The organism is Nonomuraea fastidiosa (assembly GCF_042751225.1).
Taxonomy (GTDB): Bacteria; Actinomycetota; Actinomycetes; order Streptosporangiales; family Streptosporangiaceae; genus Nonomuraea; species Nonomuraea fastidiosa.
This window is the reverse complement of record NZ_CP170570.1, coordinates 3,810,675-3,864,538: the sequence shown is the minus strand read 5'-3', so window position 1 is coordinate 3,864,538 and position 53,864 is coordinate 3,810,675. Positions and strand designations below refer to the sequence as shown.

The following is a 53,864-nucleotide window of genomic DNA, read 5'->3' as shown; positions in this document are numbered from 1 at the left end:
GGCGATGTCGCCGGAGTACTGCAGGCCGCCGTCACCGATGACCGGCACCCCGGCGGGCGCGCACGCCTTGGACGCTTCGTAGATGGCCGTGATCTGCGGCGCGCCGACTCCGGCGACGACGCGGGTGGTGCAGATGGAGCCGGGGCCCACGCCGACCTTGACGGCGTCGGCGCCCGCGTCGACCAGCATCTGCGCGCCGGCCCTGGTGGCGACGTTTCCGCCGATGACGTCGACGCTGCTGTTGGCCTTGATCTTGGCGATCATGTCGGCCAGGCCCTTGGAGTGGCCGTGCGCCACGTCGACGACGATCACGTCGACGCCGGCCTCGATCAGCGCCTTGGCCCGCACCTCGGCGTCACCGCCGACGCCCACCGCGGCGCCGACCAGCAGCCGGCCGTCGGCGTCTTTGGTGGACAGCGGGTACTGCTCGCTCTTGGTGAAGTCTTTGACCGTGATCAGGCCGCGCAGCCGGCCGTCGGGATCGACCAGCGGCAGCTTCTCGACCTTGTTGCGTCGCAGCAGCGCGAACGCCTCGTCGCGCGAGACCCCGACCGGCGCGGTGACCAGCGGCATCTTCGTCATGACCTCGCGGACGGGCCGCGTCTGGTCGGTCTCGAAGCGCATGTCGCGGTTGGTCACGATGCCGACGAGCGTGCCCGACTCGTCGGTGACGGGCACGCCGGAGATCCGGTACGTCGCGCACAGCCGCTCGACGTCGGCGAGCGTGTCGTCGGGGCTGCACGTCACCGGGTTGGTGACCATGCCGGCCTCTGACCGCTTCACCAGGTCGACCTGCTGGGCCTGCTCGTCGACCGACAGGTTGCGGTGCAGGATGCCGATGCCGCCCTGCCGGGCCATCGCGACCGCCATGCGGGCCTCGGTCACGGTGTCCATGGCCGCCGAGATCAGCGGGATCCGCAGCGTGATGTTGCGCGACAGGCGGGCCGTGGTGTCGGCCTCGCCCGGCTGGAGATCTGAATATGCGGGCACCAACAGCACGTCATCGAAGGTCAGACCCATCTCGGTGAACTTGGACATGCCGCGGCCCCTCCCTGCCTCGCACGCGTGATTGAGCTAAGTCTAGGGCCTGCCTCCAAACGCATTGATGCAGGGAGGCGGCCTGCCCGCTTCGTACGAGGACGCCCCGGCACAGGAGGGACGGGGCAGGAGGACGTGGAGCGCGCACGGACAGGTGCCGAGGCTTCCGGGGACCTGGTACTGGGGCTTGCGGGACCTGAACGCACGGATGCCGGGAGGACGAAAGCCCCCACGGCCTTCGTACTCCCGGCATCGGAAAGCGCCCGGGGACGGGACGGTCGGTGATCCGTCCCGCCTCCGGGCCATCGGCATCCGGGCAGGCGGCGCTCCGCACCACCGAACCCCCCTCCGCGTCCTGATGGCCGGCGCCGCCGCGCCCATCGCTGAATGCCGACGCTAGGTAAAGCGTGCGTTACAGAGCGGCGTTTAGCAATGTGCAAACGTGCAACTGCACGAAGCTGCAACTCCGCCGCATCGAGCCGGATCGAGTACGCGAAACGGCGGGACAGGCGTGGATGGCGGAGTTATCCTCGCGGCACGCCCGTGTCCCCCCTACGGAGCCGCCCATAATGCCCGACGAGTCTCCCACTGTGTCCGATCCCTTCGAGACGCTGGGTCTCGACTCGGCCCAGACCGCCCTTTACACCGCGGTGCTGCGCCTGCACAGGGCGACCCGATCGGACCTCGCCCAGGCGATGGACGGCCCGATCGAGAAGGTCGGCCGCCAGCTTGACGACCTGGTGAAGATGGGCGTCATCGACGAGCGTTCCGGCCAGTACCTGGCCAGACATCCCGCGGCCGCGCTCGGCAGGGTCATCGCCGAGCGCCTCGACCGGCTCGCCGAGGAGAGCCGCAGGATCGACTCCGCGCTCGGCTCGATCCGCAGCCTGATCCGGGATTACGACGCCGGGCGCGACCTGCGCAACGGCCCTTTCACGGTCGAGATGGCGAGCGGTTCGGACATCCTGTACGAAAGCGTCAGCGGCATCGCGGTGCAGTCACCCGCCCCGCCGATGCCATTACTGACCGCGATTCCCGACGAGCGCACCATGACCGATTTTGCGCGTAAATTCGCGGATCCTTGGATTGACGCGCAGAAACGAAACCTTCTTACCGTACGTGCCATCATTCCGGTGTCCACGCTCGCCATCCCCGAGGTGCGCGACCAGATCTCCAACGTCATCGAGGCGGGCGGCCAGGCGCGCACGCTCGACCGGGTGCCGAGCTGGTTCATGACCGTGGGCTCCGAGATGGCCGGGCTGCCCGCGTACTGGGGTGGCAACCTCCCCGACCACGCCTACACCTTCTATCTCGTACGTACCTCCGTCGTCGTGGGCGTGCTGAGCACGCTGTTCGAGGAGCTGTGGGCCCGCGCTCAGCCGCTGCCGTGGGCACCCAGGACCGACGGCGTCATGCAGGTCCTGCGCCTGGCGGCCCAGGGCCTGTGCGACGACTCCATCGCCCGCCGGCTCGGCGTCTCCGTCAGGACCGTACGCGCCCGATGGTCCGACGCCATGACCGAGCTGGGCGCGCAATCCCGCTTCCACGCAGGTGTGGAGGCCGCCAGGCGCGGATGGCTGAGCTAATACTCACCGCGCGGGCCGCATCGGTCATATGGTGGGAAGGTGCTGGAAGACGTTCCCCGCGATCCGTTCGCGGACGATCCGAACGACCCATCGGCAGCGATGGGCGCACTCGACGATGCCGAGCCGCTCACGGCCGCCGAACGCGACGAGGCCATCACCGACCTCGCCGACGTCGAGGTCTTCCGTTCCCTGCTCGAACCGCAGGGGGTGCTGGGGCTCGTACTCGACTGCCCGGAGTGCGGCGAGCAGCACTTCTTCGACTGGGAGCTGCTGCGCGGCAACCTGAAGCAAATGATCGAAAAAGGCCAGCCGCAGGTGCACGAGCCGGCCTTCCATCCCGACCCCGCCGACTACGTCAGCTGGGACTACGCCCGAGGCTACGTCGACGGTGTCATCGACACGGAGGAGCGCCGCTGAGCCACGTCATCCCGTAGCGCGGCCAGCAGCCGCACCGCGGGATCACACGGATCGGGCATCTCTCCGCGACCGAGCGCGTCGAGCAGCGCGTCGGTCTCGTCCTCTGGGGTCAAGCCGACTCCAGCTCGGCCATCTGCCGCAGCCTGGCCAGCGCTCGATGCTGGGCGACGCGTACCGCACCCGGTGACATGCCGAGTACATTACCGGTCTCCTCGGCCGAGAGTCCCGACACCACTCGCAGCAGCAGCAACTCCCGCTGGTTCTCGGGCAGCCGGGCGAGCAGGCGCCTGGCGTGCTCCACTTCGATGTAGCGGACCACCGTCTCCTCGGGCCCCGGACCGTCATCAGGGCCGTCGGGCAGATCCTGTGTCGGCACGGCCGACCGTACCGAGCTGCGGAGCGCATCTGCCACCTTGTGCGAGGCGATCCCGAACACGAACGACGCGAACGGCCGCCCCATGTCGCGGTATCGCGGCAGCGCGGACAACACGGCGATGCACACCTCTTGGGCGACGTCATCGGCAATGTGATATTGCCCTGAAACCCTGCCCAGCCTGGCGCGGCAATACCGCACCACCATCGGACGCAACTCGCCGAGCAGGGATTCGATCGCGCTGCGATCCCCCTGTACGGCGAGGCTCGTCAGTTCCCTAAGGTCGGAGTCATCCGTCCGTGCCGGAAGTCTCGACGCGAGCCTTACCCCAATTTTGGCGTCGGCGACGCTTCCCTCGCTCACGATAGGCATGATGCCCGTACTGATCCGGCCTGTCGTCATGGCGAATGGCTACGGATTGGTCACATTGAAGCGACGATAACGAGCAGTAATCGGATGGCCACACTAAGCCTTTATGCTGGCATAATATTTCACCTGATTACCCGGAATGCAAGACATTTGTCATAGCCCCCGACGCTTATCACCTGCTCTTGGTTTACGACCAATAATCCACCTTTCCGCCCATTTTCCCCCATCACCCGATAAGCCCCCACAGCTCCGACCCCCGCCAGCCCTGGCCTATCACCACAGCCCCGCACCCGACCCCACCGCCCGCCGAGCGCAAGCAGCGCGTGGGCCCTGCCGGGGCCCGCATGAGCGCCCCGCTCCCCCACGGCTCAGTCGCGGCGTGGGCCGTGGCGTGCGTCCAGCAGCTCCAGATAGCCCTGGACGGCCTCCCACAGGTGATGCTCGGGATAGCGGCCCACTCCCCTGTGCGCACGTCGCCAACGGCGGTCCCAGTACGCCTCGTGCACCGCCCTCAGGTGCTCCAGCGCCGTACGCAACTCCGCCTCGATGTCGGCCACCCCGCCGCCCGCGGCACCGCTCGCCGAGGCCGCCGCACGTACCTCGCCGAACCTCCGCTCCGCCAGCGCCGCGAGCACACCCTCCTCGACTCCGTCCAGCGACCAGAAGCGCACCGGTTCCCGGATGTGATGGTTGGCCACCGGATCCTCGCGGGACCGCCAGACGTAGGCCACCCCGCCCTTGTCCAGCTCCAGGAAGTCCACCAGCCAGGCGGTCCCCGGCGGCTGCGTGCCCCACGCCACCTCCTCGCCGGGCAGGTTCAGCACGAACGCCACCTCAAGGCACTCGACGGGATCGGCCCCGTCCAGCAGGTCGCCGAACACGTACGCAGCGCGCAGGAACGGCTCGTCCGCCCGCACCTTCCGGGTCTGCTCGCACGCCCGCGCCAGCCTGCGCAACCGCTCCACCGCCCGCTCGTACAACACGCCCCGCCACCTCCTCGCGTCGACGACCCGCACACGAACCGACCGCACACCGCCGGAACCGCCGCCCAGCGTACGTGCTCGCCTCCGCCCCCCTCACCCCAGCCCGGCGGCCCGCTCCTGAGAACACGCCCCCCGAAAGCCACACCCCGAGGCACTGCCGCCGGACCGCAGGACGCCGCCGCAGACCGCAGGGTCGGCCCGCCCCACAGACCGCGGAAACAGCACGCCGCAGACCGCAATGCCGACACGCCGCAGACCGCAAGCCGCAATGCCAGCGCGCCGCAGGCCGCGGCCTCAGCTCGTCGCCGAGCCGAGCGGAGCCCGGCCGAGCGCCGCGCGGAGCCCCCGCCTCGCCCTCCGCGCACAGCAGGACCTGCGGCATACCGCTATAGGGGCGATTCCGCAGAGGGGCACCCGCCGACCATCTCCCGCACACCCCAAGACCCGCACACCCCGAGACCCGCACACCCGAAAGTCCCGGAAACGCCGTACGGCCCGCACCCAACGCAGGGTGCGGGCCGTACGGTCAGCGAAAGGAGTGAGAAGGGTCAGTGGCCGTGGCCGTGACCGTGGCCCTGGCCGTTGGCCGGAGCCTCCTCCTCGGGCTTGTCCACCACGAGCGCCTCGGTCGTGAGCAGCATGCCCGCGATCGAAGCGGCGTTCTGGACGGCCGAGCGGGTGACCTTGACGGGGTCGATGACGCCCTGGGCGATCAGGTCGCCGTATTCGCCGGTCGCGGCGTTGAGGCCGTGGCCGGGCTCCAGCTCGGCGACCTTGTGGGTCACGACGTAGCCCTCGAGGCCGGCGTTCTCGGCGATCCAGCGGGCGGGCTCGACGAGCGAGCGGCGCACGATGCTGACGCCGGTGGCCTCGTCGCCGGTCAGGCCGAGGTCGTCGAGGTCCTTGGAGGCGTGGATCAGCGCGGAGCCACCGCCGGAGACGATGCCCTCCTCGATGGCGGCGCGGGTCGCGGAGATCGCGTCCTCGAGGCGGTGCTTCTTCTCCTTCAGCTCGACCTCGGTGGCGGCGCCGACGCGCAGCACGCACACACCGCCGGCCAGCTTGGCCAGACGCTCCTGCAGCTTCTCGCGGTCCCAGTCGGAGTCGGACTGCTCGATGGCAATCTTGATCTCCTTGATGCGGTCCTCGATGGCCTGCGCGTCACCGGCGCCGTCGACGATGGTCGTGGTGTCCTTGGTGACGACGACGCGGCGGGCCGTGCCGAGCACCTCGATGCCGACGTGCTCCAGCTTGAGGCCGACCTCCTCGCTGACGACCTGGCCGCCGGTGAGGATGGCCATGTCCTGCAGCATCGCCTTGCGGCGGTCGCCGAAGCCCGGGGCCTTGACGGCGACGGAGGTGAAGGTGCCGCGGATCTTGTTGGTGACCAGGACGGCCAGGGCCTCGCCCTCGACGTCCTCGGCGACCACGAGCAGCGGCTTCTTGGTCTGGGCGACCTTCTCCAGCAGCGGCAGGAAGTCCGCGATGGAGGAGATCTTGCCCTGGTGGAGCAGGATGTAGGCGTCCTCGAGGACGGTCTCCATCCGCTCGGGGTCGGTCACCATGTAGGCCGACAGGTAGCCCTTGTCGAACTGCATGCCCTCGGTGAACTCGAGCTCCATGCCCATGGCATTGGACTCTTCGACGGTGAGGACACCGTCCTTGCCCACCTTGTCGAAGGCCTCGGCGATCAGGTTGCCGATCTGCGCGTCCTGCGCGGAGATCGTCGCGACGTTGGCGATCTCGTTCTTGTCGGCGACCTCGCGGGCGCTCGACAGCAGGCGGTCGCTGATCTCCTTGGCGGCCTTGTCGATGCCGCGCTTGAGCGCCAGCGGCGAGGCGCCGGCGGCGACGTTGCGCAGGCCCTCACGGACCATGGCCTGGGCCAGGACGGTCGCGGTGGTGGTGCCGTCACCCGCGATGTCGTTGGTCTTGGTGGCCACTTCCTTGGCGAGCTGGGCGCCGAGGTTCTCGTAGCGCTCCTCCAGCTCGATCTCACGAGCGATGGTCACACCGTCGTTCGTGATCGTCGGCGCACCGAACTTCTTGTCGATGACGACGTTACGGCCACGCGGGCCGAGCGTTACCTTGACGGCGTCGGCGAGGGCGTTGACGCCGCGCTCGAGCGCGCGACGGGCGTCCTCGTCGAACTCCAGGATCTTCGCCATTGCTGAAAGTCCTCTCCTAGCGTCGAAAGCCCCGGCCGCCCTCAAGAGCGCCCGGGGCTCGACACATCCGGCTTACTTCTCGATGATCGCGAGAACGTCGCGGGCGGAGAGCACGAGGTACTCCTCGCCGCCGTACTTGACCTCGGTGCCGCCGTACTTGCTGTAGAGGACGATGTCGCCCTCAGAGACGTCGAGCGGGATCCGCTTCTCGCCGTCCTCGTCCCAGTTGCCGGGGCCCACCGCCAGGACCTTGCCCTCCTGCGGCTTCTCCTTGGCAGTGTCCGGAATGACCAGGCCGGACGCGGTGGTCTGCTCGGCCTCAAGCGGCTGAACCACGATGCGGTCGCCGAGCGGCTTAACGGGAACCTTGGTGGCGGTCGTCACGATCGGACCTCCCCTTCAGATTTCGATGATCTAGAAGAGGCGACCAGCTGGGCCTGCCGTCGCGGGTGTCAGACCTGCCTCGTCGCACGTTGGCACTCTCAAGGGGAGAGTGCCAACAGGAAACATATGCAAGAGGGGCTTGACAGTCAACACGAACGCGTCTGCCGACAGCGACCGGGGCTCGTGGAAAGGCCCTGTGACCTCGTTCAGTGTCCCACGTGCCCGAGATGTCCCGCCCCACCGCCGCACCGCGTCCGTCCATCTGTACGTGTGCGGCGCCCGGCGTGTCCTGCTCCACCGTCGCACTGCATCCGTCCGTCTTCTACGTGTGCGGCGCCCGGCTGTCCCGCCCCACCCCGCACCGCGTCCGCCCGTACGTGCACAGCGCCCGGCGTGTCCTGCCCTACCCCGCCCGCACGTTTTCTACCCATAAGAGCAAGCGCCCTCGTGCCGAGGAGGGCGCGCGTGGCGCTAACGTCGGGTGGCGTGGACCTCGACGCCTTCACCGAGCTGCTGACCCCGCGCGGCCTGCGGGCACTCGCCGAGGCGGGCGAGCTGGTGGGGGCCGATCCGGTGGCCGCGGCCACGACGTTGCGCAAGACGTACGACGCGGCGCTGACCTCCGCCGCGCTCACCCAGGCGGGGCTGCGGCAGCGGGCCAGGGCCAAGTTCGGCGCGGACGCGGGCCGCATGTTCTTCACACCGCACGGCCTCGAACAGGCCACCCGCCCCGAGGTCGCCGAGCACCGCGCGCGCCGCCTGCTCACCCTTATCACCCCTGGGCGCGGGCGGGTGGCCGACGCCTGCTGCGGCATCGGCGGCGACCTGCTCGCGCTGGCCAAGGCGGGGTGCACGGTGACGGCCGTGGACGCCGACCCGCTGACGGCGGCCGTGGCGCGGGCGAACGCGGAGGCGTTCGGGCTGGGCGACCGGGTGACGGTGCGGGTGGGCGACGCGGCCGAGGTGCGGCCCGAGGAGTACGACGTGCTGTTCGCCGACCCGGCCAGGCGCACGGGCAAGGGCAGGACGTTCGACCCCATGGCGTACTCGCCGCCCTGGCCGGTGGTGCTCGACCTGGTCTCGCGCGCCGGTCTCGCCTGCCTCAAGGTCGCTCCCGGCATCCCGTACGAGTTCATCCCCGATGGCGCGCTGGCCGAGTGGATCTCGTACAAGGGGGAGGTCAAAGAGGCCACGCTGTGGGCGGAGCCGGCGTGACCGGCGGCAGGCGCGCGACGCTGCTGCCCGGCGGCCACGAGCTGGCCGCCACCGGCGTCACGGCTCCGGTGGGCCCGCCCGGCCGCTACCTGTACGAGCCCGACGGCGCCGCCGTGCGCGCGCACCTCGTCGGTGAGGTGGCCGAGCTGGTCGGCGGGCGGCTGCTCGACCCGATGATCGCGTACGTGACGAGCGACGCCGCGACGGACACCCCATGGGCCGCCAGATACGAAATAGAGGACGTCATCCCTTTCAATCTGAAAAAGCTACGCGCCGCCCTCCGAGAGCGACAAATCGGCAATGTCACCATCAAGAAGCGCGGCTCCGCCGTCGACATCGAACGCCTTCGCGCCGATTTGCGACTCAGCGGCGACAACGCCATGGTCATCGTCCTGACCAGGATTCTCGACAAACCCTCGGTAATCCTCTGCAAGCCCTCCTCACCTGCCTGAATCTCCAAATTCGGCCATCGAACCGTTTTCCTCGATCTTTCTCCTCGCGTCTGACGGACCTTGCTCCAGCGGCTAAGGTAGCCGGGCGGGAGTTCTCCCCCTATTGCGGTTAACCGCGTTCTCGCTCTTTCAGATATGAACCGGACCTACCCGACCACTGCGCGGCAGTCCGTCGGCGAGCGAAGGAGCTTTCGGTGGACCATTCCAACCACACCACCCTTCTCCAATCGGGCGCGTACAACGCCGACGTCGTCCCCAAGAGGATGCGAGACCTGCTCGCGCGTGCCGCACAGGACCACGTCTACGAGCAGCGCACCCAGGGCGCGGTGCTCGACGAGATCCGCCAGCGTCTTGAGGGCATGGAATGGCTGCTGCGCGAGGTGCGCGAACGCGAGCTCGGCGGGCTGAGCGGCTCCCTTGAGGCGGTGAACGGGCGGCTCGACGAGATCGCCGTCAAGCCGCCGATGTGGGCGGAGGGCCTGGCCCAGCACGTCGAGGCCGTACGCGACCACGTGGACGCCGTGGGCGACAGGGTCGGCTCGGTGGACGCCAGGATGTCCCCCATCACCGACCTGCCCAGCCTGTGGGCCGACCTCGGCACCGTCGGTGAGAGCGTGGACGAGGCGCTCAACCGCCTCCAGTCGGTGCTCGACACCACCGACGGCATCACCAAGGGCATGGCCGACTTCGCCGCCACCCTGAAGGGGCTCAACGCCAGCATGGAGGCCGCGGCCGGGCGTTTCACCCGGCTCGACCGGTCGATGGCGGAGCTGACCTCCCGTACGGACCGGGTCGAGGTCGCCGTATCCGACCTGTCGGAACACCTCACCAGCAGGATCGACGACACCGCCCAGCGCCTCGCGGCCCGGCTGGACGAGACCGACAAGCGGCTGACGTCCCGGCTCGACGAGACCGACCAGCGGCTCACCGCCCGGCTCGGCGAGACCGACCAGCGGCTGAGCACCCGCCTCGACGAGACCGACCAGCGGCTCGCCACGGCCCTGCTGGAGGCCGACGAACGGCTCGTCGCCCGGCTCAAGGAGGCCGACGAGCTGGCCGGAGCCCGCCTGGCGGGCGTCGAGCAGCGCCTGGCCACCCGCCTCGACGAGACCGACCAGCACCTCGCCGTGCAGCTCGGCGAGAGCGAGCAGCGCCTCACCGCCCGGCTCAGCGGCGTGGACGCCAGGCTCGAACGCGTCGAGGGCTGCCTTTCCGGCCTCGACTCCCGGCTCACCGGCTTCGACAGCCGGCTCGAATCCGCCGACGAGTGCCTGGCCGAGATCGACACCAGGCTCGACGGGCTCGACGACCGCATCGGCGGCGTGGACAAGCGGCTGTCGTCCATGGACGGCCAGCTCGGCGCCGTCGACAAGCGGCTGGGCTCGCTCGACGCCCACCTCGGCCGCCACGACGACCGCTTCGACGCGATCGACGTCCGCATGGACACCCGCTTCGCCTCGCTCGACGAGCGCCTGCAGGCAGGCGAGCAGCGCGCCGCCGAGATCGCGACCCGCAACGAAGGCCGCTTCAACCGGCTGGACAGCCAGGTCGACGCCATCGACGAGCGCCTGGTCGAGGCCGAAGAGCACATCAGCAGCCGCTTCGACGCGCTCGACGGGCAGCTCGGCGGCATCGACGGCCGGTTCCGTGGCATCGACACCCAGCTCAACGGCCTGGCCGCGCGCGCCGAGCAGACCGGCGAGCACCTTGAGTCGGTCGGTGAGCATCTGGAGTCGGTCGACGACCGCATCGAGGCGGTCGGCCGCCGCGTGGACGAGCTGCCCGCCGCGCTCGACCACACCGACCGGGTCACGAAGCAGGTCACCGAGCAGGTCACCGAGCAGGTGACCGGGCAGATCGGCGAGCTGATCAAGACCCACGTGAGCGAGCAGGCCGAGCTGATCAAGGCGCAGGCCGGCGAGCAGGCCGAGCGCCTGGCCGCCGCCACGGAGGCGCTCAGCGAGCTGGTGCGCTCGCGGCCCGACGGCGACGAGCTGGCGGGCACGATGTCGGGCGCGGTGTCCGGGGCCGTGCAGCCCGCGGCCGAGGAGCTGGCCAAGCGGCTGAGTGCGCTGGAGGAGACCATGCTGGCGCTCGCCGAGGCCCTGCTCCGCCCGACCCGCCCTAAGGACTGACCCCCGCAGCCCCACGGACCGGCCCCGCCTCCGCCCGCCCGTGCCCGCGCCGCGCGGCATGGGCGGGGGCAGGGGTCCCGCAGAAACGGGCGCCACTGGAAAGCCCGGAAACGGGCGCCGCTGGAAAGGGAGCCCGGCGGCTCAGACGTGGACGGTCGTGATCGGCAGCGACGAGTCGGCCGGGATCTGCAGCGACGACGGCGCCACACCGGCCGCCACCATGTCGGACCCCAGGGCGGCGACCATGGCGCCGTTGTCGGTGCACAGCCCCGGCCGGGGCACGCGCAGCCGTACGCCGGCCGCGTCGCACCGCTCCTGGGCCAGCGCCCGCAGCCGCGAGTTGGCCGCCACGCCACCGCCGATGAGCAGATCGTGCACGTCGTACTTGCGGCACGCCTGCAGCGCCTTGCGGGTCAGCACGTCGACCACCGCCTCCTGGAAGGAGGCGGCCACGTCGGGCACGTGGATGGGCTCTCCTGCGGCCTCACGGGCCTCGATCCAGCGGGCCACGGCCGTCTTGAGCCCGGAGAAGGAGAAGTCGAGCGTGCCGTCGTCGATCTTGCCGCGCGGGAACGCGATGGCGCTGCCGGACCCCTCGCGGGCGGCCTTGTCGATGTGCGGCCCGCCGGGGAACGGCAGCCCCAGCACCCTCGCCACCTTGTCGAACGCCTCACCGGCCGCGTCGTCGACGGTGGCGCCGAGCGAGATGACCTCCTCGGCGACGTCGGGCACGAGCAGCAGCGACGAGTGGCCGCCGGAGACCAGCAGCGCGATGCACGGCTTGGGCAGCGGCCCGTGTTCGAGCTGGTCGACGGCGACGTGGGCGGCCAGGTGGTTGACGCCGTAGAGCGGCACGCCGAGGCCGAGCGCGTAGGACTTGGCCGCGGCGACGCCCACCAGCAGCGCCCCGGCGAGCCCGGGCCGGCCGTGACCGCGATGGCGTCGATGTCGGAGAAGGCGAGCCCGGCCTCGGCCAGCGCGGCCTCCACGGTGGGCGTCATGGCCTCCAGGTGGGCGCGCGATGCGACCTCGGGCACGACGCCGCCGAACCTGGCGTGCTCGTCCATGCTGGACGCGACGGTGTTGGCGAGCAGCGTGTGGCCCCTGACGATGCCGATGCCGGTCTCGTCGCAGGACGTCTCGATGCCCAGGACCACGGGTGCGTCAGTCACCCAGCCGCCTCCTCATCATGATCGCGTCGGTGCCGTCGTCGTAGTAGCGGCGGCGGGTGCCGATCTCCTCGAACCCGAAACGCCGGTAGACGCTCTGGGCGGCCGGGTTGTCGGCGCGTACCTCCAGGAAGATCTCCCGCGCGCCCCTGCGGCGCGCCTCGTCGAGCAGCTCGCTCAGCATGGCGCTGCCGATACCGGAGCGCCGGTGCTTCTCCAGCACCGCGATGGTCTGCACGTCGGCCTGGTCGGCCGCGGCGGCGAGCCCGGCGTAGCCGACGATCTCGTCATCGACCAGGGCCACGACGTAGTGGCGGGTGCGGGGCATGTCGGCGAGCTCGCCGCGCATCATGCCCTCGCTCCATGCGTCGAGCGGGAACGTGATCCGCTCGATCTCCATGACCGCAGGCAGATCGGCCTCGGTCATCGGCCTGAGTTTCACGCGGTCACCTTCTTGGGGGCGCCCGGCACGACGGCGTCGGGCCTGCGCAGGTAGATGGGGCGCGGCGGGTCGAGCGGGACGCCCTTGGCGAGCCGCTCGGCCGCCAGGGCGGCCAGCGCACCCGCGTAGGGGTAGGGCGGCGCCCCAGCGCCGTCGCCGAGCAGGTCGGGATAGAGCTGGGCACCCGCGCCGACGACCGGCAGCCCCTCGACGGGGACGTCGGCGGGGCGGTCGACGAAGGGGCCGTCGGTCCGGGTGCGCATATCTGCGTAACGCGCCCAGAACACCTCTTTGCGCCGCGCGTCGGTGGCGGCGATGAACGGCTCTGTGCGCCCGCTCGCGTAGGCGACGGCGTCGAGCGTGCAGATGCCGTACGCGGGCACGCCCAGCGTGGTCGCAAGGCCCTGTGCGGTCATCAGCCCCACGCGCAGACCGGTGTAGGGGCCGGGACCGCTGCCCGCCACGACGGCCGTCACCTCGCGCAGCGTCACCCGCGCCTCGCCCAGCACCAGCTCGATGGTGGGCACGAGCAGCTCGCCATGGCGGCGGGCGTCGATCGTGGTGTGTTCGGCGAGCACGCGCTCGCCGTCGTGGAGCGCCGCGGTGACGGCGGGCGTCGCGGTGTCAAAGGCCAGGACCAGCACGACTGTCTAGCCTACCCGCCGGGCGGGTCACGCCCAGCCGGTACGCCGCTTCAGCCAATCGAGGGCCACCACGCCCTGCGCCCGCTGGAACGCCCTGAGCGTGGGCAGCCCGGGAGGCGGGGGCTGCCTGGACATGCGGACGAAGAAACCGGTCATGGCGGCCACGGCCTTGGTGACGTCGTCGCCGGGCAGCTCGGCCAGCTCCCACGGCGCCGGCCCGCCCTGCATGCCGACCGACGGCAGCATCGCGGCCAGGTCGAACCAGGGCGCGGCACGTGCGGCCCACGGCCAGTCCACGACGTAGACCCGGTCGTCGGTGAGCAGGACGTTGTCGGCCCGCAGGTCGGCGTGGACGAGGGTGTCGCCGGCGGCCGCGGCGTCCCAGCCGGTCTCCAGCTCGGCCAGCTCGCCGAGGTGGCGCAGCGCCCAGGGGTCGAGCCCGGTGGTGTCCTCCTCCAGAAGGTGGTGCCAGCCCTGGAACTGGCTGCCGAACACCTCACCGATCGGGGGCACGTCGATGGGCGCGGGGGTGAGCGCGGCGGACATCTCCTCGATGGCGGCCAGCACCCGGTCCAGCTCGTCGCGCCGCCAGGGCATGGCGGGGTGGCGGCCCTCGACGTCCTCGAAGAGGAGCACGACCCAGCCGTCCAGCTCGAAGCCGGTGAGCAGCCGGGGCGCGGGAACCGATGCGGGCAGCGCCCTGGCGACCCGCAGCTCCGACCGGTAGATGCGGACGGCGTCGGCGTTGGGCTCGGGGCCGACGGCCTTGACGAAGGCGCGCTTGCCGCCGCCGCGGGTGCGCAGGCGGCAGGCGGCGGCCGGGGAGAAGCCGCCGGGCTGGGTGACGGCCTCGGCCACGGCGTCGCCGAGGAAGTCCTCGATGGCGGCCCGTACGGAGGCGGGCACGTCGGCCCAGGGCACGCGCGCGCCCGTCGCTGGCGGATTGGTGTCGGTCGCCGAATCGGTGTCCGTCATGGGCCTCAAACCTGGGATGCGTAGACGATGATGTTGTCGACGTACTCGCCCTTGGCGTAGTCGAACTTGCCACCGCACGTTACCAGTTTGAGCCCGTCTTCCAGGTACACCTTTTTCGCCGGGAACTCGTCCTTGTGCACCTGCTCGATGCGGTCCACCTTGTAGCGTACGACCTTGCCGTCGCTGCGCTCGACCTTCACGGTCTCGCCCTTGCGTAACTCCCTGAGTTTGTAGAACACGGCGGGGGCGGTCTTGGTGTCGACGTGCCCGATGATCACCGAGGCGCCCTTCTCGCCGGGCACGGCGCTGCCGGTGTACCAGCCGGCCACCTTCGGCTTCTCGTACGGCGGCAGCTCGACCTCGCCGTTCTCCAGCAGCCTGAGCTTCATCAGCGGCGCCTCGACGTCGATCGACGGGATGTCGATGGTCTTGGGCACGACGGACGCCTGCGCGGGTTTCGCGGTGGTGCCGATGTCGGCGTTGTGTCCGAACGCGTACAGCAGCAGGCCGGTCACGGCGCCGGCGAGCACCACCCGTCCTGGACGGGCCATGACGTTATGCCCTGGTGCGCCGCTTGACCGCGAAGGCGATGCCGCCGGCCGCCGCGAGCGCGATGAGCACGCCCGCGGGCCCGATCGACGAATCCTCGGAGACGTCCTGCGCGTACGTGCCGCCGCCACCCGCCCGCGGGGCCTTGGTGGGCACGACGGTGGTGGAGGTGGAGTCCGGCTCGTCCGGCTCAGGGGCGACGACGCGCAGCGTGGCGCGGCCCATGTCGTTGGTGCCGTCGCACTTGACGTCCACCCGGTACGAGCCGCGCCGGACCGTTCCCGACACCTGCGCCTCGCCGCGCACCCACGGCGAGGGAGAGGCGGGCGTCGCGGTGGCGGTCGGCGAGGCCGACGGCGGCGGCACGGGGTTGAGCGTGACGCCGTTGACGAACGCCTTGGACGTGGCCGTGCCGGTGTGGGCGGGCCCGCCGGTCGGCACCGGGCAGTTGGCCAGGACCCACACCTTGGACGTCTCCCCCGCGGTGACCCGGTCGGGGTTGACCTGGACGTTGATGTCGCGCCTCGCGGTGGTCGGACTGGCCGTCGTCGTCACCGTGTCCGATGGGCTGCCGCTCGGTGTGGGGGTCGGATCGCTGTCGGCCGAGGCCGTGCATCCGGTCAGGCCGATCATGGCGATGGCTCCCGCGTACGCGACTCGTATGACCCTGAGCACCGGCCGCACCCCACTTTGCCGTCCTGCTACCCAGCATCCACCGAAACGATGGATGTCGCCCCTCCTGATACCCAGAAAATCTGGGCCAATCACTGACCAACGATCATGTTTCAGACCGCCGGCCCCGTACGTCAAGGGTGCCAGCCTTACCGGATTTTGACCTGCGTTTCAGCCTTCCGGCGGATCAGACGGCGTGTCGGCCCATCGGGCGCCCACGCCGCGCAGCGTCACGACGCGGGCCTCGTCACCGGCCTCGCGGTCGATGCGGATCTCCAGCCGATCGTCGGCCAGCCCTTCGACCAGCCCCTCGCCCCACTCGACGACGGTGACAGACTCCTCCAGCGAGGCGTCCAGGTCGAGGTCGTCCACTTCCAGGTCGCCGCCCAGCCGGTACGCGTCCACGTGCACCAGCGGCGGCCCCTGGTGCAGCGACGGGTGCACGCGGGCGATGACGAACGTGGGCGAGGTGATCGGCCCGCGTACCTTGAGCCCTTCGGCGAGGCCCTGCACGAGCGTGGTCTTGCCGGCGCCGAGCGGGCCCGACAGCACGACCAGGTCGCCGGCGCGCAGCAGGGCGGCGAGGCGGGCGCCGTAGGCCCGCATGTCCTCGGGAGTCGCGATGCGCACCTACAGCTCCACTCTCTTCAGCAGGTCGCGCAGCGCGTCGTTGACGATGCCGGGCCGCTCGAGCTGGATCAGGTGGGAGGTGTCGGGCACCTCGGTGAGCTGGGCCTTGGGCAGCGCGGCGGCGATGGCCTTGCTGTGGTCGGGCGGGGTCAGCCAGTCGCGGTCGCCCACCAGGATCGCGGTGGGCACGGCGTCGAGCACGTGGAGCGCGGAAAGCTTGTCGTGGTTCATCAGCGCCGGGTAGAAGTCGGCGACCACCTGGGTGGGGGTGGCCCTGATCATCGACTCGGCGAAGTCGACCACGGTCGGGCTGACGTTCTTGGAGTCGCCGAAGCCGACGTAGCGGGTGATGAGGAACGCGATGTCGCTGCCGGCGTTGCGGGTCCTGTCGATGAGCGAGCCGCGCTTGCCCAGCATCGACACCGTCGCCGGGGCGACCTTGTGGACGACCTTCGACAGCACGGCGGGCAGGCCCAGCGTCAGCTCGGCCAGCTTGCCCGCCGAGGTCGCGAGGAGCGCCACCGCGCGGATCTTGTCGCCGAACAGGTGGGGGTGGCGGTCGGCCAGCGCCATGATCGTCATGCCGCCCATGGAGTGGCCGACGAGCACGCACGGGCCGGGCACGAAAGCGGCGATGACCTCGGCGAGGTCGTCGCCGAGCCGGTCGATCGTGCACTCCTCGGCCGAAGCGCGCTGGGAGCGCCCGTGCGAGCGCTGGTCCCACAGGACGAGGCGGTGGCTCTCGCGCAGGTCTTTGCGCTGGTAGTGCCAGGACTCCATGCTGAGGCAGTAGCCGTGGCAGAAGACGACGGTCAGCGGCGGGTCCTCGTCCTCCGCCGGGTGCTTGCGCTCGGGGCCGTCGATCTCGACGTGCAGCGCCTTGCCGTCGGAGGTGATGAGCGTGTGCTCTCGGCCGCGCAGCTCACCGAACGGCTCGCTGGCCTCGGTGTCGGGGCGCAGCCGGATGCGGCCGACCGCGTAACGCTTGGCCAGCGCCGCCGCCGCGACGCCTGCGGAGGCCGCGCCGACGAGCGCGCCGGCGATCCCTACCCTGCGCCGCTTGGTCGTCGTCGTCATGTGCCCGATCCTTCTTCACTCATGGCCGCCGCGATCCGCCCTTCGTCACTTGTGGTAGACCCTGGGCACTCGCGCACCGATCCTCGTCACGATTTCATGCGTGATCGTGCCGAGGGTATCGGCCCACTCCTGAGCGGTCGGCTCGCCCCCGTCACCGGGGCCGAAGAGCACGACCTCGTCGCCCGCCGCCACCGGATCGTCGCCCACATCGATCATGAACTGGTCCATGCACACCCGGCCGGCGATGGTCCGGCGGCGCCCGCCCGCCAGCACCTCGGCCCGCCCGGTCGCGTGGCGCAGCACGCCGTCGGCGTAGCCGAGCGGCACCAGGGCGAGCGTGGTCTCGCACGAGGTCGTGTAAAGGTGTCCGTACGACACGCCGCAGCCCTCGGCGACCCGCTTGACCAGCCCGATCCTGGCCACCAGCGTCATGGCCGGGCGCAGGCCGAAGTCGCCGAGCTCGGGGATGGGGCTCAGGCCGTACATCGCGATGCCGGGCCTGACCATGTCGAAGCGGGCCTCGGGCAGCGTGACGATGGCGGCGGAGTTGGACATGTGCCTGATGACCTCGGAGCCCGCCGCGCCGGCCTGCTCGGCCAGCTTGAGCGCGGCCTCGTACGCCTCGAGCTGCCGCGCGATCGACGGATGCCCGGGGATGTCGGCGCAGGCGAAGTGGGACCAGATGCCGACGATCTCGATGGCGCCCTCCGCCTTGAGCTCGAGCGCCTTGGCCAGCAGGTCGGGCCAGGCGGCGAGCGGCGCCCCGCCCCTGCTCATGCCGGTGTCGGCCTCAAGGTGGAGCTTCGCGGCGCGGCCGGTGCGGCGCGCGGCGGCGGCGATCTCGTCGAGCAGCCCGGGATGGGAGGCCGACAGCTCCACGTCGGCGGCCAGCGCCTCGGCGATCGGCTCGCCCGGGGTGATCAGCCACGACAGGATGGGCGCGGTCACCCCGCCCGCGCGCAGCGCCAGCGCCTCCTGGATGAACGCGGTGCCGAGCCGGCCCGCCCCGCCCTGCAGCACGGCCTCGGACGTGGGCACCAGGCCGTGGCCGTAGGCGTCGGCCTTGACCGCTCCCATCAGCTCGGCGCCCCCGGCCCGCTCCTTGAGCAGGGCGACGTTGTGCCGGATGGCGCTCAGGTCGACCCGTGCCTCGGCGGGGGTGATCATCGGGTGGTCCATCTCTCCAGTCTGGCAGCTCGCGCCCGTGGCCGGGCACGCTTCGCCCGGCCTGGACGTCACGAATTGGTGCTGGTCACGGCCCGGATCGCCGCGGGGAGCGCGCTGGCCACGTCACCGGCGGCCAGCGGCGCGCCGTCGGCGGCCAGCCGCCCGGCGACGCCGTGCAGGTAGGCGGCGCAGGACGCGGCGTCGTAGCAGCTCAGGCCCTGGGCGAGCAGCGCGCCCGCGAGACCCGCGAGCACGTCTCCGGTGCCGCCGGTGGCCAGCCAGGACGTGCCGGTGGTGTTGACCCGCACCGGGCGGGAGTCCTCGGCCACCACCGTGGTCGAGCCCTTGAGCAGCACCGTGACGCCCAGCTCCGCGGCCGCCCTGCGGGCGTGGTCGAGGCGGGCGGCCTCGATGGCGTCGCGGCCGGCGCCGATGAGCCTGGACAGCTCGCCGGCGTGCGGCGTGATGAGGACGGGCGCGGCGCGCCGCAGCAGCGTGCGGTCCTTGGCGACCAGCGTGAGCCCGTCGGCGTCGATGAGCACCGGCACGTCGGACGCCAGCACGGCGGCGGCCAGCTCGTGGGCCCAGTCGTCGGTGCCGAGCCCTGGCCCGAGCACCCATGCCTGCACCCGGCCGACGCGGTCGATCGAGGGCGCGTCGAGCTGCGTCACCACGGCCTCCGGCCAGTGGGAGCGCACCTGGGCGACGGGAGCGGCGCGGCCCGCGTACCTCACCATGCCGGCGCCGCCGCGCAATGCGCCGCCGACGGCCAGCACGGCCGCTCCGGTGAACAGGTCGCTCCCCGCCGCGACGCCCACCACGCCTCTGCGGTATTTGTCGGACTCGTTGCGGGGGCGCGGCAGCAGCACGTCGAGATCGGCGCCGGTGAGCGCGGCCACGTCGGGGTCCGGCAGGTACGCCCCCAGCCCGATGTCCACCAGCTCGACCCGCCCCGCGTACGCGGCCCCGGGATCGACGAGCAGCCCCGTCTTGTACGCCCCCATGGTCACGGTCACCCGCGCCCGCACCGCCGCGCCCTCGACCCGCCCGGTTGAGGCGTCGACCCCGCTCGGCACGTCCACGGCCACGACGTGCCCGCGCGCGGCGGCCACCGCCTTGGCCAGCTCCGCGTACGGCTCGCGCAACGCGCCGGATGCCCCGATGCCGACGAGACCGTCGATGATCAGGTCGGCCGTCTCGATCGCCGCGCCGGCCGCGGACGGGTCGAGCACCCTGCCGCCCGCGTCGAGCAGCGCCCGCAGCCCGGCCTCGTGCGTCTTGGAACCGGCCGTGACGGCCTCCACCCTGGCACCGCGCCTGGCCAGGCGCTGCCCGGCGTACAGCGCGTCGCCGCCGTTGTCGCCGCTGCCCACCAGCAGCACCACCCGGCTTGCGTAGACGCGGCCGAGAAGATCGGCGCAGACGGAGGCGAGCCCGGAGGCGGCCCGCTGCATCAGCGTGCCCTCGGGCAGCCGGGCCATGAGCGCCTGCTCGGCCTGCCTGATCTGGTCGGCGGTGTAGGCGGTCTTCATGATTCGACGCTATCCCTCCGCGATCACGTAGGCGATGGCCACCCCCGCGTCATGGCTGAGCGACAGGTGCCAGCGCTTGACGCCGAGCCCGTACGCGGCCTCGGCGACCTTGCCGTAGACGTGCAGCTCGGGTTTGCCCAGCTCGTCGCAGCGCACCTCGGCCTCCAGGTGGCCGAGGCCCTTCGGCGCGCCGAGCGCCTTGGCCACGGCCTCCTTGGCGGCGAACCTGGCGGCCAGCGAGCGCACCGGCAGCGGGCGTTCGACCTCGGTGAACAGCCGCTCCTTGAGCCCGGGCGTGCGCTGCAGCGCGGCTTCGAAGCGGGCGATGTCGACGACGTCGACGCCGATACCCAGGATCATCGTCCCAGCGTAGAGGCTCCTCAGAACGGGCCGCGCTCCCACGGCCCCCAGATGGCCAGCGATCTGCCCTGCCTGGCCTGGATGTTGACGAAGAGCGTGTGGCCGCCGGGACCGAACGTGGAGCCGGCGAACTCGGCGCCGGGGTCGCCCTCGATGGGTTCGAGGCGGCAGAAGTCGAAGATCTCCCCCGACCTGGTGAGCCCGCGCAGGTAGTTGGCGCCGTCGCCGTCCTCGCACAGCACGAGCGTGCCCCGGCGGCTGACGGTGACGTTGTCGGGCAGGTCGAGCACCGCCGAGCGGGGCGACTCGTAGACGAGCCTGAGCCTGCCGCTCCACGTCTCATAGCCCCACACCTGGCCGCGCCCGTCGCCGAAGCCGTCGGGCGGCTCGTCGCCCGGCGCGGTGGCCCCGCCCTGGGTGGAGACGAAGTAGACGGTGCCGTTGTGGAAGACGGCGCCCTCCAGGCGGGAGAAGACGGCCGCGCCCTGCTCCCTGCCCTGCCGGCCCACGGCCTGCACGGCCTCGTCGTTGGACGGCCTGCCGCGGAACTCGGGGTCGGGGTCGTCGATGTCCACCCACGCGGTCTCGTACGTGGCGCCGGGCTCCTGCCCCGCCGACAGGTCCTTGTTCTTCGCGCCCTTGACGGCGAGCATCTGCAGCCGGCCGCCGTCGAGCAGCCGCCCGGCCAGCACCGGATGCTTGGGCGGCAGGTAGCGGTAGAAGCCGGAGGGGAAGCCGAAGTTGTCCTCGGTGAGGTAGAGGGCGCCGGTGGCCGGGTCGAAGGCGACGGACTCGTGGGCGAAGCGGCCGGCCGCGCGGATGGGCCTGGCGCTCGCGGGCCGGCCGACCGGCACCTCGAAGATGTAGCCGTGCCTCCGGGTGAGCTTGGAGTTGTCGCCGCCGGAGAAGTCGTCGCCCACGTCGGGGCCGTTGACCGTCTCCTCGCAGGTCACCCAGGCGCGCCAGGCCATGGGGCCGCCCGAGCAGTTCATCATGGTGCCGCTGAGCGAGGGCGCGCTCTCGATCACCTCGCCGTGGCGGGTGACGCGCAGCGTGGAGGTGCCGCCGCCGGCCATCGGGTCGTAGGCCCGCTTCCTGTCGCCGAACGCGCCGACCGGGCCGTTGACCTCGTGGTTGCGGATGAGGATCGTGCTGCCCTCAGGTCCGTTGAACGCGGCCATGCCGTCGTGCCTGCCCGGCACCGTCGAGCCGTCGCCGAACCTGTCGCCCGCCGCGCTGAACGACCGGTAGCGGAAGCCTTCGGGCAGGTGCAGCCGCACCTCGCCGTCGCGCAGGTCGCGTGCGGGACGCAGCGGCCCGTACCCCGGCACCGGCCTGGCCCGCCCCCGCCTGCTCACGCACGCGACACCGGCGAACGGCCCGGCGACCCCGGCGGCCACGGCGGAGATGAAGCGGCGACGGTCCATGGCGACCTCCGTCAGGACGGTATCCGCACCGTACCTCTCGCGTCCGCGCGTCGAAACCTTGATCCTTTCCCAGAAGTCGTTCTCGGTAATCCCACGTTTTCATCCACAGGCTGTGGATTGCCTGGGACAACCCCGGCCATGATCCGCTTTGTCGCACATCGTTACTCTGCCTAGGTGAACAACGGCTACGTGGAACTGAGCAGGGAGCAGTGGAGCGAGCTCCGCAAGAACACGCCCTTGACTCTCACCGCAGACGAGCTGGAAGAGCTGCGCGGGGTCGACGACCCCATCGACCTGACCGAAGTCACCGACATCTATCTCCCCCTGACCCGGCTGCTCAACCTGCACTTCACCGGGTCCAAGGCGCGCAGCAGCGTGTTGAGCGCTTTTCTGGGACACGAGGAGCAGCGGGTCCCGTACATCCTGGGCATCGCGGGCAGCGTCGCGGTCGGCAAGTCGACCACGGCCCGGCTGCTGCACACCCTCCTGGCGCGCTGGCCCGAGCACCCGCACGTGGAGCTGGTGACCACCGACAGCTTCCTGTACCCCAACGCGGTGCTGGAGGCCAAGGGCATCATGCACCGCAAGGGCTTTCCCGAAAGCTATGACCGGCGGGCGCTGGTCAGGTTCGTGGCCGAGGTCAAGGCGGGCGCGGCCGAGGTGAAGGCGCCGGTCTACAGCCACCTCGAATACGACATCGTCCCCGGCGCCACTCAGACCGTGCGCAGCCCCGACATCCTCATCATCGAAGGACTCAACGTCCTCCAGCCCGCCCCGCCCACGTCTTTGGCCGTCAACGACTACTTCGACTTCTCCATCTACGTCGACGCCAAGGTCGAGGACATCCGCACCTGGTACGTCGAGCGCTTCCACAAGCTGCGCCGCACCGCGTTCGAAGACCCCAAGTCGTACTTCCGGCACATCGCGGACCTGTCGTACGAGGAGGCCACGGAGTTCGCGGTCAACGTCTGGCGCGACATCAACGAGCGCAACCTCATCGAGAACATCGCCCCCACCCGGGGTCGCGCCGACCTGGTGCTCAAGAAGGGCCCAGACCACTCCGTACGACGGGTGCGTCTTCGCCAGACCTGAACGCCTCCTCGTACACGTAACGCCCGAACCTGCCCGCACACCCCTGGTCGTCGATATCGGCGAACCAGCACTCCTCGCCGTGCTCGTGACACCAGAACCGGATCATGTGAGGAAATCTCGCGTACCGGTGTCATCAGCTCGTTGACATCCGATTGCCGGCCCGTCGCGAGGATGACCGGTCCGGGCCGCGATCGCACCCGCGGTCCAGGCCGGATTCCGGTCTCAAGGAGGACGGCGTTCATCCGTATGACCGAGGCGGCGGCATCGGGCGTACGGGTAGTGTCCGGCACATGCACATCCTCGCCACCGAGGGGCTGACCAAGCGCTTCCCCACCGTCACCGCGGTCGACCACCTCACGGTCACCGTGGGGCCCGGGGTCACCGGTCTGGTCGGGGCGAACGGCGCCGGCAAGTCGACGATGATCAAGATGATGCTCGGCCTGCTGGCGCCGTCGGAGGGCACCGCCCGCGTGCTCGGCTTCGACATCGTCACGCAGGGCGCCGAGATCCGCCGGCTCGTCGGCTACATGCCCGAGCACGAATGCCTGCCCCCCGACGTCTCCGCGACCGAATTAGTCGTCCACCTCGCCCGCATGTCCGGGCTGCCGCGCACCGCGGCCCGCGAGCGCGCCGCCGACGTGCTGCGCCACGTGGGGCTCGCAGAAGAGCGCTACCGCGCCATCGGCACCTACTCCACCGGCATGAAGCAGCGGGTGAAGCTGGCGCAGGCGCTCGTCCACGACCCCAAGCTGATCTTCCTCGACGAGCCGACCAACGGCCTCGACCCGCGCGGGCGCGACGAGATGCTGACGCTGATCCGGCGCATCGGCACCGAGTTCGGCATCACCGTGCTGGTGACCTCCCACCTGCTGGGCGAGCTGGAGCGCATCTGCGACCACGTCATCGTCATCGACGCGGGCCGGCTGCTGCGCTCCTCGGACATCGGCGAGTTCACCCAGGCCACGCAGACCCTGACCGTCGAAGTGGACGAGGGGCTCGACGAGCTGGCCGCCAGGCTGTCCGGCGACGGGCAGACGGTCTCGCGCCAGGGCCGGCAGCTCGTCGTCAAGGTCGCGGGGCCCGGCACGTACGACGCCATCCGCGACGCCACCGCCGAGCTGGGGCTGTGCCTGATCCGCCTCGAACAGGGACGTCACCGCATCGAGGACGTCTTCAGGGATGAGGTCGCGCATGTCTGAGATCTACGACATCGGCTACCGCCACTACGAGGGCCCGAGGCTCGGCCGCGGCTACGCGACCAGGGCGCTGGCCGTGCACAGCCTGCGCGGCGTCTTCGGTCTCGGCCGTCCCGCGCGCAGCAAGATCGTGCCGTACTCGCTGGTCGCCATCATGTTCATGCCGGCCATCGTGAACATCGCCCTGATGGCCCTGGCCCAGCAGCGCGGCATCGACTACAGCGGCTTCGCGGTCGTCATGCAGGCCGTCGTCGCGATCTTCCTGGCCTCGCAGGCGCCCACCGTGGTCGCGCCCGACCTGCGCCATCGCGTCCTGCCGCTCTACCTGTCGCGCCCCGGCTCGATCGCCGATTACGTCGGCGCGAAGGTCGCGGCGATGACCATCGCGGTGTTCGGGCTCGTCGCGGCGCCGATCACGGCGGTCTTCGTGGGCGAGCTGCTCATCGACATGCCGGGGCCGCCCGCCACCGGCGAATACCTCAGCTCCATGCTCATGGCTCTGGTGCTCGCGCTGCTGCTGTCGGTCTACGGGCTCGCGCTGGCCTCGTTCACGCCCAGGCGCGGGCTCGGCGTGGCCTCCGTGATCACGGTCTACCTGCTGTCGTCGGCCGCGGTCCCGATCATCTACGGCACCCTCTACTCCACCGGCAACGAGGCCGCGGCCACCTACGCCTGGCTGGTCAACCCGTTCTGGCTGGTCGACTCGGTCCAGCACGCGCTGTTCGGCACGCCGTCCCACGCGATCGAGGACGCCGCCTACCCGGGCGGCGCCACGTCGATCATCGCGCTGCTGGTGCTGCTCGCCGTCGGCCTGGCCGCTCTCGCACTGCGCTACAGGAAGGCGGCCGCGCAATGAAGATCGAGCTTTCGCAGGTCTCCCGCTGGTACGGCAACGTGGTGGCGGTCAACGACGTCACGATGACGATCGGGCCGGGCGTCACGGGCCTGCTCGGCCCCAACGGGGCGGGCAAGTCGACGCTCCTGCACATGATGGCGGGCTTCCTCGCGCCGTCGAGCGGCACGGTCACGCTGGACGGCACCCGCGTCTGGAAAAATCACCACATCTACCGGAACATCGGCCTGGTCCCCGAGCGGGAGGGCGTGTACGGCTTCCTGACCGGCTGGCAGTTCGTGCTCTCGGCCGCCCGCCTGCACGGCCTGCCCGACCCCGACGAGGCCGCGCGCAAGGCCCTTGCCACCGTCGAGATGGAGGAGCCCAAGGACCGGCGGGTCGAGACGTACTCCAAGGGCATGCGCCAGCGCGTCAAGGTCGCCGCCGCGCTCGTCCACGACCCGCCCGTGCTGCTGCTCGACGAGCCGTTCAACGGCATGGACCCGCGCCAGCGGCTGCACCTGATGGACCTGATCCGCAGCATGGGAGCGGCGGGCAAGACCATCCTGTTCAGCTCGCACATCCTGGAGGAGGTCGAGCGGGTCGCCCAGCACATCGAGGTGCTGGTCGCCGGCAGGCACGCCGCGTCCGGCAACTTCCGCGAGATCAGGCGGCTGATGACGGACCGGCCCCACCTGTTCCACATCCGCTCCAGCGACGACAGGAAGCTCGCCGCCGCACTCGTACGCGACGACTCCACCGGCGGTCTCACGCTGCGCCCCGACGGCCTGGAGGTGCAGGCCACCGAGTTCCGCCGCTTCGCCCGCCTCCTGCCCCAGGTCGCCCGCGCCGAGGGCGTCAGCCTGCACCAGGTCTCCCCCGCGGACGAGGACCTGGAGAGCGTCTTCTCCTACCTCATCAACAGGAGCTCCTGAGCCATGAACACTGTCGTCGCGGGCATCACGTACCGGGCCCTGCTGGGGCGCCGGCGGATCATCCTGCTCCTGCTGCTGCCGCTGGCCCTGATCGGCCTCGCCGTGCTCTTCCGCGTCTTCGGCGCCGCCGACCAGCGCTCGGCCGTGCTGCTGCTGCAGAACTTCGCCATCGGCACCATGCTGCCGCTGCTCGGCCTCATCGCCGGCACGGGCGTCATCGCCCCCGAGATCGACGACGGCACGATCATCCACCTGATGTCGAAGCCGATCTCCCGCCCGACCATCGTCACGACCAAGTTCGTGGTCGCCACGTCGCTGCTGGCGCTGTTCGCGGCCGTGCCGACGTACGTGTCGGGCTGGCTGCTGCTGCGGAACGAGGACGGCGTCGCGGCCGGCTTCGCCCTCGGCACGCTGGCCGCCGGCATCGCCTACGCCGCGCTGTTCCTGCTGCTCGGCGTCGTCACCCGGCACGCGGTGACGATCGGCATCGTCTACGCCCTGGTCTGGGAGAGCCTGATCGGCAACTTCGTGCCCGGAGCGCGGAGGTTCTCCATCCAGCGCTGGGGCCAGTCGATCGCCGACCAGATCAGCGACTCGCCGTTCCTCAAGGCGGACGTCGCACTCGGCTTCGCCATCCCGGCCATGCTCGTCGTCACCGTCGTCGCCGTGGCGCTGGCCGGGCAGCGGCTGCGCGCGTTCTCACTCACCGGCGAGGAGTAGCCCTCCTCTGGGACTCACCGCGTCGAGTCCTTCCAAGAATGAAGGCCCGCGGGGATCTCCCCGCGGGCCTTCGCCTGACTCTCTGCTCCTGGGCCGGCTTCCAGGCCGATCCCGGAAACGTCAGACGCCGCAGACCTTGCGGACCACGTCGGCCAGGCGGGCCGCCACCATCGTGGCGTGCTCTTCCGAGGCCGCCTCGACCATCACCCGGATCATCGGCTCGGTGCCGCTCGGCCTGATCAGCACGCGCCCGGTCTCGCCCAGCTCCGCCTCCGCCTCCGCGACGGCGGCGGCCAGCTCGGGGGCCGAGGCCCTGTCCTTGTCGACGTCCTTGACATTGATCAGGACCTGCGGCAGCGGCGTCATCACCGAGGCCAGCTCCTTGAGCGGCACGCCCGACTTGGCCATCACGCTCAGCAGCTGCAGCGAGGTGAGCAAGCCGTCACCCGTGGTGGCGTGGTCGAGCATGATGACGTGGCCCGACTGCTCGCCGCCCAGGTTGTAGCCGTCTGCCTTCATCCGCTCCAGCACGTAGCGGTCGCCCACCGCGGTCTCGACCACGGAGATGCCGGCCTCGCGCATCGCGAGCTTGAAGCCCAAATTGGACATGACGGTCGCCACCACGGTGTCCTTGGCCAGCAGGCCCTCGCTGTGCAGAGCGGTGGCCAGGACGGCCATGATGTGGTCGCCGTCGACGACCGCGCCCGTGTGATCGACCGCGAGGCAGCGGTCGGCGTCGCCGTCGTAGGCCACGCCGACGTCGGCCGCGCGCGAGACGACCACCTGACGCAGCTTGTCGAGGTGGGTCGAGCCGTGACCGTCGTTGATGTTGAGGCCGTCGGGCCTGGCGCCGATGGCCTCGACCCGGGCTCCCGCGCGCACCAGCGCCTCGGGGGCCACCATGTGGGCCGCTCCGTGAGCGCAGTCGACCACGACGTGCAGCCCGTCGAGCCGGGCGTTCATCGTGGTCAGCACGTGGGAGATGTAGCGGTCGGCCTCACCGTACGCGTCACGCACGCGCCCCACGCCCGAGCCGACGGGAAAGCTCCACTCCTCGCCCAGCCGGCGCTCGATCTCGTCCTCGACCGCGTCGGACAGCTTGAAGCCGCCGCGGGCCAGGAACTTGATGCCGTTGTCCGGCGCCGGATTGTGCGAGGCCGACAGCATGACGCCGAGGTCGGCGCCGAGCGCGGCGGTGAGGTGGGCGACGGCCGGAGTGGGCAGCACGCCAAGGCGCAGCACATCCACACCGGACGCCGCGAGGCCGGCGACCACGGCGGCCTCGAGGAACTCTCCCGAGGCACGCGGGTCCCGGCCTACGACCGCCACCGGACGGCGTCCGGTGGCGGCGAACGCGCCTGCATCGCCGAGGACATGGGCCGCCGCCACGGACAGGTCCATGGCGAGCTCGGCCGTGAGGTCGCGGCCCGCGACCCCGCGTACCCCGTCGGTGCCGAAGAGGCGCGCCAACGTCAGCGCTTGCTGTACTGCGGAGCCTTACGGGCCTTCTTGAGGCCGTACTTCTTCCGCTCCGTGGCGCGGGCGTCACGGGTGAGGAAGCCGGCCTTCTTCAGCGGCGGGCGGTTGACCTCGACGTCGAGGCTCGCCAGCGCGCGGGAAAGGCCCATGCGCAGCGCACCGGCCTGGCCGGTCACGCCACCGCCGTCGATGCGGGCGATGACGTCGAACGCCTCCTCGGCGCCGAGCACCACGAAGGGCTCGTTGACGATCTGCTGGTGGACCTTGTTCGGGAAGTAGTTGTCCAGCGAACGACCGTTGATCGTCCACTTGCCGGTGCCGGGGACGATGCGCACGCGGGCGATCGCCTGCTTCCGGCGGCCGGTGCCGTACGAGTTGCCCGTGGTGACGGGCTTGCGCACGGGAGCGTCAGCGCTGGCGGCGGACTCGGTGGTGTACTCGGACGGGAAGTCCTCGCCGGAGTAGTCCTCCAGCTCGGCCTCTACGGCCGTCTCGACACCGGTGGGCTCAGCCACGGTTCTCCTCTAACTCTTTCGAACTACTACTGGGCGATCTGGGTGATCTGGAACGGCACGGGCTGCTGGGCCTTGTGCGGGTGCTCGGGGCCCGCGTAGACCTTCAGCTTCTTGGCCATCTTCCGGCCGAGGGAGTTCTTCGGCAGCATGCCCTTGACGGCCTTCTCGACGGCCCTCTCCGGCCGCTTCTCCATGAGCTCGCCGTACGTGACGGAACGCAGACCGCCCGGGTAGCCCGAGTGGCGGTACGCCTTCTTCTGCTCAAGCTTGTTGCCGCTCAGCGCGACCTTGTCCGCGTTGATCACGATGACGAAGTCACCCGTGTCGACGTGGGGGGCATAGATCGGCTTGTGCTTGCCGCGGAGCAGGGTCGCGACGTGGCTGGCCAGCCGGCCCAGCACGACATCGGTCGCGTCGATGACGTACCACTGACGCTGGACGTCGGCGGGCTTCGGTGAGTACGTGCGCACGGTCGTAGCCTTCTTTATGCTCGCGTCTTCGGCGCTGTCGGATGCGACAGCTACACATTGGTCGGTCGGTGCGGGCACACGACGGCCCGGACCTTCCGTCTCCATCACATGGGAGATGACGCCGGACGCGCCGCGCATCGGTCACGCAGGACCTATGCACACAACGAACCTAAGCTACCCGCCAATAGGCGTGCAGGTCAAAAAGACCGGTAACCCTGTGTGAGTCTACCTGACCGCAGAACGGTTAGGTTTCGTTTCCCTGGGACCTCTTCTTTCCCAGGACCAGACATCCCTATCGTTGGCGGCGGTATGTGGCAGTTCTCTCGCACCCGGCACACCCAGCGCGGCCTCCGGCGCCGGAACCACCTGGGCCTGCTGACCTGCCTCCTGGCGGTCCTGTTCACGGGTGTGCTGATCGGCCGGCTGAGCAGCGAAGAGGAACCTGCCCCCCACATCTACCTCAGCGAGACCGCGCCGCCCGCAGCCGCCACCGCCGCCCCGGAGCCGACCGCGCAGAAGAAGGCGCAGCCGCAGGTGGAGAGCATCCCGCGGGGCATCACCATCAAGAAGGAGGTCGGCGAGCCCACCGCGACGTCCGCACCGCGCCGTACCCCCGACGGGCGCATCGAGGGCTTCAACTCGCACGACGACCCGTCGGCGGCGTTCGACAACGGGCGCGAGGACGTACGGGTGCTGAGCGACATGGCCTCCGAGGTCGTCACGCTGACCAACTCCGCGCGGGTCAAGCGCGGATGCGGGCCGCTCAGGGTCGACGCGGGGCTCACCAGGTCGGCGCGTACGCACTCGCTGGAGATGGCCCGATCCGGCGAGCTCGCGCACAACTCCCCCGACGGCTCGTCCCCCTGGGACCGGATGGAGCGCGCCGGATACCGCTGGGGCGCCGCCGAGAACATCGGCGCCGGCGACAGCACCCCCGCCGAGGCCGTGAACGGCTGGCTGGCCAGCCGTGACCACCGCAGGAACATCCTCGACTGCCGCCTGAAGGCCATCGGCGTGGGGGTCGCATCCGGGCCGGGAGGCCCATGGTGGACCCAAGACTTCGGAACCCAATGACGAACATCACGGTAATGTCGCCGCATGGTTTCCAACGGCAGTGGGGAACGTGAGCACGGCACCGGCAGCGCCCCCTACGGCATGGGCGGCAGGCCCAGGGGCGGCGGCGCACCGTCGGACGCGACGGCGGGCAGCCTCTTCACGAGCAACGTCCCCGCAGGTGGCGGGGCCGCCGACGCCCAGGGCGGCATGTTCGCCGCCGCCGACGGCCCGGCCGGCGGCGGCCGCGCCCGCAGAGGCGGGCCTGGCGACGATCCCCTCGCGAACGGCCCCGGCGGTGCCGAGCCTCCCGGCAGCCTGTTCATGAGCGGCTCGGGCCGGCACGGCGGCGGGCCCGGCGGTCCGGGCGGGCCGGGCGACGGTGGCCGCCACGGCGGCGGCCCGGGTGGTCCCGGCGGCGGTTTCGGCGGCGATCCTGCCGGTCCTCCTCCGCAGGGCGGCTTCGGTTCTGACGCCTTCGGCGGCCCTGGCACCGGTCAGGGCGGCCCCGAACGCCGGCCCCGGCAGGAGCACCGAACATTCCCGGCCCCAACGAGCCCACCTCCGCTTTCGGCACCCCTCCTGAGCCCGACGGCGGCAAGGGCGCGGACGGCAAGAAGAAGGGCAAGGGCGACAAGTCCTCAGGTCGCCGTGGCCGTAAGGACCGCGGTGCCCCGGCCGGCGCCGACAACGGCAAGGACGGCGCCGGCGACGGCCGCCCGGCCAAGACCACCGCGCAAAGCCGCATCGGCTGGAGCCCGTACGACGAGAACAGCCGCTCGCGCGGCCCGCTGCTCGCCGGCATCGGCGGCCTGGTCGTGCTCGGCCTGCTCACCGGCGGCCTGGTCATGATGTACAACGCCGACGAGCCCGTCACCGCCGAGACCACCGCGTCCCGCCAGACCTCGGCGCCGCTGCCCTCGGTCCCGCCCGGCAAGTACGGCTTCGCCGCCAGCCGCAAGACCGACCCCGACCCGATCACGATCAAGGAGATGTTCGGCAAGAGGCGGAAGTTCACCGTCTCGAAGCGCGGCTACCAGATGACGATCACCAGCAAGGACAAGAAGTGCACGGACGGCGCACTGGGCGACGCCCTGCAGAAGGCGCTCAAGTCCGCCAAGTGCACCCAGTTCGTCCGCGCGAGCTTCCGTGACAAGGAAGGCGTGGTGATCGGCACGATCGGCGTGGCCAACCTCAGCTCCGAAAAGCAGGCGGCCAAGGTCGCCAAGGCCGGCAGCTCGAGCAACTACGTCAAGCCGCTGCCCGGCAAGGACGAGGTCACCAAGCAGCTCGGCTCCGGCGCGGGCGGCGCGAAGATCTCGACGTACGGCCACTACGCGATCCTCGTCTGGTTCCAGCGCAAGGACGGCACCAAGCCCGACTCGAAGGGGTCGAAGCGGATCTCGCAGGCCATCGTCGACATCACCAAGGCCACCGTGTACGAGGCCCTGGACAACCGCGCCTTGACCGGCAGCGCACTGAGCTGAGTGTTCTTTTGGGGCGAACCCCCTGCAAAGGGGCTGGTGATGCCCCTGGGAACGCCCATACCGGCTTAACGATCTCGTTCGGCTCGCTAGGCTCCCAGCTATGCGTGGCCAGGAACCCGGGTCTGAGCACGATCAGAGGGAGGCCGACGGTTCGGCCGCCCCAGCGACGCCACCGCCGAGCTTCGGCCAGACCGACGGGCGAGACGTTCCACCGGCGTTCGCTCCCTCCGGCGAGCGGGCGCCGTCCCACCCACACCCATCCCTGAGCGACACGGCGGCGGGTGCCCCCGGGCACCCGTCCCCGCCCCAGCTCAGCGAGCCCTACCCCCGCACCCAGCCAGGGCCGGCCGCCCAGGCTGCCGGCGGCCACCCCAGCACACCGGCATCCCAGCCGGGCGCACCGGCATCCCAGCCGGGCTCTCCGACGTCCGGGCCGGGCACAACGGCACCTCACGCGGGCTCGTCCGGGCCTGGCGCATCGGCGTCCGGGCCGGACTCGTCGGCGCCTGGCACCGCCCATGACTCCGCCATCTCTGGCGCCGCCGCTGGCGCCCAGAACGCCCACGTCCCGCCTCCGGGGCGGCCCGCGGACGCCCAGCCGTGGGAGATCCCCGGCGACGAAGCCGCGCCCTACGACTGGCTCGCCGACCCCACGCAGGCCCAGCCCGCGCCGCAGCCGCCCTTCGGGGCCGCACCCGCGCCCGGGCACAACCAGGCTTCCCTCCCGCCCCGCTTCGGCCAGCCGGCCTTCACCGGCCCCCAAAGCGCCCCGCCCCCGTTCCCGCCTGCGCAGGGCGGCCCACACGCCTTCGGCCCCCCGCAGGCCCAGCCACCCTTCAACCACCCTCAGGGCCAGCCACCCTTCGACCACACGCAGGGCCAGCCCGGCCAGCCGCCGTTCGGCCAGGCACCGGGCAGCCCAGCTCAGGGCGCCCCGCACGCGTTCGAGCAGGGCGGCCCCGCCACGCCCCTCGGCCAGGCACCGAACGGCCCGCACGCATTCGGGCAGGACGGCCCGGCTCAGGGCGGGCCGGGTCAGGCGGACGGGCCGGGTCAGGCCGGGCCAGGTCAGAGCGGGCCAGGTCAGGCGGACGGGCCGGGTCAGGCCGGGCCAGGTCAGAGCGGGCCTCATGCCTTCGGGCAGGGCGGGCCTGGCACGCCGCCGTCCGGTGCACAGCATCCGGACGGCGGGCACCCCGCCCCTGCCCACAACCCGCCGGCTTTCGGCGCGCCTCCTGGCGGCCCGCACGCGTTCGGCCAGCAGCCGCCCGCAGCGCCGTTCGGCGTGTCACAGCCGCACCCCCCGGCTGGCCCCGCCCACCCGGGCCGACCGCTCGCGGCACCGCACACCGACCAGGCCCAGCCGGGCCAGGCAGGGCAACCAGGCCACCCGGGCCAGGCAGACCAGGCGGGCCACCCAAGCCACCCGGGCCAGGCAGGCCAGCCGGGGCAACCGGGCCGGCCCCAGGACGTACACCCATGGAACGCGCCGGGAGCAGCCCACCCGCAGCCCGCTCCCCAGCAGGACGACCACTCCAACGCCGGACCTCAGCAGGGCCAGCAGCATCACGCAGGCCCGCAGCCGGGCGGGCACCCGAACGCCCAGCCCCAGAGCGGCCAGGGCGCCTGGCCTGCGCAGGGGGCGGGTTCGGGCACGCCGCCGTGGGAGCCGCCACCGGCGTTCACGGCGGCAGCGGCCGGCATGCCCGCATGGCCCGCACCGCAGTCCGACTCACACGCCATGCCCCCGTGGCCGGCCGCCACAGGCGAGCTGGAGGCCGTGCCCGACGCGGACGAGCCGTTCATGCCGCCGCCCTTCAACCCGAACCCCACCCCGTTCGTCCTGAACCAGGTGGCCGCAGGCGACACCGACTACCAGCCTGACGCCATCACGACGGACCCCCACGGCGGAACGGGCGCGGACGCGACCGCCACCGACCCGAACGTCATCGGCGCAAGCGTGCGCGCCGACACCACGGACCCGAACGCGGCAGGCCCGGGCACCAGCCCGAACGCACCGGACGCCGCCGCCGACGCGACCGACCCCGACGTGTACGCGACCGACCCTGAAGGCATCCCGGCGGCCGACTACATGGCGCAACGCGAGGGTGCCGAACAGGCGCGCGCGGGCGACGCACCGGCGCCCGTCTCGCCGCCGTCCCTGTCGTCCAACGAGCCGCCGCGCAAGACGGCCACCGCCGCGAGCACCGGCCACCCGGACGCAACAGCGCAGAACGCCGCAAACGCGGACGCGACGACCGCTCACGAGAGCGACGAGTCCTCGACGACGGCCGTCCACCCGCGCAAGGCCGCCACGCGCCCTGCCGACAACGCCTCGCGGCCTCATGACAGCGGGGAGCAGGTCCCGTCCGGGGACACCACGGACCAGCCCACGGCCGCCCACCCCCGCCCGAACGCCGCCACGCACGGGGACACGCAAGCAGCCCCTGGGGACGCCCCCGCAACGCCCGGAACGCAAGGCGACTCCCACGCGACCCATGGCGCGCAGGCCCACGCCCCCGCAACCCCAGGCACGCAAGGCGACTCCCACGCGCCCTCCGGCACCCAGGGGGACGCCCAGGCGATTTCTGCGGTGCAGGCGGACCCGGCCGCGGACCCGAACAGCACCCAGCGCGTCGCCAACCTGCAGAACCAGAACCAGAGCCAGGGCCAGGGCCAGGGCCACACCACCACCCCGCACAACGCGGAGCAGGCCCCGGCCGCAGGGTCCGCTTCCGCCGCACCGAACGCCCGGCCCGGCTCCGCCGGCCAAGGCGAGCCCGGAACCGCGCCCGCCAAGCCGACGGCTGCTGCTGCGGCAGCGGGCGGCGAGGCTGGCGCAGGAGCCGCTGCAACGGGAGCCGCTGGAACAGGAGCCGCCGGCTCAGAGGCCGCTGGAACAGGAGCCGACAAGCCCGCCACCGGCCCCGGCACCCCGAGCACCGGACCCGGCGCCCCCGAAGCAGCCCCCGGCGAGCCAGGCGCACCCGTTGCGGGCTCCGGCGGGCCAGGCGCGCCCGTTGCGGGCTCCGGCGAGCCGGGGACCGAGTCCGCCGAGGCCGGCGCTGTGCCCAGTGGGCCTGGCGCCGGCTCAGGCGAGCACGGCAGCGCCGCCGGCACGCCGAGTGCTGGGCCCGGCAAGCCTGGCGCTGGACAAGGCGGACCCGGCACCGCACCCGGCGCGCCCGGCACTGCGCCTGGCCGGCAAGGTGCGCCCGGAGCGGGCGGGACGGCCACGCCGCCGCCCCACGGCCAGGAAGGCGCCCGTCCCGCCGAGCCCGGCGACGTCCCCGTCTGGCCGCCGACCCAGGCTCCGGCTGCGGCGGCCGGTGACAAGCTGCCCGAACTTCCGTTCCCCAGGGAAACGTGGGGCCAGAAGCCGACGTCGGCCTTCAACGTCCCCGCCCAGAGGCAGGGCAGCCCGGCCTTCCCGCCGGGCGCGTTCAAGCAGCCGCCGTTCCAGACGCCACCGCCGCCTCCGCCACCGGCCAAGAGCAAGCGGGCCCTGCTGGTGACGCTGGGCGCGCTGGCCCTGGCGGGCGTGGCGACGGGTGGTTTCTTCGCGTACCAGACGGTGACCTCGCCGGCCCCGACGACGGCGGCCACCCGGGCGTCCGCGCCGCCGCCCACGGTCCAGGCGACCACCGCGCCGCCGCCCGAGAGCCCGACGGCCACGTCCGTACTCGACTCGGAGGAGACCGACCCGCAGAAGCTGTCCCTGACGGAGGCGTTCCCGAAGAAGAAGGTCAGCGCGGCGGGCACGACGTTCACGCGCGTCAAGGCCGGCATGGAGACGACCTGCGACAAGGCCGCGACGGGCGCGTTCGCCGACGCGCTGAAGGAGCAGAAGTGCAGCCGGGTGCTGCGGGCGACGTACGTCGACGGCAAGCGCCGCTACGCGGTCACCACGGGCATCGCCGTGCTGCCCGACAAGGACGCCGCGGCCGCCGTGGACCAGGCGAAGGACCTGTCGCACAACGTCTGGTTCCGGCCGCTGCCCGGCCCGGACGGCTCGGGCGGCGAACGCGTCCACATCGCGGGCGGCTACGCGGCCGGCCTGGTGTGGGGCCGCTACATCGTCTTCAGCTACGCGACCCACGCCGACGGCCACACGCCGAAGGCCGATGAGAAGACGCTGCCGAAGGTCAGCGCCGCGTTCCGCGACCTGACCTCGGACGTCCTCGAACGCCGCGCCGGCAGGAACTGAGGCGAGCGCGGCCGCCCCTCGGCCGCGCACCTCACCCCCACTGGGGCGCTAAGGCACCCAACCCCGACCGGGCTGCGAGGCCGTGCACCTCGCAGCGCCTTCCCCCTGCCCCGCCTTCCCCCCACGCCGCCGGCGCGTACCACGTGCAGGCCGACCGAGCCGGGCGGCCACGCACCGCCGCGCCACCCCGCAACAGCCCGACGCCCGGTGCGCGCACCCGCCCCGGCACGAGCCCGGCACGAGCCCGGCACGAGCCCGGCACGAGCCCGGCACGAGCCCGGCACGACGAGCGGCACGAGCCCGGCACGACGAGCGGCAAGCGCCCTGTCTCACCGGCTCAGCCCGAGGGCGACGACGCGTGACGCGCCCGGTTCCCATCTCGCCCGTGCGACCACAGAGGCGACGATGCGCGACCCGGCAACCTCAGGCGCGCGCGCCCGGCCCCGGCCTCAGCCGGCGTCCGCCGCCACTGTGCGAACCCGCCGCGTAGCAGCGGCCCGAGCGGCGAGCTCGGCATCGTCCGGGTACCGGACCTCCTCCAGGCACAGCCCGTGTGCGGGGGCCACATGCACTCCGGAGTCCCGCACCCCCCGCCGCAGCACCTCGCCCGGCCACTCGACGGGCCGCCGCCCGTCCCCCACGGCGAGCAGCGACCCCACGAGCGCCCGCACCATCGAGTGGCAGAACGCATCGGCGACGACGGTGGCGACCAGCACGCCGTCCGGCTCGCGCGTCCAGTCGAGCCGCTGCAGCTCCCTGATCGTGGTGGCGCCTTCGCGCTTCTTGCAGAAGGCGGCGAAGTCGTGCTCGCCGAGCAGCCGCTGGGCGGCGGCGTTGAGCGCGTCGATGTCGAGAGGCCGGTTGTGCCAGACGACCTCGCGCCGCCGCAGCGGGTCCACGCCGCCGGGCGCGTCGCCCACGCGGTACGCGTACCGCCGGAAGAGCGCCGAGAATCGGGCGTCAAAGCCCTCAGGAGCCACGGAGACCCGATAAATCCGTACATCTGGGTCCAGGACACCACCGAGCCGCCGCACGAGCACAGAGAGCCGCTCATCGACGCTCAGCGGCCCCCGGTTCCCGTCGAGCTCCTTCAGCGCCGCCTCGGGCACGTCCACGTGCGCGACCTGGCCGCGCGCGTGCACCCCCGCGTCGGTACGCCCGGCCACGGTCAGCATGGCCGGCGCATCGAGGCGCAGGATCCGCCCGAGCGCCTGCTCGATCTCCCCCTGGACGGTACGCAGTCCCGGCTGCCTGGCCCATCCCGAGAAGTCGGTCCCGTCGTACGCGAGGTCGAGGCGGAGCCGTACCACGATGATCCTCCCTTAATCGAAAACGGGCCCGAACCCCGCAAAGGGGGTCGGGCCCGCTTCCTTCAGCCTGAGAAGCCTGAAATCCTGATAGATCAGGCCTCGTCCTTCTTCGCCTCGCCCTCGGCCGGAGCGGACTCCTCAGCCGGAGCCTCAGCCTTGGCCTCCTCAGCCTTGGGGGCCTCGGCGGCGCTCTCCTCAGCCGGAGCCTCAGCCTTGGTCTCCTCAGCCTTCGCCTCCTCGGCCTTGGGAGCCTCGGCAGCGGCGGCCGGGGTGGTGCGGCGGGTGGTGACGGCGTTCATCGGCTCGGTCACCAGCTCGATGACCGCCATCGGGGCGTTGTCGCCCTTACGCGCACCGATCTTGGTGATGCGGGTGTAGCCGCCGGGACGCTCAGCGAACGTCGGCGCGATTTCGGTGAAGAGGTGGTGCACGACGCCCTTGTCCCGAACGACGGTCAGGACCTGACGCCGGTTGTGGATGTCGCCCTTCTTCGCCTTGGTGATCAGGCGCTCGGCCAGCGGACGCAGGCGCTTGGCCTTGGCGACCGTCGTGCGGATCTTGCCGTGGCGGAACAGGTCCGTGGCCAGGTTGGCCAGGATCAGCCGCTCGTGCGCCGGGCTGCCGCCAAGACGTGCACCCTTGGTGGGCTTGGGCATGTCATTTCTCCTTGAGGTTCACCCGCCCCGGCCGTACCAGGTACCGGAGTCGGGCCGCCAGGCCCCCGCCATCGGGGGCCCGCGCTAACTGGGAATCAGTACTGCTCGGTCTCGACGTACGCGCTGTCGTCGTCCTCGTAGCCGCCACCGGCCACCGCGCTCGGGTCGAACCCGGGCGGGGAGTCCTTCAGCGCCAGCGACATCTCGTGCAGCTTCTGCTTGACCTCTTCGATCGACTTGGCGCCGAAGTTACGGATGTCGAGCAGGTCCTGCTCGCTGCGGGCGACGAGCTCACCCACGGTGTGGATGCCCTCGCGCTTGAGGCAGTTGTAGGAGCGGACGGTGAGGTTGAGCTCTTCGATCGGCAGCGCCAGGTCGGCGGCCAGGGCCGCGTCGGTCGGCGACGGGCCGATGTCGATGCCCTCGGCCTCGACGTTGAGCTCGCGGGCCAGGCCGAAGAGCTCGACGAGGGTCTTGCCGGCGGAGGCCACCGCGTCGCGGGGCTTCATCGCGGGCTTGGTCTCGACGTCGAGGATGAGACGGTCGAAGTCGGTACGCTGCTCGACTCGGGTGGCCTCGACCTTGTAGGTGACCTTGAGGACCGGGGAGTAGATCGAGTCGATCGGGATGCGGCCGATCTCCTGGCCCGGCTGCTTGTTCTGGGCGGCGGAGACGTAGCCGCGACCGCGCTCGACGGTCAGCTCCATCTCCAGCTTGGCCTTGCTGTTGAGCGTGGCGATGCGCAGTTCGGGGTTGTGCACCTCGACGCCGGCGGGCGGCGCGATGTCGGCCGCGGTCACCTCACCCGGGCCCTGCTTGCGCAGGTACATCACGACCGGCTCGTCGTGCTCGGAGGACACGACCAGTTCCTTGAGGTTGAGGATGATGTCGGTGACGTCTTCCTTGACCCCGGGGACGGTCGAGAACTCGTGCAGCACGCCCTCGATGCGGATGCTCGTCACGGCGGCGCCCGGGATGGACGACAGCAGCGTGCGGCGCAGCGAGTTTCCGATGGTGTAGCCGAAGCCGGGCTCCAGCGGCTCGATGACGAACCGGGACCGGGTCTCGTCGATCGACTCTTCCAGAAGAGTCGGACGCTGAGCGATCAGCATGAGCGGGTTCTCCCCTTTTTCGTGTGACGCCCGCTATATGACGCCACTCCGATGAACAGCGTAGCCGGGATGCGACAGTGCGCACCCCGGCCGAGGCTCACTTCGAGTAGTACTCGACGATGAGCTGCTCTTGCACCTGCGTGTCGATCTGCTGGCGTACCGGAAGCTGGTGGACCAGGATGCGCAGCTTGTCCGGCACGACGCCGAGCCAGGCGGGAACGGTGCGCTCGCCGGCGGTGGCGCGGGCCACCTCGTACGGCATCAGGTTCCGCTTGCTCTCGCGGACCTCGATGATGTCGTGCTCGCGAACGCGGTAGGACGGGATGTCGACCTTCTTGCCGTTCACCAGGAAGTGCCCGTGACGGACCTGCTGGCGGGCGGCGTCGCGCGACTGCGCGAACCCGGCGCGGTAGACGACGTTGTCGAGGCGGCTCTCCAGGATCTGGAGCAGAACCTCACCCGACTTGCCCGACCGGCTCGCGGCCTCCTCGTAGTAGTTGTGGAACTGCTTCTCGAGGACGCCGTAGATGCGGCGGGTCTTCTGCTTCTCACGAAGCTGAAGCTGGTACTCGGACTCCTTGGGACGTCCGCGACCGTGCTCACCCGGCGGGTAAGGACGGATCTCGATGGGGCACTTGGCGGACTCGCACTTGCTGCCCTTGAGGAAGAGCTTGGTCTTCTCCCGGCGGCAGAGCTTGCAGTCGGCGCCCGTGTAACGAGCCATTTCTCTGTATCTCCTGGGCTAAGTCAGACGCGGCGGCGCTTCAGCAGCCGGCAACCGTTGTGCGGAACCGGGGTGACGTCCTGGATCGAGCCCACCTCCAGGCCGGTGGCCTGCAGCGAGCGGATCGCGGTCTCGCGGCCGGAGCCGGGACCCTTGACGAAGACGTCGACCTTGCGCATGCCGTGCTCCATGGCGCGGCGGGCGGCGTTCTCGGCGGCCATCTGGGCGGCGAACGGGGTGGACTTACGGGAGCCCTTGAAACCCACGTGGCCGGCGCTGGCCCAGGAGATCACATTCCCGTTCGGGTCGGTGATCGAGACGATCGTGTTGTTGAACGTGCTCTTGATGTGGGCGTGCCCGTGAGCGACGTTCTTCTTCTCCTTGCGGCGCACCTTCTTCGGCGCGCCCTGGCGGCTCTTAGGAGGCATTGTTTGCCATTACTCCTGAGGTCTTCGGTCCGCGGCTGTGTGTGACGATCGCGCCGGCCCGGCACTCGCCGGTCGTGTGAACGACCGGGTCCGGGCGTCGGCGACCCCCATGCGGGACTACTTCTTACCGGGCTTCTTCTTGCCGGCGACGGTCTTCTTCTTGCCCTTACGGGTACGCGCGTTGGTCTGCGTGCGCTGACCGTGCACGGGCAGGCCCTTGCGGTGCCGGATGCCCTGGTAGCAACCGATCTCGATCTTGCGACGGATGTCGGCCTGAACCTCGCGGCGCAGGTCACCCTCGATCTTGAAGTTCGCCTCGATGTAGTCACGCATCGGGACGAGCTCGTTGTCGGTGAGCTGGTGCACGCGGAGGTCGCCGTTGACGCCGGTGGCCTTCAGGATCTCCTGAGCCCGGGTGCGGCCGATTCCGTAGATGTAGGTGAGAGCGATCTCCAGCCGCTTGTCGCGGGGGAGGTCGACGCCAACCAGGCGAGCCATGGTCGGGCATTCTCCTTCTATGTGGCGGAGGTCTTGCGCCGCACTACCCCTCCCCAATGCCCGGGGTGAGGGCCCCGGCCTCCGACCGGGGGTCTCCTGAGTGGTTCGGCTGACGCCGCCTTCTCAGGTGTGAGACGCGCTAACTGACTCAGGCTCCTCATGCGTCGAGCCCGCTCCCTTGCGGGGCGGACTCGGAGAAGCCTTGCGGCGACTAGCCCTGGCGCTGCTTGTGGCGCAGGTTGTCGCAGATCACCATGACGCGACCGTGCCGGCGGATCACCTTGCACTTGTCGCAGATCTTCTTGACGCTCGGCTTTACCTTCATTGTCCTTTGTGTTCCTCAGACGTCTTACTTGTATCGGTAGACGATCCGCCCGCGACTCAGGTCGTAGGGGCTCAGCTCAACGACTACCCGGTCGTCAGGAAGAATCCGGATGTAGTGCATCCGCATCCGTCCGCTGATATGGGCAAGGACTTTGTGGCCGTTGTCGAGCTGCACCCGGAACATCGCGTTCGGGAGCGATTCGACCACAGTGCCCTCGATCTCGATGGCGCCGTCTTTCTTGGCCAAAATTCCTCGCGTTTCACTGATCGGTCGTCTGAGGCTCCGGTTCACTACGCAGCCGCGACCTTCACGCTTCGAAGAGAGCGACGGCCGGCAAAGACCGCCGACGCGTGAGAAGTCATAGTGAGCCGACTAAGGAGTGTACGACACCTGGGCCCAAAACGCGAAACGCGTGCCAGGTGTCCTGACACAACCATGTAGAAGTGTACCCTACGCCGCAACTCATCAGACCGTACGACGCAGTGGCCGCCGCGACGATGCCGGGCGCATCCTCATCGGACCGGGCGCGTCCTCATCAGACCGTACGACGCAAGGGCGGCCGCGGAGCCTTGATGACCGCCCTCATGACTCCTTCGGCTGATTGCCGCCGAAGATCGTGCTGACCAGAAGGATGACGCCCCACGGCCCCATCACCCACAGCGGCCATGGATAGATCATCTCGCCCGACGTGATGCTCACGATCAGCCAGATCACCCAGTTGATGCCGCTGGCCGCGGCCCAGGCGCTCCAGGCCGCCGCCATGCCGGAGTGCATGCCCTTCTTCTCCGGCGCCGAGCTCGCCACCTTGGCGGGCAGGTTGCGCAGGTCCACATCCGGCAGGTCGGAGGTCAGCTTGGCCAGTTCGCCGTACGTCTTGCTCTTGTAGACCTGCTCCAGCCGCTCGTTGAACTCGTCCATCGTGAGGCGGCCCTGCGCGGTGTGCTCGCGGAGGATGGCGGCGACGCGGTCGCGATCGGCGTCGGAGGCTCGCATCTCGGGGCTGTTCGCCATCCCACCAACTCCAGGGGGCTAGGGCTGCAGATGAGCGAGGCGCTCTTTGCCCCCATCGAGGGCGGTGAGCACCCAAGGTCCATTATGTGTCACGGCCACGCTGTGCTCGAAGTGCGCCGAATGCTTGCCGTCCACAGTGACCACGGTCCAGTCGTCGGCCAGTACGCGGGTGCGCTCGGTGCCGAGGTTGACCATGGGCTCGATGGCCAGGCACATGCCGGCCTCCAGCAGCGGGCCGCGGCCCGGCTTGCCGTGGTTGGCGATCCACGGGTCCATGTGCATCTCGGTGCCGATGCCGTGGCCGCCGTACTCCGGAGGGATGCCGTAGCGCCCCTGAGACTTGACGTACCGCTCGACCTCGTAGCCGATGTCCGACAGGTGGCGCCCCGGCCGCAGCGCGGCGATACCGCGCCACATGGCCTCCTCCGTCACCCGGATCAGCTCGGTCAGCTTCGGGTCCACCTCGCCGATCGGCACCGTGACGGCCGAGTCGCCGTGCCAGCCGTCCAGGATCGCGCCGCAGTCGATCGAGATGATGTCGCCCTCGCGCAGCTTACGGGCGTTGGTCGGGATGCCGTGGACGACCTCGTTGTTCACGGACGCGCAGATCGTCGCGGGGAAGCCCTGGTAGCCCTTGAAGGACGGGATCGCGCCCTCTTCCCTGATCGCCTTCTCGGCGATGACGTCGAGGTCGAGCGGCGTCATGCCGGGCTCCACCGTGCGCTTGAGCAGGTCGAGCGTACGCCCGACCACGAGGCCGGCCGCCCGCATCTTCTCGAGCTGCTCCGGCGTCTTGATCTGGATGCCGTGCCTGTTGCGTTTGAACATGTTCTGCCCCCTGGGGTCTCAACGGGCCACGCTGGGGGCCCAATTCCCCCACAATAACCGCGAGGTGGCACGGAAACCCGTGCCACCTCCGCGAATCAGTCGTACTCGGCGCTCAGCCCATGAAAGGCCGGATCGCGTCCATGGCCCGCTGGGTGACCTCCTCGACCGGCCCTGTGGCGTCCACACCGACCAGGATGCCCTCGTCGGCGTAGTAGGAGATGATCGGCGCCGTCTGCTCCTGGTAGACCTCCAGGCGGTGCCTGACGGTCTCCTCCTTGTCGTCGTCACGCTGGAACAACGCGCCCCCGCACGCGTCGCACTTGTCGTCCTTCTTGTCGTCGAACTCGACGTGCCAGATGCGGCCGCACTGGCTGCAGGTGCGCCTGGCGAGCCGCCGCACCACCTCGTCGTCGTCCACGATCAGCGACAGGACGATGTCCAGCTCCTGGCCCCACTCCTTGAGCATGTCGCGCAGGATCTCCGCCTGTGCGACATTCCGCGGGAAGCCGTCGAGCAGGAAGCCGTCCTGCGCGTCGTCCTGCGACAGACGGTCACGGACCATGGCGATGGTGACCTCGTCCGGCACCAGGTCACCGCGGTCCATGTACGTCTTGGCCAGCTTGCCGAGCTCCGTGCCGCCGGACACGTTGGCACGGAAGATGTCACCTGTCGAGATCTTCGGGATGGACAGGTTCGATGCGATGTACTGGGCCTGCGTCCCCTTGCCCGCTCCGGGGGGCCCGACCAGAACGAGACGCACTACCGCAGGAAACCTTCGTAGTTGCGCTGCTGGAGCTGGCTCTCGATCTGCTTCACCGTGTCCAGGCCGACACCAACCATGATCAGAATGCTCGTCCCTCCGAACGGGAAGTTCTGGCTCGCACCGGCCACGGCCAGCGCGACGATCGGGACCATGGAGATCAGACCCAGATAGAGCGCGCCTGGCGCGGTCAGACGGGTGAGCACGAAGTTCAGGTATTCAGCCGTCGGACGGCCGGGGCGGATGCCCGGAATGAATCCACCGTACTTCTTCATGTTGTCGGCGACTTCAGGGGGGTTGAAGGTAATCGACACGTAGAAGTACGTGAAGAAGATGATCAGCACGAAGAACGTGGCCATGTAGATCGGCGTGTCACCCGTGGCGAGGTTCTGCGAGATCCAGGTGATGACCACGTTGTCGCTGGTCGAGAAGAGCGACGTGAGCAGCTGCGGCAGGTAGAGCAGCGACGAGGCGAAGATGACCGGGATGATGCCGGCCTGGTTGACCTTCAGCGGGATGTAGGTCGAGGTGCCGCCGTACATCCTGCGGCCCACCATGCGCTTGGCGTACTGGACCGGGATGCGGCGCTGCGCCTGCTCGACGAAGACGACCGCGGCGATCATGAACACACCGACGACCATGACGACCGCGAAGGTGAACTTGTTCGCCTGGAAGATGTTGGCCAGCTCGGACGGGAAGACCGCGATGACCTGAGTGAAGATCAGGATGGACATGCCGTTGCCGACGCCCCGGTCGGTGATGAGCTCACCGAGCCACATGATCACCGAAGTACCGGCGGTCATGATGATCACCATCGTCACGATGCCGAAGATGTTGTCCGGGTCGAGCAGCACGTCCTGCTGGCAGTTCGGGAAGAGCTGGCCCGTACGCGCAAGAGCGATGAACGCCGTCGACTGCAGCACGGCGAGGCCGATCGTCAGATAACGCGTATACTGCGTGATCTTGGCCTGGCCGGCCTGGCCTTCCTTCTTCAGCGCCTCAAGGCGCGGGATGACCACCACGAGCAGCTGCAGGATGATGCTCGCGGTGATGTACGGCATGATGCCCAGCGCGAACACTGAAAGTTTCAGCAGCGCGCCGCCGCTGAAGAGCTGGACCATCCCGTAGATATTGCCGGTTTCGCCGCTGCGAGCCTGGTCGAAACAGGCGGCGAGGTTCTGGACGTGGACTCCCGGAGTCGGAAGAACCGAGCCGAGACGGAATAGCGCGATGATGCCCAGGGTGAAGAGCAACTTCTTGCGCAGGTCCGGTGTCCGGAACGCCCGGGTAAACGCGGTCAGCACGGTCCCTCCTGCGCGCCTATACGGCGATGTGAGTAAGCGATGGTGCGGGGATCTGCCATCTGAAGTCTCATTGTCAAACGAGCCGGACAGAAGCCTGCCGTCTCGCGAACTCTAACGCACTACGGGCGTGGGGGCCCATTGTAAGAGCCCCCACGCCTCGTCATAGCGTCTTTACAGCTCGGTAACGGAACCACCGGCAGCGGTGATCTTCTCCTTCGCGCTGGACGAGAAGGCGTGAGCCTGCACGTTCACCGCGACGGAGATCTCGCCGGAGCCGAGCACCTTAACGAGCTGGTTCTTCCGGACAGCACCCTTGGCGACCAGCGCCTCGACGGTGACATCGCCACCCTCGGGGAACAGCTCGCCGATCCTGTCGAGGTTGACGACCTGGTAGGTCGTCTTGAACAGGGCGTTGGAGAAGCCCTTGAGCTTCGGCAGACGCCTCTGCAGCGGCACCTGGCCACCCTCGAAGCCGAGGGGGACCGTCGTACGGGCGCGGCTGCCCTTGGTGCCGCGACCGGCCGTCTTGCCCTTCGACGCCTCGCCGCGACCCTTGCGGATCTTCGGCTTGTTGGCGCCGGGGGCGGGACGCAGGTCGTGGATCTTCAGCGGAGCCGCGTTGTTGGAGCTCTCAGTCATGACTAGTCGACCTCTTCCACCTCGACGAGGTGCGTCACCACGGAGACCATCCCGCGAATCTCGGGCCGGTCCTCCTTGACGACGACGTCGCCGATTCGCTTCAGGCCAAGCGAACGCAGCGAGTCACGCTGGTTCTGCTTGCCACCGATCTTGGAGCGAACCTGAGTGATCTTCAGGCGTGCCATGACTAGCTCACCGCCTTAGCCGCCGCGGCCTCGGCCAGGCCCTCGGCACGAGCCTTGAGCATGGCCGCCGGGGCGACGTCCTCGATCGGCAGGCCACGGCGGGCGGCGATCTCCTCGGGGCGCGAGAGCGCCTTGAGGGCCGCCACGGTGGCGTGCACGATGTTGATCGGGTTGTCCGAGCCGAGCGACTTGGACAGAACGTCGTGGATGCCGGCGCACTCCAGCACCGCGCGCACCGGGCCACCGGCGATGACGCCGGTACCGGCCGAGGCGGGCCGCAGGAACACGACGCCCGCCGCCTCCTCGCCCTGCACGGTGTGCGGGATCGTGCCCTGGATGCGAGGCACCTTGAAGAAGTGCTTCTTGGCCTCTTCGACACCCTTGGCGATGGCCGCGGGCACTTCCTTGGCCTTGCCGTAACCGACACCGACCAGGCCGTTGCCGTCGCCGACGACGACGAGGGCGGTGAAGCTGAAGCGCCGACCACCCTTCACGACCTTGGCCACTCGGTTGATCTTCACTACGCGCTCGATGTACGAGACGCCCTTGTCAGCGGCGCCACCGCGGCGATCGTCACGACGGTCCCGCCGCTCGCCACCGGTGCCGCCACCGCGACGCGGAGCTGCAGCCATCAGTGGTTCCTCTTCTCAGTTGCCATCATTTGCGATCCTCGGGCCCTCATTAGAATTCGAGCCCGCCCTCGCGCGCGCTGTCAGCCAGCGCCGCGATCCGGCCCGCGTACCGGTTGCCACCGCGGTCGAACACGACCTTGGTGATGCCGGCTTCCTTGGCCCGCTGAGCGAGGAGCTCGCCGACCTTCTTGGCCTTCTCGGTCTTGTCCGCCTCAAGGGCGCGCAGCGAGGCGTCCATGGTGGAGGCGCTCACCAGCGTGTGGCCGACGGTGTCGTCGACGATCTGGACGAACATGTGACGGGTCGAACGGTTGACGACCAGGCGCGGACGCTCGGGCGTGCCGACGACCTTCTTGCGGACGCGGCGGTGACGGCGGGCCCGCGAGACGGTGCGGGCAGCCGTGTGCTTGCTGAACGCAGTCTTCGGAGCCATGCCTACTTACCAGCCTTTCCGACCTTGCGGCGGATCTGTTCGCCCTGGTAACGCACGCCCTTGCCCTTGTACGGGTCAGGCTTGCGCAACTTGCGGATGTTGGCGGCGACCTCGCCGACCTTCTGCTTGTCGATGCCGTCCACGTGGAACAGGGTCGGCTTCTCGACGCGGAAGGTGACGCCCTCGGGGGCGTCCACGATGACCGGGTGGCTGAAGCCCAGCGAGAACTCCAGCTGCGTCGGGCCCTTGGCCTGGACGCGGTAACCGACGCCGACGATCTCAAGGCTCTTGGAGTAGCCCTGAGTGACGCCCTGCACCATGTTGGCGATCAGCGTCCTGGACAGACCGTGCAGCGCACGGACCTTGTTCTCGTCGTTGGGACGGGTGACGGCGATCGAGCCGTCCTCGTCGCGCGAGACCTTGATGGGCTCGGCGACCGTGTGGGTGAGCGTGCCCTTCGGCCCCTTGACCTGGACCTCCTGGCCGTTGATCGTGATGTCTACGCCACTCGGCACAGGGATGGGCAGCCGTCCGATTCGCGACATGCTGTGTTCCTCCCCTCTACCAGACGTAGGCGAGGACTTCCCCGCCCACACCACGCTTGCTGGCCTGCTTGTCCGTCATGAGGCCGTGGGACGTCGAGATGATCGCGACGCCCAGCCCGCCCAGGACTCGAGGCAGGTTGTCCTTCTTTGCATAAACCCGCAGACCGGGCTTCGACACCCGGCGCAGGCCCGAGAGCGACCGCTCACGGGTGGGCCCGAACTTGAGCTCCACCACGAGGTTCTTGCCAACCTTGGCGTCCTCGACGCTCCAAGACTGGATGTAGCCCTCCTGCTGGAGGATCTCGGCGATGTGCGCCTTGATCTTCGAGTACGGCATCGACACGCTGTCGTGGTACGCCGCGTTCGCGTTGCGCAGACGCGTGAGCATGTCTGCGATCGGGTCGGTCATCGTCATGGCCAGTGGCCTTCCTCGCCGGGGTTTCCAGTCGGCCAAGTCAGGGACGAGCTTGGCTTCCCTGCTCTGCCGGTGGACCTACGGCGTGGTCGCGGACGCCCCTTTCGGGACGCCCTGTCTCTTCTTCCGGAATATGAATGCCTGAACGGGCGGCACGAGGCCGCCCTTCAGGTTACCTACCAGCTCGACTTGGTGATGCCGGGCAGCTCGCCCCGGTGCGCCATCTCACGGAAGCACACGCGGCAGAGCCCGAACTTGCGGTAGACGGCGCGCGGCCGGCCGCAGCGCGAGCAACGCGTGTAGGCACGGACCTGGAACTTCTGCTTGCGCCCCGCCTTGGCGATCAACGCCTTCTTCGCCATGATCAGGCCTCCTTGAAGGGGAAGCCGAGGAGCTTCAGCAGCGCCCGGCCCTGTTCGTCGTTCTTCGCGGTGGTCACGATCGTGATGTCCATGCCCCGCGGCCGGTCCACCTTGTCCTGGTCGACCTCGTGGAACATGACCTGCTCGGTCAGACCGAAGGTGTAGTTGCCGTTGCCGTCGAACTGCTTCGGCGACAGGCCGCGGAAGTCCCTGATGCGCGGGAGCGCCAGCGACAGCAGCCGGTCGAGGAACTCCCACATGCGGTCGCCGCGCAGCGTGACGTGCGCGCCGATCGGCATGCCCTCACGCAGCTTGAACTGCGCGATGGACTTGCGGGCCCGCACGACGGCCGGCTTCTGGCCGGTGATCGCGGTGAGGTCGCGGACGGCGCCTTCGATCAGCTTGGAGTCGCGAGCCGCCTCGCCGACACCCATGTTGACCTTGATCTTCGTGAGCGCCGGGATCTCCATGACGTTCTTGATGCCGAACTGCTCACGGAGCTGGTCAACGATCTCTTCGCGGTACTTCGTCTTGAGCCGCGGCGTGGGGCGCTCGGTCTCGGTGGTGGTGGCAGTCATCAGCTGTCCTCACCCGTCTCATCGGCCTTCTTGTCGTCGGCCTTCTTCTCGGCGGGCTTGTCGTCCTTCAGCTTCTTCACGTTGGACACGTGGATCGGAGCCTCCATGGTCTGCACGCCGCCCTGCTTGGCGCCGCGCGGGCCCTGGTGGGTCTCCTTGGTGTGCTTCTTGATCAGGTTGACGCCCTCGACCACCACGCGCTCCTCGCGCGGAAGAGCGGCGATCACCCGACCCTTGGCACCCTTGTCCTTGCCGGCGATGACCTGGACCAGGTCACCCTTCTTCACCTTGAGCTTCGGCATTACAGCACCTCCGGGGCGAGCGAGATGATGCGCATGAACTTCTTGTCACGCAGCTCGCGGCCGACCGGGCCGAAGATACGAGTGCCGCGAGGGTCACCGCTGTCACGGATGATGACGGCGGCGTTCTCGTCGAAGCGGATGTAGGAGCCGTCGGCCGGCGGCGCTCCTTGGTCGTGCGGACGACGACGGCCTTGACCACGTCGCCCTTCTTGACGCCTGTGCTGCCGGGCAGCGCGTCCTTGACTGTGGCGACGATGACGTCGCCGATACCCGCGTAGCGTCGGCCCGAGCCGCCGAGAACGCGGATGCAGAGGATCTCCTTGGCACCCGTGTTGTCGGCGACCTTGAGCCGCGACTCCTGCTGGATCACGTCTACTCCTGTTAGTCGCGCCGGTTCTCATCGCTGAGCCTGGCGGAACCCGTCGTTGTCTTGTTCCCACGGCCACAGCGCCCCTCAGGGCACCGCACCGCAGGCGACGCGGGGTCGAGTGACCCCGCGTCCTTGGACGCCGTCATGGGGGCTCTGAGAGCCCCCACGAGGCGCGGTCTATCGGAGAGAGCCTTACTTGGCCTTCTCGAGGATCTCCACGACCCTCCACCGCTTGGTGGCGGAGAGGGGGCGGGTCTCCATCAGCAGCACGCGGTCGCCGACGCCGCAGGCGTTCTGCTCGTCGTGCGCCTTGTACTTGGTCGTACGGCGGATGACCTTGCCGTAGAGGCGGTGCTTGACGCGGTCCTCGACGGCGACGACGACGGTCTTGTCCATCTTGTCGCTGACGACGAGGCCCTCGCGGACCTTGCGGAAGTTCCGCTGGCGCGCGCCCTCGGTGGTCTCAGTGGTGGTCTCGGTCTCAGCCATCGCTCGACTCCTTCTCGACCGTGACGATGCCGAGCTCGCGCTCGCGCATCACGGTGTAGATACGGGCGATCTCGCGGCGGACGGCGCGCAGCCGCCCATGGCTTTCCAACTGACCGGTCGCCGCCTGGAAGCGGAGGTTGAACAGCTCCTCCTTCGCCTCCTTCAGCTTCTGGACGAGGGTCTCCTCGTCCTCGAGCCGCAGCTCGCCGGCGGTCAGGCCCTTAGCCATCACGCCTCACCCACTTCACGCTTAACGATCTTGCACTTCATTGGCAGCTTGTGGATCGCACGCTGAAGCGCCTCGCGCGCGACCGGCTCCGCCACGCCCGACAGCTCGAAGAGCACGCGGCCGGGCTTGACGTTGGCGACCCACCATTCCGGAGAACCCTTACCGGAACCCATACGGGTCTCGGCCGGCTTCTTCGTCAGCGGGCGGTCGGGGAAGATGTTGATCCACACCTTGCCGCCACGGCGGATGTGACGGGTCATGGCGATACGGGCCGACTCGATCTGGCGGTTGGTCACGTAGGAGTGCTCCACCGCCTGAATGCCGAACTCGCCGAACACGACCCTGGTGCCGCCCTTGGCGACTCCGCTGCGGTTAGGCCGGTGCTGCTTGCGGTGCTTGACCCTGCGCGGGATCAGCATGGTCAGCTCCCTTCAGCACCCGGCTGAGCAGCCGGGCCGGTCTCGGGGGCGGCCTGGGCGGCCGCCTCGGTACGGGGGGCGCGGCTACGACGGGAGCGGTCGCCGCCACGGCGCGGACGGTCGCCACCGCCACGGCGGTCGTCACGCTCGCGACGCTGACCGGCACGAGCGCCGGCGGCGGCCGCCTCGCGCTCGGCGCGGCTGGTCGGAGCCTCGCCCTTGTAGATCCAGACCTTCACGCCGATGCGGCCGAAGGTCGTACGGGCCTCGTAGAAGCCGTAGTCGATGTCCGCGCGGAGCGTGTGCAGCGGCACGCGGCCCTCGCGGTAGAACTCCGACCTCGACATCTCGGCGCCGCCCAGACGACCGGAGCACTGGACACGGATGCCCTTGGCGCCGGACTTCATGGCCGACTGCATCGCCTTGCGCATGGCGCGGCGGAACGAGACACGGCTGGACAGCTGCTCGGCGACGCCCTGCGCGACGAGCTGCGCGTCGATCTCCGGGTTCTTGACCTCGAGGATGTTGAGCTGGACCTGCTTCTTGGTCAGCTTCTCCAGGTCTCCGCGGATGCGGTCCGCCTCGGCGCCGCGCCGGCCGATCACGATGCCGGGACGTGCGGTGTGGATGTCCACCTGCACGCGGTCCGTGGTGCGCTCGATCTCTACCTTGGAGATGCCGGCCCGCTCCATGCCCTTCTGCAGCATGCGGCGGATGGCGACATCCTCAGCGACGTACGACTTGTACAGCTTGTCGGCGTACCACCGGCTCTTGAAGTCGGTCGTGATGCCGAGGCGGAACCCGTGCGGGTTAACCTTCTGGCCCACTATCGGGTCCTTCCCTTCGGCTCGCGGGACTCCACGATCACAGTGATGTGGCTGGTCCGCTTGTTGATCCGATAGGCACGACCCTGTGCACGCGGGCGGAACCGCTTCAGCGTCGGGCCCTCGTCGACCCACGCGCGGCTCACGTAGAGCGTGCTGGGGTCGAGATTGAAGTTGTGCTCCGCATTCGCCATGGCGCTGCTGAGCACCTTGTAGACAGGCTCGCTCGCCGACTGAGGAGCGAACTGCAGCACGGCCTGCGCCTCCGAAGCGGGCAGCCCGCGAATAAGGTCCACCACACGGCGGGCCTTGAGGGGCGTGACACGGACGAACCGCGCCTGAGCCCTGGCTTCCATCGCTTTCTCCTACTTCCGGGACGCTTACCGCCGGCTGCGGCGGTCTTCCTTGACGTGGCTGCGGAACGTCCGCGTCGGGGCGAACTCTCCGAGTTTGTGGCCGATCATGGCCTCGGTGATGAACACCGGGACGTGCTTGCGGCCGTCGTGCACGGCGATCGTGTGCCCGATCATGTCGGGAACGATCATGGAGCGCCGCGACCACGTCTTGATGACGTTCTTGGTGCCCTTCTCGTTCTGAGCGTCCACCTTCTTCTGAAGGTGTTCGTCCACGAAGGGACCCTTCTTAAGGCTACGTGGCATCTCGGCTGCTCCTACCGCTTCTTCCTCTTGCTCCGACGACGGATGATCAGCCGGTCGCTGGCCTTGTTGGCCTGGCGGGTGCGGCCCTCGGGCTTGCCCTTCGGGTTCACCGGGTGGCGACCACCGGAGGTCTTGCCCTCACCACCACCGTGCGGGTGGTCGACGGGGTTCATCGCGACACCGCGAACGGTCGGGCGCTTGCCCTTCCAGCGCATACGGCCGGCCTTGCCCCAGTTGATGTTGGCCTGCTCGGCGTTGCCGACCTGGCCCACGGTCGCCCGGCAGCGCACGTCGACCATGCGCATCTCACCGGACGGCATACGCAGGGTGGCGTACTGGCCTTCCTTGGCGAGCAGCTGGATCTGAGCGCCCGCGGAGCGGCCGAGCTTCGCGCCGCCGCCCGGACGGAGCTCCACCGCGTGGATGAAGGTACCGGTCGGGATGTTGCGCAGCGGCAGGCAGTTGCCCGTCTTGATGTCGGCGCTGGGGCCGTTCTCGATGCGGTCGCCCTGCTTGAGGCCGGTCGGCGCGATGATGTAGCGCTTCTCGCCGTCGGCGTAGTGCAGCAGAGCGATGTTGGCGGTGCGGTTGGGGTCGTACTCGATGTGAGCGACCTTGGCCGGGATGCCGTCCTTGTCGTGCCTACGGAAGTCGATGATCCGGTAGGCGCGCTTGTGACCGCCGCCCTGGTGGCGCGCGGTGACTCGGCCGTGTACGTTGCGGCCGCCCTTGCTGTGAAGGGGCGCAAGCAGCGACTTCTCAGGCGTGCTGCGGGTGATCTCGGAGAAGTCCGAGACGCTGGCCCCGCGGCGACCTGGGGTCGTCGGCTTGTACTTACGGATGCCCATCTTTTTCGTTCATCCTTCGTCGGTTACATGGGTGAGCCCGCCGCACCGGAGTGCGACGGTCTCACCCCGCGCGTGACCTGCGGTCCGCGCTCATTTCTCAGGCTGCTAGCCGACCTGACCGAAAATGTCGATCCGATCGCCCTCCACCAGGCTCACGATCGCGCGCTTGGTGTCGGGACGCTTGCCGTAGCCGGTACGGGTCCGCTTGCGCTTGCCCTGCCGGTTGATCGTGTTCACGCTGGTGACCTTGACCCCGAAGATCTGCTCAACAGCGATCTTGACCTGGGTCTTGTTCGCGGTCTTCTTCACCAGGAACGTGTACTTGTTGTGCTCATCGATCAAGCCGTAGCTCTTCTCAGAGACGACCGGCTTGATGATGACGTCGCGCGGGTCGGCGATCTTCTCCATCAGGCGTCTTCCTTCCCGCCACTCAGCCGCGCCACGACCTGGTCGTACGCCTCCTGGGTGAAGACCACGTCGTCGTGGACGAGCACGTCGTAGGTGTTGAGCTGCCCGGCGTCCAGCAGGTGGACCTCCGGGGCGTTGCGCAGGCTCAGCCAGGTCAGCTCGTCGTCGGCGTCGACGACGACGAGGACGCGCGGAGCCTTGGTGACCTTGCGCAGGGCCTCCAGCGCGGCCTTGGTCTTGGGCGTGTCACCCGTGACCAGGGACTTCACCACGTGGACGCGACCGCCGCTGGCCCGGTCGGACAGGGCGCCGCGCAGCGCGGCGGCCTTCATCTTCTTGGGCGTGCGCTGCGAGTAGTCGCGCGGCACGGGGCCGTGGACGGTGCCACCGCCGGTGAACTGCGGCGCGCGGGTCGAGCCCTGCCGGGCGCGACCGGTGCCCTTCTGGCGGTACGGCTTCTTGCCGCCGCCGGAGACCTCACCACGGGTCTTGGCCTTGTGGGTGCCCTGCCGGCGAGCGGCGAGCTGGGCCGTGACCACCTGGTGGATCAGCGGTACGTTGACCTTGGCGCCGAAGACGTCTTCGGGCAGGTCTACGGTGCCGGTCTTCGAGCCGCTGGCGTCGAGGACGTCAATAGTGGTGCTCACTTGGAAGCCCCCTTCTTGGCAGCGGTGCGAACGAGGACCAGGCTGCCGTTGGCGCCGGGAATCGCACCCTTGATCAGGAGCAGATTCTTCTCGACGTCGACGGCGTGAACCTTCAGGCTCTGCACGGTGGTGCGGACGTTACCCATCCGACCAGCCATGCGCAGACCCTTGAAA

General features: G+C 69.9%; 62 protein-coding genes and 3 pseudogenes (2 of these 65 cut by a window edge). 12 read left to right on the top strand and 53 right to left on the bottom strand.

Going from position 1 to position 53,864, the window contains the following annotated elements; translation table 11 throughout:
- Nucleotides 1-1,038, bottom strand: partial view of an IMP dehydrogenase gene (gene guaB, locus ACFMQL_RS17975; protein WP_364068552.1) — the 5' portion only. It extends 444 nt beyond the left edge of the window; only the first 1,038 of its 1,482 coding nucleotides appear in the window; the start codon lies at nt 1,036-1,038; its stop codon lies off the left edge, out of view.
- A gap of 590 nt (nt 1,039-1,628) precedes the next feature.
- Between guaB and ACFMQL_RS17970 the strand changes: the two genes are divergently transcribed.
- Together ACFMQL_RS17970 and ACFMQL_RS17965 are read left to right on the top strand one after the other, a co-directional pair.
- A complete protein-coding gene (locus tag ACFMQL_RS17970) occupies nt 1,629-2,624 on the top strand; it encodes a helix-turn-helix domain-containing protein (protein WP_364068554.1) in 996 nt (331 codons plus the stop codon).
- 39 nt (nt 2,625-2,663) lie between these two features.
- Nucleotides 2,664-3,041, top strand: coding sequence for a DUF5319 domain-containing protein (locus ACFMQL_RS17965; RefSeq protein WP_043623573.1), 378 nt, complete (start codon nt 2,664-2,666; stop codon nt 3,039-3,041).
- A gap of 109 nt (nt 3,042-3,150) precedes the next feature.
- Here the strand turns inward: ACFMQL_RS17965 and ACFMQL_RS17960 are convergent, their stop codons facing one another.
- The 4 genes from ACFMQL_RS17960 to groES all read right to left on the bottom strand — a co-directional run bounded on the left by ACFMQL_RS17960 (nt 3,151) and on the right by groES (nt 7,321).
- A complete protein-coding gene (locus ACFMQL_RS17960; RefSeq protein WP_132334441.1) occupies nt 3,151-3,786 on the bottom strand; it encodes a sigma-70 family RNA polymerase sigma factor in 636 nt (211 codons plus the stop codon).
- A 365-nt stretch (nt 3,787-4,151) separates the two neighbouring features.
- The gene (locus ACFMQL_RS17955) at nt 4,152-4,766 is read right to left on the bottom strand and encodes a hypothetical protein (RefSeq protein ID WP_378786125.1); all 615 of its coding nucleotides are present in this window, start codon (nt 4,764-4,766) and stop codon (nt 4,152-4,154) included.
- A gap of 548 nt (nt 4,767-5,314) precedes the next feature.
- Nucleotides 5,315-6,934: a chaperonin GroEL gene (gene groL / locus ACFMQL_RS17950; RefSeq protein WP_364068558.1), complete on the bottom strand. Its 1,620-nt coding sequence runs from the start codon at nt 6,932-6,934 to the stop codon at nt 5,315-5,317.
- A gap of 72 nt (nt 6,935-7,006) precedes the next feature.
- A complete protein-coding gene (gene groES, locus ACFMQL_RS17945) occupies nt 7,007-7,321 on the bottom strand; it encodes a co-chaperone GroES (protein WP_219545199.1) in 315 nt (104 codons plus the stop codon).
- A 483-nt stretch (nt 7,322-7,804) separates the two neighbouring features.
- Here groES and ACFMQL_RS17940 point away from each other — a divergent pair.
- Together ACFMQL_RS17940 and ACFMQL_RS17935 are read left to right on the top strand one after the other, a co-directional pair.
- Nucleotides 7,805-8,985: pseudogene (locus ACFMQL_RS17940) on the top strand (methyltransferase domain-containing protein).
- Between the two features lie 194 nt (nt 8,986-9,179).
- On the top strand, nt 9,180-11,120 hold the full coding sequence (locus ACFMQL_RS17935) for a hypothetical protein (RefSeq protein WP_378786123.1): 1,941 nt from the start codon (nt 9,180-9,182) through the stop codon (nt 11,118-11,120).
- A 141-nt stretch (nt 11,121-11,261) separates the two neighbouring features.
- On the opposite strand, the pseudogene tsaD reads toward ACFMQL_RS17935, so the two are convergent.
- The 12 genes and pseudogenes from tsaD to ACFMQL_RS17875 form a co-directional block, all read right to left on the bottom strand.
- Nucleotides 11,262-12,292 (bottom strand): annotated as a pseudogene (gene tsaD / locus ACFMQL_RS17930) (tRNA (adenosine(37)-N6)-threonylcarbamoyltransferase complex transferase subunit TsaD).
- Nucleotides 12,285-12,716, bottom strand: a complete 432-nt coding sequence (gene rimI, locus ACFMQL_RS17925; RefSeq protein WP_364068769.1) for a ribosomal protein S18-alanine N-acetyltransferase — start codon at nt 12,714-12,716, stop codon at nt 12,285-12,287. Before rimI ends, tsaD begins: the two are co-directional and overlap by 8 nt.
- Nucleotides 12,717-12,727: 11 nt before the next feature.
- Nucleotides 12,728-13,375, bottom strand: a complete 648-nt coding sequence (tsaB, locus tag ACFMQL_RS17920) for a tRNA (adenosine(37)-N6)-threonylcarbamoyltransferase complex dimerization subunit type 1 TsaB (RefSeq protein WP_364068566.1) — start codon at nt 13,373-13,375, stop codon at nt 12,728-12,730.
- A 27-nt stretch (nt 13,376-13,402) separates the two neighbouring features.
- Complete coding sequence (locus tag ACFMQL_RS17915; protein ID WP_364068568.1) at nt 13,403-14,350, bottom strand: phosphotransferase; 948 nt, start codon at nt 14,348-14,350, stop codon at nt 13,403-13,405.
- Nucleotides 14,351-14,355: 5 nt separating this feature from the next.
- Complete coding sequence (locus tag ACFMQL_RS17910; RefSeq protein ID WP_364068570.1) at nt 14,356-14,901, bottom strand: class F sortase; 546 nt, start codon at nt 14,899-14,901, stop codon at nt 14,356-14,358.
- A gap of 4 nt (nt 14,902-14,905) precedes the next feature.
- Complete coding sequence (locus tag ACFMQL_RS17905) at nt 14,906-15,574, bottom strand: hypothetical protein (protein ID WP_378786120.1); 669 nt, start codon at nt 15,572-15,574, stop codon at nt 14,906-14,908.
- Nucleotides 15,575-15,742: 168 nt separating this feature from the next.
- Entirely contained in the window at nt 15,743-16,201 is a 459-nt protein-coding gene (gene tsaE / locus ACFMQL_RS17900; protein ID WP_364068574.1) for a tRNA (adenosine(37)-N6)-threonylcarbamoyltransferase complex ATPase subunit type 1 TsaE, read from the bottom strand.
- A complete protein-coding gene (locus ACFMQL_RS17895) occupies nt 16,202-17,278 on the bottom strand; it encodes an alpha/beta fold hydrolase (protein WP_378786118.1) in 1,077 nt (358 codons plus the stop codon).
- A gap of 45 nt (nt 17,279-17,323) precedes the next feature.
- Complete coding sequence (alr, locus tag ACFMQL_RS17890) at nt 17,324-18,445, bottom strand: alanine racemase (protein WP_378790173.1); 1,122 nt, start codon at nt 18,443-18,445, stop codon at nt 17,324-17,326.
- A 68-nt stretch (nt 18,446-18,513) separates the two neighbouring features.
- Nucleotides 18,514-19,977, bottom strand: coding sequence for an NAD(P)H-hydrate dehydratase (locus ACFMQL_RS17885; protein WP_364068580.1), 1,464 nt, complete (start codon nt 19,975-19,977; stop codon nt 18,514-18,516).
- 9 nt (nt 19,978-19,986) lie between these two features.
- Nucleotides 19,987-20,337 carry a holo-ACP synthase gene (locus tag ACFMQL_RS17880; protein ID WP_364068582.1) on the bottom strand — a complete coding sequence of 117 codons (351 nt, stop codon included), beginning with the start codon at nt 20,335-20,337 and terminating at the stop codon, nt 19,987-19,989.
- Between the two features lie 20 nt (nt 20,338-20,357).
- On the bottom strand, nt 20,358-21,764 hold the full coding sequence (locus ACFMQL_RS17875; RefSeq protein WP_364068584.1) for an alkaline phosphatase PhoX: 1,407 nt from the start codon (nt 21,762-21,764) through the stop codon (nt 20,358-20,360).
- 189 nt (nt 21,765-21,953) lie between these two features.
- Between ACFMQL_RS17875 and coaA the strand changes: the two genes are divergently transcribed.
- The 5 genes from coaA (at nt 21,954) to ACFMQL_RS17850 (ending at nt 26,539) form a co-directional block, all read left to right on the top strand.
- A complete protein-coding gene (gene coaA / locus ACFMQL_RS17870; protein ID WP_364068771.1) occupies nt 21,954-22,856 on the top strand; it encodes a type I pantothenate kinase in 903 nt (300 codons plus the stop codon).
- 290 nt (nt 22,857-23,146) lie between these two features.
- Nucleotides 23,147-24,055 (top strand): ABC transporter ATP-binding protein, encoded by a 909-nt coding sequence (locus ACFMQL_RS17865; RefSeq protein ID WP_378786115.1) that lies wholly within the window; start codon nt 23,147-23,149, stop codon nt 24,053-24,055.
- Complete coding sequence (locus tag ACFMQL_RS17860) at nt 24,048-24,908, top strand: ABC transporter permease (RefSeq protein WP_364068588.1); 861 nt, start codon at nt 24,048-24,050, stop codon at nt 24,906-24,908. The genes ACFMQL_RS17865 and ACFMQL_RS17860 overlap by 8 nt, the downstream gene beginning before the upstream one ends.
- Nucleotides 24,905-25,819, top strand: coding sequence for an ABC transporter ATP-binding protein (locus ACFMQL_RS17855; RefSeq protein ID WP_364068590.1), 915 nt, complete (start codon nt 24,905-24,907; stop codon nt 25,817-25,819). The genes ACFMQL_RS17860 and ACFMQL_RS17855 overlap by 4 nt, the downstream gene beginning before the upstream one ends.
- Nucleotides 25,820-25,822: 3 nt before the next feature.
- Nucleotides 25,823-26,539 (top strand): ABC transporter permease subunit, encoded by a 717-nt coding sequence (locus ACFMQL_RS17850; protein ID WP_364068592.1) that lies wholly within the window; start codon nt 25,823-25,825, stop codon nt 26,537-26,539.
- Between the two features lie 120 nt (nt 26,540-26,659).
- Here the strand turns inward: ACFMQL_RS17850 and glmM are convergent, their stop codons facing one another.
- From glmM to rplM, 3 genes are read right to left on the bottom strand one after another with little or no spacing between them, the layout of a single operon-like run.
- On the bottom strand, nt 26,660-28,009 hold the full coding sequence (gene glmM / locus ACFMQL_RS17845; protein WP_364068594.1) for a phosphoglucosamine mutase: 1,350 nt from the start codon (nt 28,007-28,009) through the stop codon (nt 26,660-26,662).
- Between the two features lie 2 nt (nt 28,010-28,011).
- A complete protein-coding gene (gene rpsI, locus ACFMQL_RS17840) occupies nt 28,012-28,533 on the bottom strand; it encodes a 30S ribosomal protein S9 (RefSeq protein WP_364068596.1) in 522 nt (173 codons plus the stop codon).
- A gap of 26 nt (nt 28,534-28,559) precedes the next feature.
- Nucleotides 28,560-29,003, bottom strand: a complete 444-nt coding sequence (rplM, locus tag ACFMQL_RS17835) for a 50S ribosomal protein L13 (protein WP_364068598.1) — start codon at nt 29,001-29,003, stop codon at nt 28,560-28,562.
- Between the two features lie 309 nt (nt 29,004-29,312).
- Between rplM and ACFMQL_RS17830 the strand changes: the two genes are divergently transcribed.
- Complete coding sequence (locus ACFMQL_RS17830; protein WP_378786111.1) at nt 29,313-30,077, top strand: CAP domain-containing protein; 765 nt, start codon at nt 29,313-29,315, stop codon at nt 30,075-30,077.
- 797 nt (nt 30,078-30,874) lie between these two features.
- Nucleotides 30,875-31,543, top strand: a complete 669-nt coding sequence (locus tag ACFMQL_RS17825) for a hypothetical protein (RefSeq protein WP_378786109.1) — start codon at nt 30,875-30,877, stop codon at nt 31,541-31,543.
- Nucleotides 31,544-32,831: 1,288 nt separating this feature from the next.
- Here the strand turns inward: ACFMQL_RS17825 and ACFMQL_RS17820 are convergent.
- On the bottom strand, nt 32,832-33,137 hold the full coding sequence (locus ACFMQL_RS17820) for a hypothetical protein (RefSeq protein ID WP_364068604.1): 306 nt from the start codon (nt 33,135-33,137) through the stop codon (nt 32,832-32,834).
- Between the two features lie 147 nt (nt 33,138-33,284).
- Here ACFMQL_RS17820 and ACFMQL_RS17815 point away from each other — a divergent pair, with 147 nt between their 5' ends.
- Entirely contained in the window at nt 33,285-35,750 is a 2,466-nt protein-coding gene (locus tag ACFMQL_RS17815; RefSeq protein WP_378786107.1) for a hypothetical protein, read from the top strand.
- 449 nt (nt 35,751-36,199) lie between these two features.
- On the opposite strand, the gene truA is transcribed toward ACFMQL_RS17815, so the two are convergent.
- The 32 genes and pseudogenes from truA to rplC all read right to left on the bottom strand — a co-directional run.
- Entirely contained in the window at nt 36,200-37,060 is an 861-nt protein-coding gene (truA, locus tag ACFMQL_RS17810; protein WP_364068608.1) for a tRNA pseudouridine(38-40) synthase TruA, read from the bottom strand.
- Nucleotides 37,061-37,152: 92 nt separating this feature from the next.
- A complete protein-coding gene (gene rplQ, locus ACFMQL_RS17805) occupies nt 37,153-37,716 on the bottom strand; it encodes a 50S ribosomal protein L17 (protein WP_364068610.1) in 564 nt (187 codons plus the stop codon).
- Between the two features lie 95 nt (nt 37,717-37,811).
- Nucleotides 37,812-38,828 carry a DNA-directed RNA polymerase subunit alpha gene (locus tag ACFMQL_RS17800; protein WP_364068612.1) on the bottom strand — a complete coding sequence of 339 codons (1,017 nt, stop codon included), beginning with the start codon at nt 38,826-38,828 and terminating at the stop codon, nt 37,812-37,814.
- A gap of 97 nt (nt 38,829-38,925) precedes the next feature.
- The gene (rpsD, locus tag ACFMQL_RS17795) at nt 38,926-39,552 is read right to left on the bottom strand and encodes a 30S ribosomal protein S4 (protein WP_364068614.1); all 627 of its coding nucleotides are present in this window, start codon (nt 39,550-39,552) and stop codon (nt 38,926-38,928) included.
- A 23-nt stretch (nt 39,553-39,575) separates the two neighbouring features.
- Nucleotides 39,576-39,980 (bottom strand): 30S ribosomal protein S11, encoded by a 405-nt coding sequence (gene rpsK, locus ACFMQL_RS17790; RefSeq protein ID WP_378786104.1) that lies wholly within the window; start codon nt 39,978-39,980, stop codon nt 39,576-39,578.
- Nucleotides 39,981-40,097: 117 nt separating this feature from the next.
- Complete coding sequence (gene rpsM, locus ACFMQL_RS17785) at nt 40,098-40,478, bottom strand: 30S ribosomal protein S13 (protein WP_364068616.1); 381 nt, start codon at nt 40,476-40,478, stop codon at nt 40,098-40,100.
- A gap of 211 nt (nt 40,479-40,689) precedes the next feature.
- Complete coding sequence (gene rpmJ, locus ACFMQL_RS17780; protein WP_003956441.1) at nt 40,690-40,803, bottom strand: 50S ribosomal protein L36; 114 nt, start codon at nt 40,801-40,803, stop codon at nt 40,690-40,692.
- 24 nt (nt 40,804-40,827) lie between these two features.
- Nucleotides 40,828-41,049: a translation initiation factor IF-1 gene (gene infA / locus ACFMQL_RS17775; RefSeq protein ID WP_012887858.1), complete on the bottom strand. Its 222-nt coding sequence runs from the start codon at nt 41,047-41,049 to the stop codon at nt 40,828-40,830.
- Between the two features lie 336 nt (nt 41,050-41,385).
- Nucleotides 41,386-41,814 carry a DUF1707 domain-containing protein gene (locus ACFMQL_RS17770; protein WP_364068618.1) on the bottom strand — a complete coding sequence of 143 codons (429 nt, stop codon included), beginning with the start codon at nt 41,812-41,814 and terminating at the stop codon, nt 41,386-41,388.
- Between the two features lie 18 nt (nt 41,815-41,832).
- Nucleotides 41,833-42,642 carry a type I methionyl aminopeptidase gene (gene map / locus ACFMQL_RS17765; RefSeq protein ID WP_364068620.1) on the bottom strand — a complete coding sequence of 270 codons (810 nt, stop codon included), beginning with the start codon at nt 42,640-42,642 and terminating at the stop codon, nt 41,833-41,835.
- A gap of 112 nt (nt 42,643-42,754) precedes the next feature.
- Nucleotides 42,755-43,402 carry an adenylate kinase gene (locus ACFMQL_RS17760; RefSeq protein ID WP_378786103.1) on the bottom strand — a complete coding sequence of 216 codons (648 nt, stop codon included), beginning with the start codon at nt 43,400-43,402 and terminating at the stop codon, nt 42,755-42,757.
- Nucleotides 43,402-44,706, bottom strand: coding sequence for a preprotein translocase subunit SecY (secY, locus tag ACFMQL_RS17755; protein ID WP_364068624.1), 1,305 nt, complete (start codon nt 44,704-44,706; stop codon nt 43,402-43,404). Before secY ends, ACFMQL_RS17760 begins: the two co-directional genes overlap by 1 nt.
- Before the next feature lie 171 nt (nt 44,707-44,877).
- Complete coding sequence (rplO, locus tag ACFMQL_RS17750; protein WP_364068626.1) at nt 44,878-45,345, bottom strand: 50S ribosomal protein L15; 468 nt, start codon at nt 45,343-45,345, stop codon at nt 44,878-44,880.
- A 2-nt stretch (nt 45,346-45,347) separates the two neighbouring features.
- The gene (gene rpmD, locus ACFMQL_RS17745) at nt 45,348-45,530 is read right to left on the bottom strand and encodes a 50S ribosomal protein L30 (RefSeq protein ID WP_080043226.1); all 183 of its coding nucleotides are present in this window, start codon (nt 45,528-45,530) and stop codon (nt 45,348-45,350) included.
- A 2-nt stretch (nt 45,531-45,532) separates the two neighbouring features.
- A complete protein-coding gene (gene rpsE, locus ACFMQL_RS17740) occupies nt 45,533-46,162 on the bottom strand; it encodes a 30S ribosomal protein S5 (protein WP_364068628.1) in 630 nt (209 codons plus the stop codon).
- A gap of 49 nt (nt 46,163-46,211) precedes the next feature.
- Complete coding sequence (gene rplR / locus ACFMQL_RS17735) at nt 46,212-46,595, bottom strand: 50S ribosomal protein L18 (protein WP_364068630.1); 384 nt, start codon at nt 46,593-46,595, stop codon at nt 46,212-46,214.
- Nucleotides 46,596-46,597: 2 nt separating this feature from the next.
- On the bottom strand, nt 46,598-47,140 hold the full coding sequence (rplF, locus tag ACFMQL_RS17730; RefSeq protein WP_364068632.1) for a 50S ribosomal protein L6: 543 nt from the start codon (nt 47,138-47,140) through the stop codon (nt 46,598-46,600).
- 16 nt (nt 47,141-47,156) lie between these two features.
- On the bottom strand, nt 47,157-47,555 hold the full coding sequence (gene rpsH, locus ACFMQL_RS17725; RefSeq protein ID WP_364068634.1) for a 30S ribosomal protein S8: 399 nt from the start codon (nt 47,553-47,555) through the stop codon (nt 47,157-47,159).
- A gap of 176 nt (nt 47,556-47,731) precedes the next feature.
- Nucleotides 47,732-47,917, bottom strand: a complete 186-nt coding sequence (locus ACFMQL_RS17720) for a type Z 30S ribosomal protein S14 (RefSeq protein ID WP_364068636.1) — start codon at nt 47,915-47,917, stop codon at nt 47,732-47,734.
- Nucleotides 47,918-47,919: 2 nt separating this feature from the next.
- Nucleotides 47,920-48,495, bottom strand: coding sequence for a 50S ribosomal protein L5 (gene rplE, locus ACFMQL_RS17715; protein WP_364068638.1), 576 nt, complete (start codon nt 48,493-48,495; stop codon nt 47,920-47,922).
- Nucleotides 48,495-48,797, bottom strand: coding sequence for a 50S ribosomal protein L24 (gene rplX / locus ACFMQL_RS17710; protein ID WP_364068640.1), 303 nt, complete (start codon nt 48,795-48,797; stop codon nt 48,495-48,497). The genes rplE and rplX overlap by 1 nt, the downstream gene beginning before the upstream one ends.
- Nucleotides 48,797-49,167 (bottom strand): annotated as a pseudogene (rplN, locus tag ACFMQL_RS17705) (50S ribosomal protein L14). The gene rplX and the pseudogene rplN overlap by 1 nt, the downstream one beginning before the upstream one ends.
- Before the next feature lie 192 nt (nt 49,168-49,359).
- Nucleotides 49,360-49,656, bottom strand: a complete 297-nt coding sequence (gene rpsQ / locus ACFMQL_RS17700; RefSeq protein WP_364068644.1) for a 30S ribosomal protein S17 — start codon at nt 49,654-49,656, stop codon at nt 49,360-49,362.
- The gene (gene rpmC / locus ACFMQL_RS17695; RefSeq protein ID WP_355425606.1) at nt 49,649-49,885 is read right to left on the bottom strand and encodes a 50S ribosomal protein L29; all 237 of its coding nucleotides are present in this window, start codon (nt 49,883-49,885) and stop codon (nt 49,649-49,651) included. Before rpmC ends, rpsQ begins: the two co-directional genes overlap by 8 nt.
- The gene (gene rplP / locus ACFMQL_RS17690; protein WP_364068647.1) at nt 49,885-50,304 is read right to left on the bottom strand and encodes a 50S ribosomal protein L16; all 420 of its coding nucleotides are present in this window, start codon (nt 50,302-50,304) and stop codon (nt 49,885-49,887) included. The genes rpmC and rplP overlap by 1 nt, the downstream gene beginning before the upstream one ends.
- Before the next feature lie 2 nt (nt 50,305-50,306).
- Entirely contained in the window at nt 50,307-51,131 is an 825-nt protein-coding gene (gene rpsC, locus ACFMQL_RS17685) for a 30S ribosomal protein S3 (RefSeq protein ID WP_364068649.1), read from the bottom strand.
- A complete protein-coding gene (rplV, locus tag ACFMQL_RS17680; RefSeq protein WP_364068651.1) occupies nt 51,131-51,484 on the bottom strand; it encodes a 50S ribosomal protein L22 in 354 nt (117 codons plus the stop codon). Before rplV ends, rpsC begins: the two co-directional genes overlap by 1 nt.
- Before the next feature lie 24 nt (nt 51,485-51,508).
- Nucleotides 51,509-51,787, bottom strand: coding sequence for a 30S ribosomal protein S19 (gene rpsS, locus ACFMQL_RS17675; protein ID WP_364068653.1), 279 nt, complete (start codon nt 51,785-51,787; stop codon nt 51,509-51,511).
- Between the two features lie 11 nt (nt 51,788-51,798).
- Nucleotides 51,799-52,635 (bottom strand): 50S ribosomal protein L2, encoded by an 837-nt coding sequence (gene rplB, locus ACFMQL_RS17670; protein ID WP_364068655.1) that lies wholly within the window; start codon nt 52,633-52,635, stop codon nt 51,799-51,801.
- A 105-nt stretch (nt 52,636-52,740) separates the two neighbouring features.
- Complete coding sequence (gene rplW / locus ACFMQL_RS17665; protein ID WP_364068657.1) at nt 52,741-53,043, bottom strand: 50S ribosomal protein L23; 303 nt, start codon at nt 53,041-53,043, stop codon at nt 52,741-52,743.
- Nucleotides 53,043-53,690 carry a 50S ribosomal protein L4 gene (rplD, locus tag ACFMQL_RS17660; protein ID WP_364068659.1) on the bottom strand — a complete coding sequence of 216 codons (648 nt, stop codon included), beginning with the start codon at nt 53,688-53,690 and terminating at the stop codon, nt 53,043-53,045. Before rplD ends, rplW begins: the two co-directional genes overlap by 1 nt.
- Nucleotides 53,687-53,864, bottom strand: the 3' portion of a protein-coding gene (gene rplC / locus ACFMQL_RS17655) for a 50S ribosomal protein L3 (protein WP_378786102.1). 476 nt of this gene lie beyond the right edge of the window; the window shows 178 of its 654 coding nt (coding positions 477-654); its start codon lies beyond the right edge, outside the window — the gene reads right to left on this strand; its stop codon occupies nt 53,687-53,689. The genes rplD and rplC overlap by 4 nt, the downstream gene beginning before the upstream one ends.

What these genes read in the sequence shown, in the direction of transcription:
- ACFMQL_RS17960 (WP_132334441.1), bottom strand. Translation starts at nt 3,786, where the DNA reads ATGCCTATCGTGAGCGAGGGAAGCGTCGCCGACGCCAAAATTGGGGTA.
- groL (WP_364068558.1), bottom strand. Translation starts at nt 6,934, where the DNA reads ATGGCGAAGATCCTGGAGTTCGACGAGGACGCCCGTCGCGCGCTCGAG.
- rimI (WP_364068769.1), bottom strand. Translation starts at nt 12,716, where the DNA reads ATGACCGAGGCCGATCTGCCTGCGGTCATGGAGATCGAGCGGATCACG.
- ACFMQL_RS17915 (WP_364068568.1), bottom strand. Translation starts at nt 14,350, where the DNA reads ATGACGGACACCGATTCGGCGACCGACACCAATCCGCCAGCGACGGGC.
- ACFMQL_RS17910 (WP_364068570.1), bottom strand. Translation starts at nt 14,901, where the DNA reads ATGGCCCGTCCAGGACGGGTGGTGCTCGCCGGCGCCGTGACCGGCCTG.
- ACFMQL_RS17895 (WP_378786118.1), bottom strand. Translation starts at nt 17,278, where the DNA reads ATGACGACGACGACCAAGCGGCGCAGGGTAGGGATCGCCGGCGCGCTC.
- alr (WP_378790173.1), bottom strand. Translation starts at nt 18,445, where the DNA reads ATGATCACCCCCGCCGAGGCACGGGTCGACCTGAGCGCCATCCGGCAC.
- ACFMQL_RS17885 (WP_364068580.1), bottom strand. Translation starts at nt 19,977, where the DNA reads ATGAAGACCGCCTACACCGCCGACCAGATCAGGCAGGCCGAGCAGGCG.
- ACFMQL_RS17880 (WP_364068582.1), bottom strand. Translation starts at nt 20,337, where the DNA reads ATGATCCTGGGTATCGGCGTCGACGTCGTCGACATCGCCCGCTTCGAA.
- ACFMQL_RS17875 (WP_364068584.1), bottom strand. Translation starts at nt 21,764, where the DNA reads ATGGACCGTCGCCGCTTCATCTCCGCCGTGGCCGCCGGGGTCGCCGGG.
- ACFMQL_RS17865 (WP_378786115.1), top strand. Translation starts at nt 23,147, where the DNA reads ATGCACATCCTCGCCACCGAGGGGCTGACCAAGCGCTTCCCCACCGTC.
- ACFMQL_RS17860 (WP_364068588.1), top strand. Translation starts at nt 24,048, where the DNA reads ATGTCTGAGATCTACGACATCGGCTACCGCCACTACGAGGGCCCGAGG.
- ACFMQL_RS17855 (WP_364068590.1), top strand. Translation starts at nt 24,905, where the DNA reads ATGAAGATCGAGCTTTCGCAGGTCTCCCGCTGGTACGGCAACGTGGTG.
- ACFMQL_RS17850 (WP_364068592.1), top strand. Translation starts at nt 25,823, where the DNA reads ATGAACACTGTCGTCGCGGGCATCACGTACCGGGCCCTGCTGGGGCGC.
- ACFMQL_RS17830 (WP_378786111.1), top strand. Translation starts at nt 29,313, where the DNA reads ATGTGGCAGTTCTCTCGCACCCGGCACACCCAGCGCGGCCTCCGGCGC.
- ACFMQL_RS17815 (WP_378786107.1), top strand. Translation starts at nt 33,285, where the DNA reads ATGCCCCCGTGGCCGGCCGCCACAGGCGAGCTGGAGGCCGTGCCCGAC.
- rplQ (WP_364068610.1), bottom strand. Translation starts at nt 37,716, where the DNA reads ATGCCCAAGCCCACCAAGGGTGCACGTCTTGGCGGCAGCCCGGCGCAC.
- ACFMQL_RS17800 (WP_364068612.1), bottom strand. Translation starts at nt 38,828, where the DNA reads ATGCTGATCGCTCAGCGTCCGACTCTTCTGGAAGAGTCGATCGACGAG.
- rpsD (WP_364068614.1), bottom strand. Translation starts at nt 39,552, where the DNA reads ATGGCTCGTTACACGGGCGCCGACTGCAAGCTCTGCCGCCGGGAGAAG.
- rpsK (WP_378786104.1), bottom strand. Translation starts at nt 39,980, where the DNA reads ATGCCTCCTAAGAGCCGCCAGGGCGCGCCGAAGAAGGTGCGCCGCAAG.
- rpsM (WP_364068616.1), bottom strand. Translation starts at nt 40,478, where the DNA reads ATGGCTCGCCTGGTTGGCGTCGACCTCCCCCGCGACAAGCGGCTGGAG.
- rpmJ (WP_003956441.1), bottom strand. Translation starts at nt 40,803, where the DNA reads ATGAAGGTAAAGCCGAGCGTCAAGAAGATCTGCGACAAGTGCAAGGTG.
- ACFMQL_RS17770 (WP_364068618.1), bottom strand. Translation starts at nt 41,814, where the DNA reads ATGGCGAACAGCCCCGAGATGCGAGCCTCCGACGCCGATCGCGACCGC.
- map (WP_364068620.1), bottom strand. Translation starts at nt 42,642, where the DNA reads ATGTTCAAACGCAACAGGCACGGCATCCAGATCAAGACGCCGGAGCAG.
- rplO (WP_364068626.1), bottom strand. Translation starts at nt 45,345, where the DNA reads ATGACTGAGAGCTCCAACAACGCGGCTCCGCTGAAGATCCACGACCTG.
- rpmD (WP_080043226.1), bottom strand. Translation starts at nt 45,530, where the DNA reads ATGGCACGCCTGAAGATCACTCAGGTTCGCTCCAAGATCGGTGGCAAG.
- rpsE (WP_364068628.1), bottom strand. Translation starts at nt 46,162, where the DNA reads ATGGCTGCAGCTCCGCGTCGCGGTGGCGGCACCGGTGGCGAGCGGCGG.
- rplR (WP_364068630.1), bottom strand. Translation starts at nt 46,595, where the DNA reads ATGGCTCCGAAGACTGCGTTCAGCAAGCACACGGCTGCCCGCACCGTC.
- rplF (WP_364068632.1), bottom strand. Translation starts at nt 47,140, where the DNA reads ATGTCGCGAATCGGACGGCTGCCCATCCCTGTGCCGAGTGGCGTAGAC.
- rpsH (WP_364068634.1), bottom strand. Translation starts at nt 47,555, where the DNA reads ATGACGATGACCGACCCGATCGCAGACATGCTCACGCGTCTGCGCAAC.
- ACFMQL_RS17720 (WP_364068636.1), bottom strand. Translation starts at nt 47,917, where the DNA reads ATGGCGAAGAAGGCGTTGATCGCCAAGGCGGGGCGCAAGCAGAAGTTC.
- rplE (WP_364068638.1), bottom strand. Translation starts at nt 48,495, where the DNA reads ATGACTGCCACCACCACCGAGACCGAGCGCCCCACGCCGCGGCTCAAG.
- rplX (WP_364068640.1), bottom strand. Translation starts at nt 48,797, where the DNA reads ATGCCGAAGCTCAAGGTGAAGAAGGGTGACCTGGTCCAGGTCATCGCC.
- rpsQ (WP_364068644.1), bottom strand. Translation starts at nt 49,656, where the DNA reads ATGGCTGAGACCGAGACCACCACTGAGACCACCGAGGGCGCGCGCCAG.
- rpmC (WP_355425606.1), bottom strand. Translation starts at nt 49,885, where the DNA reads ATGGCTAAGGGCCTGACCGCCGGCGAGCTGCGGCTCGAGGACGAGGAG.
- rplP (WP_364068647.1), bottom strand. Translation starts at nt 50,304, where the DNA reads ATGCTGATCCCGCGCAGGGTCAAGCACCGCAAGCAGCACCGGCCTAAC.
- rplV (WP_364068651.1), bottom strand. Translation starts at nt 51,484, where the DNA reads ATGGAAGCCAGGGCTCAGGCGCGGTTCGTCCGTGTCACGCCCCTCAAG.
- rpsS (WP_364068653.1), bottom strand. Translation starts at nt 51,787, where the DNA reads ATGCCACGTAGCCTTAAGAAGGGTCCCTTCGTGGACGAACACCTTCAG.
- rplB (WP_364068655.1), bottom strand. Translation starts at nt 52,635, where the DNA reads ATGGGCATCCGTAAGTACAAGCCGACGACCCCAGGTCGCCGCGGGGCC.
- rplW (WP_364068657.1), bottom strand. Translation starts at nt 53,043, where the DNA reads ATGGAGAAGATCGCCGACCCGCGCGACGTCATCATCAAGCCGGTCGTC.